Here is a 57,671-nt window from a genome sequence, read left to right on the forward strand (position 1 = left end):
TCGAAGGTTACCGTATCCCCTACATTTGGTGTCGCACTACTTGTCGCACTTATTCCTTTTGCTAATGCTAAATCGGCAGATTGAATTGTAAATATTGCCGTATCTTCATCATCATCATCTCCGCCAGTTGTTGGATCGTTATCTCCATCTAAATTGTCTTCATCAACAGTTGCATCGGTATTTGGATCACTATCAGGATCATCTAAATCACTTGCAATTATTTGTACATTATTAGTATAATTACCTGAATTATTAATGGTAGCATCATAAGTTACTGTTCTTGACAAACCATTTACCAATGCCAAATCACTCCATATAATAGACTTATTACCAACTACATACACACCAGAATCAGATATACTTCCAGGAACTAAATCTAAACCAGAAGGTAAAAGGTCTTCAATATCGACACCTGTCGCATCTCCTGGTCCAAAATTTTCTAATAGTATGGTATATGTTACTGTATCTCCAACAGAACCAGAAACTGGTAATACTGTTTTTGATAATTGTAAATCCGCTACTTCTAAAACAATTTGAGCATTGTCTTCGTCATCTTCTGCTTGAGTTCCATCATCATTATTAGGAGTACTATTTGGATCATTTTGATCACTTGCAGTTACTTGTGCCGTATTAAGGTATTCATTAATTACACCTGTAGGCGCAGCTACTACAGCTGTAATATTTAAAACTTGTGGTATTGCTGTGGTTACAGAACCAACTGTCCATAAACCTGTATTTGAATTATAAGCAGTTCCTAAATCATTACTTTGATATATGTAACCACTAGGTAATTGATCTAAGACTTCAACGTTTGTTGCCGTATTAACTCCTGAATTAGAAACTGTTATTGTAAATACAACCGTATCGCCAATACTCACATTAGTTGGAGAAACTGTTTTTTGTAATGATAAATCAGCAGATTCTATAGTAATTGTTGCGGTATCTTCATCATCATCATCACCATCAGCATCACCATCTTCATCTACAGTTTCATCTGTACTTGGATCACTATCTGGATCTATATTATCACTATCTGTAATTTGCGCAATATTCACATAAGAACCGGTAGCATTTACTGTAGCATTAAATGTTAATGATAATGTTGCTCCATTGGATATATCTAAATTTGACCAAGTTACGGTTTGAGTTCCTGCATCAAAACTACCTGAATTTGAAACGGTTCCTGGCACAAGAGTATAACCAATTGGTAATACATCCTCAACTGAAACTCCAGTTGCATCCATATTTAAAGCATCGGCATCATTATTCAAAACATCTATTTGAAAAGTTACTGTATCTCCAACATTTACCGAAGTAGGTGTTACAGTTTTAGTAAGTTCTAGGTCTGAAATCCCAACTACTTCTAAAATCATACTATCTGAAGCATCAAAACATTGACCATTAGAAAGTGACCATTCAAATTCATAAATTCCAATAGTTAATCCAGTAACTTGAGATGTTTCAGAATTAGGATTTACAAAATTAGCTATAGTAGGCCCTGACACTTGACTCCAAGTACCAGTAACTCCTGCACCGGCAGCTACTGCATTTAAACTCACAGGGCTAGATATGGCAACTAATTGATTTGGACCAGCTTCTGCATTAGTCATTTGTTGATTTACAATAACCTGAACAGTATCTGTTAATGTACAGCCTCCATTAGTCACCGACCACTCATATATATATGTACCCATAACTAAATTTGTTATGGTTGTATTTTCGAAATTAGGAGATAAAATAGTTGATGCACTAGGCCCAGAAATTTGACTCCACGTACCTGTTCCTTCTGTTAAAGTTGTAGCACCCATCATGGTTTGGTTTGCACAAATATCTTGATCTGTACCTGCAACAGCCGGTGAAGGTCTAGCATCTGGAAAAGTGATATCTACAGTATCTGTTTTTGGGTCACACAATGAACCTGGGCTTAATGGAAAAGGACCTCCATTTGAAACTGTCCATACTAATGTATAAGGTGTATTTATATTATCTGGAATATTAGAAAGTGTTGTTGTTGGAGAATTTGGGCTATCTATAACTACTACACCATTTGATGGATCTCCATCAATACCATTTCCTGTGTTATTATCTGAATCAAAGAAAGACCAAGTCCCTATACCAATAGCAGGTGGTGTTGCAGCTAATTGTGCATCAAACTGACATGCATTAGGCTGATTTGGACCAGCAATAGCATCACTTGGTGGATCAAACGCTTCAATTCTTACAACATCTGTTAATTTTATACATGCACCTTTTGTATATGTCCATTCTAAAATATATAACCCTGAAGTTGGTATTGTCATTGTCGTATCAAATTGGGTTGCATCTGCAAAGGTAGCTCCACCACCTCCAACAGGAAACACAACTTCCCATTGCCCTGTTACTGTAGGAGTACCACCAATTAACGATGGGTCTGATCCTGCTAACGTTACTTCATTAACTACTGGATCATCTAAACATTTCATTTGATCTGGACCAGCATCTGGTTCAGGTGGTTGTGTTATAGTACTAACAGTTATTACATCTGTTCCTGGATCACAGCTTGCTGGCCCTGTACCAGTATTTGTATTAAAAATAACATCGTTTGCTTCGTATTGGAATTGATATTCCGTACCAGGAGTAATAGTTGCACTTGCAGTATTTGGCCCTGTATTTGTAATTATTGAATTTGTTCCTGTAGTAGATACTTGTGTCCAAGTTCCTGTTGAACCTACTGTACCTTCTAACAATACACTAGTTGCAGCACATAATTCTTGATTACCTCCACCAGAGGCTGGAGCTGCAACTTCAACTTGTACATCGTCTGAAAGTGGTGGTGTACAAAGCGCACTTCCAACTATATTCCACTTAAAATTATAAGTTCCAGTTACTAAATTAGAAACTGTTGCTGTTGGACTATTAACATCAGAAAATGATGGAAGACTAGGAGCCCCAGATTCTACAGTCCAATACCCAATCTCTTCTGCAGGGTTAGTCACCGGAACTGCCTCCAGTAAAACCGAAGTTGCATTACATACATTTATATCATCTTGTATAACTGTAGGAATACTTGTTGGTATACCCACATTTAAAGTAACACTACTTGTAGCTGAACTATTGGGGCAATTACCACTACCTCGAGTCACTACCCAATCAAACACATAAGTACCCGAATACGTAAAACTTACATCACTATTAGGGTTGGTATCATCTACAAATGAAAAACCACCTGGACCTTGATTTAAAACCCATTGTCCGGTATTTCCTGTTGGTAACGGATCTAGAGCATCCATAGTAAATGTTGTTTGACAGCCCGTTTGATCTACTCCAGCATCTGAAATAGGGTCATCTGCGATTGTTATTTCAACAGTATCAGAAACAGGTTGACAACCACTTGGTCCATTTGTAACAGTCCATGTCAATATATATGATCCTGTAGCTGGAAATGTTACTTGAGTATTATTAGCTGTATCATCTACAAAACTTACACCAGCATCTAAACTAGACCACAAGCCAGTTTCACCACTTACAGTATCTGGAGCACTTCCAGATAGCACATAATTCAAACTACTAGCATCTAAACAATCATCAGGACCAGCAGAGACATTTTGCGGTCCTTGTGTATCATTAGTTGTGATATTAACAGATACACTTTCTGGTGTTGGACAAGTTGCACCTACTGCATTTATTAATGAAACTGTCCAAGTAATAGTATATGTTTCATTTGATGCTAAATCTATTATTTGAGTATTTGGATCGTTAATATCTAAAAAACTTGGACCTGCTGGAGTAATCGACCACTCACCTATTGTACCAACAGTAGGATCTTCAGCACTTACCTGAAAATTCGTTCCAGAACATATACCTCCTGAAGTAACAGTAAATAATGCTGGCGTAGGTATAGTATTTGAATTTAGTGTAATTGTTACATCATCTGGAGTTGCTTGACAACCAACAGAAGGACCACCAGTTACATTATATCTATATGTATAGATTCCAGGTACTGTAATATTAGTAATATTAATACTTTGAGCATAAGGATCATCAATAATTGTAGTTGCTGGACCACCAATTTGGGACCAAATTGAAGAACCAACTGTTATTGGGTTACCAGATAAATTAGCACCAGTAGCATCATTATAATTACAATCTAAAACTACATCTCCTCCAGCAGATGGTGAAGTTGCACTTCTGGTTATAACGACATTAATAGTACTTGTCGCATCAGAACATGATGTCAATAAATCTCCTCTTGTTTCTTGTCTAAAAGCAATTGTATACATTCCTATTGGAAGTTCATTTATACTGCCTAACCCAAATTGGTCTAAAAAATCTAATGTAAACTCACCACCAACAAAAGTTCCAGTTCCAAATTCTTGATATGGAGTTGGATAAGTTACTGCGGCAGGGATGTTTAAATTATCTGATGGCCCACTAACTATACTATAAACAGTAGTGGTACCCCCAGTAGTTGCAACAGGAATTGGTATTTCAAAAACATTACACTCTCCAATAATATCATTCCCTCCATTTACTGCATTAAGTGATATAGTTGGTGTGGCACTCAAATACCGAACTAAAACTGTTTCAATAGAATTACATGCAGGCATATCTACTGTTACAGTATTAGGATTCGTTATTGTATAAGTAAACGTATATGGATCATTTGCGCTATCTAGACCAGAAATCAAGGTGGTTGGATTTGTAGGATCATCAATAACAATATCTGGGTCAGAACCAGTATATTCCCACAACACTTCTTCTCCTGCATATGTAGGTTCGGTACCTACTAATGTAGTTTGACTAATTGTAGTATCACAAAATATAATATCATTATTATTTATAGTTGAAGTTGTTATATCTTGTGTTGGGTCTGGAACTACCACAGTTACTGTGTCACTCCCATTCACACATGGGCCACTAACACTCCACCTAAACACATATGTACCAGCAGTTAAAGGCGATACCACAGTATTTGCTGTATTTGGAGATGAAATCGTAGGTGATGTAGGTCCACTAACAAAAGACCATGTACCTTCTTGCCCTCCTAAACCACAACCACCAAAACTACCTAAAAGGTTTGTAGATTGTGTAGCGGTATAGCATTGATTTAAGTTTTGATCTGGACCAGCATCTACTATTTCTTCTCCTCCATAATTAGTTATTGTAATTTGAGCAGTAGAAACACAATCTAAATTAGTTCCTAAAGCATCTGGATTTATTATTGAATATTGAATAACAGAAGACCCACAACTTCCTTCTGGCAAAGTGATGGAAGTCGTACTTTGATCATTAACACTAAAGACTACACCTGCTGCATTTGCACCATCAACAACCCATCTTACATCTTCTCCAAACTGAGGTACACTACCGTTTAAAACGATTGTGCCATTAGATGGACAGGATACAATATCTCCATTAGTAATAATTGCATCTGTAATTGGCTGTACTAATACCTCCATATCATCTTGGTTATTTCCACCTAATCCACAATTACCAATTAATCTAAACCCATAAGTTTGCCCACCAACATAACCAATAACATTAGTAGTTAAATCATTAGGATTTTCTATAATTACAGAAGGTCCGCTAATTTGAATCCATTGAGAACCTGTATAAGGACTACTACCTGGGCTTGAAACCGAACCAGAAAGTGTTAAAACACTATCAGAACAAATAACCTGATCTGAACCAGCATTAGGAGAACAGTCTTGAGCTTCAGCAGAAAAACTATGAAGTAAAAAAACAGCTATAAAGAAAATCCCTATACTGTTTAGATTAATTATTTTTTTGGAAATGTAGATGTTCTTCATGTAATAAATTTTATGTACTAAACACTTTAAAAATTAACTATTATTAATATTGTAGTTTTTTGTCAATCTTTTGCTATTTATAATCTAAAATAGAAATGAAAATATTATAATTAATAAATTATAAGAAAAACATAAAATCATAGATTAAATCACTAAAAATACGATAAAATAGCCTTAAAAACCTTTTAAATAAGAAAAAACTTTCTTCAATGAACGAAAAAACTAATTAGCTCTATTTTAAAAAAAAGCTCTTAATTAGATAAGACACTTTATTTTTTAACAAAGTCACTTATATATGTATATATATTGACACGGTTTTTCTTATTATGCTTAATATTTTTTTGAGGTTTATTTTTTTTAAAGGGTCTCATCTAAATTAGTTAAATCTAGTATTAAAAAAGAGAAAAAATATCACCATAAGAAAAATTTAATGAAAAATAAATTAAAACCAAAAAAGTGTTATATTTGCCGCTCGAAAGAAAGGCTTTCGTGTACATAAAAATCATTTACAATAATATTAGCATGTATTTATCAAAAGAAGCAAAAGAAGAAATGTTTGCAAAACACGGTAAAGGAAAAAACGATACCGGTTCTGCAGAAGGACAAATTGCGTTATTTACACAAAGAATTAACCACTTAACAGAGCACTTAAAACAAAATCGTAAAGATTATAATACTGAGCGATCGTTAGTAAAGTTAGTAGGAAAGCGTCGTGCTTTACTAGATTACTTAACTAAGAAAGATATTTTAAGATATCGTGCTATAGTTAAAGAATTAGGATTAAGAAAATAATCTTAAAATAAAAAAGACCACGTTTTTAAACGTGGTTTTTTGTTTTAGTTCTTGTAGCTTGACTTTACATAATTTCAAAAATCTTTGAAATGTAATAACAAAAGCGCTACTTTTACTAAACTTATTAATTATTACTCGAGCGTAAGAGTTTAAACTACGTATTAGAAGAAGCTAGTTATAGTTTTTCATTGGTCAAAACGGCATGTTATGCCACACACAACAACTACACACAACAACACAACGACCATTGTTTAACATAATTTAAGCATAAATATGCTTGAATTACAAGAAAAAATTTATGATTCCAAAAGTTTTTAAAGAGGTCATTGACCTAGGAGACGGTAGAGAGATTTCTATCGAAACCGGAAAATTAGCAAAACAAGCGCATGGTAGCGTTGTTGTGCAATCTGGAAAATGTATGCTTTTGTGTACAGTTGTTTCCAACTACAAACAAGCTGATGTTGACTTTTTACCATTAACGGTAGATTACAGAGAAAAATTTGCAGCTGCAGGACGTTACCCTGGTGGTTTCTTTAAAAGAGAAGCAAGACCTAGTGATGGAGAAGTTTTAACAATGCGTTTGGTGGACCGTGTTTTACGTCCGTTATTCCCAAAGGATTACCACTCTGAAACTCAGGTAATGATCCAGTTAATGTCTCATGATGATGATGTTATGCCAGATGCTATGGCAGGTTTAGCGGCTTCGGCAGCTATTCAATTATCTGATTTTCCTTTTGAATGCCCAATTTCTGAAGCTAGAGTTGGTCGTGTAAACGGAGAATTTGTTATTAACCCAACGCGTGCTCAATTAGAGGAGTCTGACATTGATATGATGATTGGAGCTTCGGCTGATTCTGTAATGATGGTTGAGGGTGAAATGGATGAGATTTCTGAAGAGGAAATGACTGAAGCTATTAAGTTTGCACATGAAGCTATTAAAGTACAATGTGCTGCTCAAGTAAAATTAGCTGAGGCATTTGGTAAAAAAGAAGTTCGTGAGTATGAGCCAGAACGTGAAGATGCTGATTTAGCTGCTAAAATTCACGACATGGCATATGATAAAGTATATGCTGTTGCCCAAGCAGGTTCTGCTAAGCATGAGCGTAGTGCTGCATTTGGCGAAATTAAAGAAGAGATTATTGCATCTTTCTCAGAGGAAGAACAAGCAGATTACGGTGGATTAATTTCTAAATATTACAGTAAGGCAGAAAAAGCAGCTGTTAGAGATTTAACTTTAAACGAAGGTTTACGTTTAGATGGACGTAAAACTGATGAAATTAGACCAATTTGGTGTGAAGTTGATTATTTACCTTCTACACACGGATCTTCTATATTTACTCGTGGAGAAACTCAAGCTTTAGCTACAGTTACTTTAGGTACAAGTAGAGAGGCCAACCAAATAGATATGCCATCATTCGAGGGTGAAGAGCGTTTCTATTTACACTACAACTTCCCTCCTTTTTCTACAGGTGAAGCAAGACCTATACGTGGAACTTCACGTCGTGAGGTAGGACATGGTAACTTAGCGCAACGTGCCTTAAAAGGTATGGTTCCTGAAGATTGTCCTTATACAGTACGTGTAGTTTCTGAGATTTTAGAATCTAACGGATCGTCTTCTATGGCAACAGTTTGTGCTGGTACTATGGCTATGATGGATGCTGGTGTACAATTAAAGAAACCTGTTTCTGGTATTGCTATGGGATTAATTACAGATACTGAATCTGGAAAGTATGCTGTTTTATCTGATATTTTAGGTGATGAGGATCACTTAGGAGATATGGATTTTAAAGTTACTGGTACTGCTGATGGTATTACGGCTTGCCAAATGGATATTAAAGTTAAAGGATTATCTTACGAAATTCTTGTAAATGCCTTAAAACAAGCGCGCGATGGTCGTTTACATATTTTAGGTAAAATTACCGAAACTATCGAAACACCTAATGCAGATGTTAAAGATCATGCACCTACTATGGTTTCTAGACGTGTTCCTAATGAATTTATTGGAGCGTTAATTGGACCAGGAGGAAAAGTGATTCAAGAAATGCAAAAAGAAACAGAAACTACAATCGTTATAAACGAAGATCCTGTTACTGAGGAAGGTATTGTTGAAATTTTAGGTGTTGGAAGAAAAGGTATTGATGCTGTATTAGCAAAAATTGATGCTATTTTATTTAAGCCTGAAGTTGGTAGCGTTTATGAAGTAAAAGTAATAAAAATGCTTGATTTTGGTGCTGTTGTTGAATATGTTGATGCTCCAGGAAACGAAGTTTTATTACACGTAAGCGAGTTAGCTTGGGAACGTACTGAAAATGTTAGCGATGTTGTAAACATGGGCGATGTTTTTGATGTAAAATACTTTGGCATAGACAAACGTACTCGTAAAGAGAAAGTATCTAGAAAAGCACTTTTACCAAAACCAGAAGGTTATGTAGAAAGACCACCAAGAGATGATAAACGTTCTGGCGGAAGAGATAACAGAGGTAGAGATAACCGTGGACGCGACAATCGCAGAGACGATAGAAGACCAAGAGAAAATAAAAAAGAAGATTAATTCTTATTATTTATAACATTTTAATAGCCTGTTTCAAATTTTGAAACAGGCTATTTTATTTCTATTAAACCACAATTGATTTAAAGTATATCGCTACTTAAAAATATAATTTCTTTTTCTAGAAATTCTTTAAAATTATTTTCGGCTGGATGCCCAAGATAAGGCACATGAAAAAATGTGGTCATATCATTTCGCCATACCATGGTATAAGTAATACTACTAGCTCTTATAGCTTTATATAAACTTTGTGTCCACCATGTATTATCTACCACATTTTCCAAACCAGTTTCTGTTAGTGCAAAAAGCATGTTTTTTTCTAGAGCTATATCTTCTACAATTTTTAAATTTCTTATTGCACTATTTAAAAAGTTTCTATTTCTAAAATCGTAGACGTCTATACCTAACATATCAACAAATTGGTCACCTGGATAATTTTTTAAGTATTGTGCTTTGTTAGAAACTAAGTTAGGTGCGTATACATATATAAGATTGTGTACATTAAAATCTTCCGATAGAATTTTGATAGTATCTTTCCAAAGTTGAACGAAATTTTCTGTAGTTCTATAACCTTCTCCCCAGAAAAAAAAATTACCATTCATTTCGTGCCAAGGTCTAAATAACACGGGTATGGAATTACCATGAGCATCTACCAATTTATTAAGTAATCTTGCAGCTCGTGCTAAACGCTCTATATATTCTTGACGAAATTCTCCTCCTTCCAAGAACTTTGCTACTACACCGTTAAAAATTTCTTCTCCGCTTGCATTGTATCCTTGCGGATTAACGTGGTGCCAACTCATTGTAATTATACTTCCGTTTTCATGTGCTTCTATTACTGCTTTAGTAAATCTATTAATAAATTCATCTAGAAAAGATCCAGAAGTATTTGAATCTGGTTGGAGACTAATTAATTCTAAATCGAAACCTGCTATAGCAGGATAATCCCCTGTTACTGGAAAAAAATCTGGTTGCAACTTGTCTGATACTGGAAAATCATTACCAGTTCCGAAGGGTTGTTGTTGGCCAAAAGCAATCCCTTTTTGTGTGATGTTTATTAGCCTATCGTATAAATCTTTAGCTTGTTGATTTAAATTAGGGTCTGCAAAATTATTTGGACTTGTAATAACCAAAGGTGCACGTACAGCATTTATATCAAATAAATCATCTTCTTTTTCGCAACTAGTACTAATAAACAAGGTAAGTAATACAATTAGGGTTGATTTTTTCATGGAATTTTTGTCGTTTAATTTTACATTTCTTAACATAACCTTAAAAACCTAAACTAATTTTTAATGATTAAATATATTTTTACTTATAAATAACTAAGCGTTTAGTTTGAGTGAATAAGAGCAAATAAACATAAGGATTATTTAAAAACATCGAAAGTTTAAATAGAGATATGAAAACTCATAAAAAATAGTTTTAACCACTTATGCGATACTCAAATAATTTAATAACATGTGACTTACTAATAATTTTAGCGTCTAATAATTAAAGGATTAAAAATAATTTAATCTTTTTTGTAACAAAAAGTAACAATATTGCGTATAACTATTGAACGACCTATTTATTCACAATTAAATTCAGGACAACATTAGATGAGACAACTTAAAATTACGAAGCAGGTAACCAATAGAGAAACCGCTTCGTTAGATAAATATCTACAGGAAATTGGTAAGGTTGATTTAATTACAGCCGATGAGGAAGTTGAATTAGCACAACGTATTAAAGCTGGCGATCAGATAGCTTTAGAGAAATTAACAAAAGCTAATTTACGTTTCGTAGTATCTGTTGCTAAACAATACCAAAATCAAGGCTTAACATTACCAGATTTAATTAATGAAGGTAATCTAGGTTTAATTAAAGCTGCACAACGTTTTGATGAAACACGTGGTTTTAAATTTATATCGTACGCCGTTTGGTGGATTCGCCAATCGATTCTTCAAGCATTAGCTGAGCAATCGCGTATTGTACGTTTACCTTTAAACAAAATTGGTTCTATTAACAAGATTAATAAAACATTTGCTTTTTTAGAGCAAAGTCATGAACGCCCACCTTCTGCTGAAGAAATAGCAAAAGAGTTGGATATGACAATTAACGATGTTAAAGAGTCTATGAAAAACTCTGGACGTCACGTAAGTATGGATGCACCTTTAGTTGAAGGTGAAGATTCTAATTTATATGATGTATTAAACTCTGGTGAGTCACCAAATCCAGATAGAGAGTTATTACACGAATCTTTACGTACAGAAATTGAGCGTGCTTTAGAAACATTAACACCTCGTGAAGCAGATGTTATTCGTTTATACTTTGGTTTAGGTAACCAACACCCAATGACTTTAGAAGAAATTGGTGAGACTTTCGATTTAACTCGTGAGCGTGTAAGACAAATTAAGGAAAAAGCTATTCGTAGACTAAAACATACTTCTAGAAGTAAAATATTAAAAACATATTTAGGTTAGTAATCACTAAAAATTACGACTAAATTACAGTAACAACAGTTACAAAACATAACTGTTCGTTTTTTGATTGATGAAAGAACCCGCGGCTGATTACCGCGGGTTTATTTTTATTTTATAACTTCGTAATAAATAAACAAATTATTATTTTAACCAACTTAATAAACCAAAACCCTCTTAACCCAAAATGCTTAAAACCATATGTTACATTAGTGACTCTAGAGAATATGAGTCTATAGAAGATATTAAAAAAATATACTTAAAGGCAAAACAAAATAATTTAAAACGAAATATTACGGGTATTTTAATATACCACAATGGTAATTATTTACAAGTACTAGAAGGCATTGAAGAACATGTTGATATGACTTACGAAAAAATTAGATTTGACACAAGACATAAAAATATTATCAAAGTAATTAACAACAATATTGAACAACGGATATTTGAAGATTACAATTTCGGTTTTTCTATAGTAAAGAGCAGCCAAGAATTTAATGAATTAAATGAATATCTTAACTGGTTAAAACAAGCAGACAATAAAATAGCAAATAAAGTAATTTTAATGGTTGAAAATTTTATAAGCATCATTAGCTAAATAGATTCTAAAACAATTACTTTTGCATTATATTTTAACAAAAAAAAATGAATTCTAAATTAATTGCACCCTCAATACTGGCAGCAGATTTTGCGAACCTACAACGTGACATAGAAATGGTTAACAAAAGTGATGCCGATTGGTTTCATATTGATATTATGGATGGTGTTTTTGTTCCAAATATTTCTTTTGGCATGCCAGTTTTACAAGCCATTAGCAAACACGCCAACAAAACTATAGATGTGCACTTAATGATTGTAGATCCTGATAGATATATTAAAACTTTTGCTGATTTAGGGAGCAATGTATTAACTGTTCATTTTGAGGCTTGCACACATTTACACAGAACACTACAAGCTATTAAAGCAGAAGGTATGAAAGCTGGTGTAGCCCTGAATCCTCATACAAATATTAACCTCTTAGAAGATACTATTAACGATATTGATTTAGTATGTGTTATGAGTGTTAATCCTGGTTTTGGAGGTCAAAGTTTTATAGAAAACACATATAACAAGGTAAAACAACTCAAAGAGTTGATTTCAAGAAAAGGTGCTTCTACCAAAATTCAAATTGATGGCGGAGTCACTAATAAGAACGCTAAACATTTGGTTGATGCTGGTGCAGATGTATTGGTAGCCGGTAGTTATGTTTTTAAAAGTAGCAATCAACCTGAAACTATTAAAGATTTAAAGATACTTGCCAATTCTTAAATTAGTTTTACTAAGTAGTTTAATAAATCGGTTGAAGTCACTATTCCAATTAAGTTTCCATCATCAACTATTGGCAAAGCATGAAATTCGTTTTTTGCTAAAATTTTAGCCACATCTTTTATAGAAGTATCACTTGTAACGGTTACAACATCTTTAACCATAACTTGCTCAATTGTAAACGAATTAAATACTACAGAATCAACAGATTTGCTTTCTTCTGATGATTCAGCATAACTAATACGCATTAAATCTGTATAACTTAACATTCCAACTATAATATCATTAGACACAACAGGTATATGCCTAATTCTATATCTATTAAATAAATCTTCTACTCTTTCTAAATCTTCTTCTGTTGTTATCGCAATAATGTTTTTAGTCATTATTGTAGAAACTGGCACATGCGATTTCATGATTTTTATAATTTAAATTATTAAACAAAACTACTTGCTAACAAGAGGCTTTATGTCATAAATACCATTTTTTTAATAATTGACTTAAAATTGCTTTAATAAGTATTTTATTAGGTCTGTAGTCGTTACTATACCTACCAACTTATTATTATCAACAACTGGTAGCGCATGGAATTCTTTTGTAGCTAATACTTCTGCAACTTCTTTTATGGAGTTCGATGAAGATACAGTTTCAATACTTCTTTTCATTACTTGCCCAATAGTAAATGTATTATAAACCATCAGATCTGCAGAACTATCATTATCATTAGTAACATCTGCAAAACTTAATCTAAGTAAATCTGTATAACTTAACATGCCAATAATTAATTCCCCACTAACAACAGGAATATGTCTTATTTTATGATGCTTAAAAAGTTGCTCTGCGGTTTCTAAATTATCTGTTTTTTTTAATGTAATAACATCCTGTGTCATTATCATCGAAATTGGTTCTTTTCTTATCATGACATTAAAGTTTTGTTTAGTTTCCTAAAATTACTAAACCAAAACTTGAAATAGTATGATAAATATCATGACAGATTTAATAGCAGTTATCTTTTACTTTTAAAATAAAAAAATCTCACATGACAAATTCAAGTGAGACTTTATTTTATTAGTGACCCCGACAGGATTCAAACCTGTAACCCTCAGAGCCGAAATCTGATGCGCTATTCAGTTGCGCCACGGGGCCATTATTAGTTAAAAGTAAATTATCTTAAGATAATTTAGCTTTAACTATGTTAGATATAGTTTTCCCATCAGCTTGTCCAGCTAATTGTTTACTTACCATACCCATGACTTTCCCCATATCTTTCATACCCTCTGCTCCTACTTGATCTATAGTAGCAATAACAACTTTTTCAATTTCTTCATCGGTTAATGCTTCTGGTAAAAACTGGCTTATAACTTCTGCTTCATCTATTTCTGGCAAAGCTAGATCCTTTCTATCTTGCTCTAAATAAATAGCAGCACTATCTTTACGTTGCTTAACTAATTTTTGAAGTATTTTAAGCTCTTGTTCTTCTGTTAAATCTTCTTTAGCACCACTTTCTGTCTGTGCTAATAAAATAGCCGATTTAACAGCTCTTAACGCCGTTAAAGCAGTTTGATCTTTTGACTTCATAGCTAGTTTTAAAGCTGACATTACTTCTTGTTGTAAACCCATAATTTTTAAATATTTACCGAATGCGAAGATAAAAAAAAGATTCCCTCATTCGGTAGAATAAGAAATTTAAAAAATAAAAAACCCGAAAAGTTGAGGGAACTTTTCGGGTTACTAAATAACACACTAGGTTAAATACATATTAATCAATCTACATTATCATGAAGAAATGAATTATTACTTCTTAATTGAATATCATCATTATCATCTATACCTATACTTGTTCTTGACATATCTGTTTCAGATGAATGCTTTGCATCATTTAAATCTACACCTTGTCTCTTATAAGCTGGTACTTTTTCTATATCATCAATTTTTGCATTATTGAATTTATAATTGAAATCTTTCATCTTACGTCTGCGCTCTTCAGCACGTTCTTTCAGTAATTCAGAAATTGGACTATTCATTGGGTCGATTTCTTCAGTTTCTTCTTCATTTATAGAAGGCTCAACAACTACTTTCTTTTCAAAAACAACCTCTTCATCAACTTCTTCTAAAACTTCTTTTACAGCTTTTTGTGATTTATTAATAGATGACTCTACTTCAACATAATCATCTAATGCATATCTAATATCTCCTTCTTCATTAGTTTCATTTACTGTTATTAACTCAACATAATCATTTACTGCAATATCCTTAATATCATCAGTTAAGTCATGAGAAATAATATCTTCTTGTATTTCTTCTACTTCTTCCTCTACTTCTTTACTTGATGTAGACAATGGTAAATCAAAGGTTAATGTTATTTGTTGCTCTTCTTCAATATAATCTGAAATAACTTCAATATCCTGAACATTTTCAATATCTGTAGCCATTCTAGTTACTGGCTTGATAATAAAATCTTCGTCTTCTTTAACATTGGGGATATTAGCCTTTACCTCATCATAAACAACATTAATGTTTTTTATGATTTCTGAAGTTGGTATTATTTTAAAATCATCATCTACTTCTACTTCTTTAACCTCTTCTTTTTTCTTAAAAATGGTTGTTTCTTCTGGTTCTATATCTAAAGTGTGACGAACAATTGGTGCCTCTTTCTTTTCTTCTAATACTATTATAGGCTCTATAACAACTGGTTCTTTAACCTTTGATTCTAAATCTTGTTCTTCACTTAAAGAATGTACTACTTTTTTAGTTTCAGTATTAGAAATTTCATCTTGTTGTTCAATGTTAAACCCAGTTGCTATGATTGTTACTGCAATAGATTCTTCTAGAGATTCATCTTCACCAACACCCATAATAATGTTTGCGCCATGACCAGCTTCGTTTTGAATATGATCATTAATTTCTCCTATTTCATCAATAGTTATTTCTTGTGCACCAGAAACGATTAGCAGCAATACATTTTTAGCACCTGTAATTTTATTGTCGTTTAATAAAGGTGAATCAAGTGCATTACGAATAGCATCTTGAGCACGATTTTGACCAGATGCCAAGGCAGATCCCATAATAGCAGTACCACTATTACTTAATACCGTTTTAGCATCACGTAAATCAATATTTTGTGTGTAATGATGTGTAATAACTTCGGCTATACCACGAGCAGCAGTAGATAACACTTCATCAGCTTTCGAGAAACCTGCTTTAAACCCAAGGTTTCCGTAAACTTCGCGAAGTTTATTATTATTAATTACAATTAAAGAGTCAACAACATCTCTTAACTTTTCAATACCTTTTTGTGATTGCTCAATACGCATTCTTCCTTCAAACTGAAAAGGCATAGTTACAATACCTACTGTTAAAATATCTAAATCTTTAGCCATTTTAGCAATAATTGGAGCAGCCCCTGTTCCTGTTCCACCTCCCATTCCGGCAGTAATAAAGACCATTTTAGTATTAGAATCTAGCATTTGAGAAATATCATCAAAACTCTCAACTGCAGATTGCTCACCTATGTCTGGATTAGCGCCAGCTCCTAACCCTTCGGTTAAGTTTAACCCTAATTGTATTTTATTTGGCACACCACTATTTTGTAGTGCTTGTGCATCTGTATTACAGATATAAAAATCTACACCTTTAATTCCTTGTTGGAACATGTGATTAATGGCATTACTCCCACCACCACCAACACCGATGACTTTAATGACATTTGATTGATTTTTAGGCAAATCAAATGAAATGCTTGTTTCGAATTCTTTTTTGCTGCTCATAAAATTCTGTTTTTATTGGGGTTTTGTACTTAATAATTTTTAATTCAATGGATTTAATTACTCTGCGTTATCTAAAAAATCTTTAACGCGTTCTGTTAATTTATCAAGGAATGAGCGTCTTTCCTTAACAGGTTTTTCTTTAACCTCTTCTACTTCTGGAGCTTCTTCATCATCTACTACATCTTCTTGCTGCTCTATTTTCTTTCTTTCTTGACGCTTTAATCCGTCTAACACTAAACCTACAGCTGTTGCGAATAAAGGGCTTGTGATATCATCATCACTATCGCCAGCTAAGTGTTCATTAGGATACCCTATTCTGGTATCCATTCCCGTAATATATTCTACTAATTGCTTTAAATGTTTTAATTGACTACCTCCGCCTGTTAAAACAATACCAGCTATTAATTTTTTCTTTTGTTCTTCGTGTCCGTAATTTTTAATCTCAACATATACTTGCTCAACAATCTCTACTACACGAGCATGGATGATTTTAGACAGATTTTTTAAAGTAATCTCTTTAGGCTCTCTACCTCTTAATCCTGGGATAGATACAATCTCATTATCTTTATTTTCACCTGGCCAGGCAGAACCAAATTTTATTTTTAATAATTCGGCTTGTTTTTCAATAATTGAACAACCTTCTTTAATATCTTCTGTAATTACATTACCTCCAAAAGGTATTACTGCCGTATGGCGAATTATACCATCTCTAAATATTGCTAAATCTGTTGTTCCTCCACCTATATCAATTAGTGCGACACCAGCTTCCTTTTCTTCTTGACTTAATACAGCATTTGCTGATGCTAGTGGCTCTAGGGTTATTCCCTCTAAATCAAGACCAGAACTTTGTACACAACGCCCAATATTTCTAATAGAAGATACTTGCCCTACTACAACATGGAAATTAGCTTCTAAGCGACCTCCATACATACCAATTGGCTCTTTTATTTCTGCTTGACCATCAACTTTATACTCTTGTGGTAAAACATGAATAATTTCTTCGCCAGGTAGCATCACTAATTTATGAACTTGGTTAATTAATCTATCAATATCTTCTTCATCAATAACAGTTTCAGAATTTGACCGTGTTATGTAATCACTATGCTGTAAACTACGAATATGCTGACCAGCAATACCTACCGTAACCTCATCAATCTTTAAATCTGCTGCTACTTCTGCTTCTTGAACAGCTTGTTGTATAGACTGAATTGTTTGAGTAATGTTATTTACAACACCTCTATGTACACCTAAACTTTTAGATTTACCTATACCTAAAATTTCAACCTTGCCGTACTCATTTTTACGACCAATCATTGCCACAATTTTTGTGGTTCCTATGTCTAATCCTACTGCTAAATTATGCTCCATAGCTTAAATTTTGGTACAAATTACTTGGTTTTCAAACTGTAAATTCACTTTACTATAATTGTTAAGTGTTTTATCTTTTAAATTTTTTTTATAAAATGCTTTTAGGTTATTAATTTTTTTATCCAAAAAATGTTCATCACCTAATTCTACTATAAAATCACATTTTCTAAGCTTTAAAAAAAGCCTTCTATTTATATCTTGATGAATTTCGAAAACATGTTTTTTTAAAAATTCATCATTTCTAATTTTAAGCGCTATTTTATGTACGTTTTTTAAATTATTTTTTTCAATATTACCAGTAACTAATGGCACTCTTGCGGAATAATTTTCTGATAATGGCATATATGAACCTTCATCGTCAATGTAATAAGACGCATTTGTACTTATTCTTGCAATAGGTGTTTTTTGTTCAATATCAGCGCTAAGTGTACCGTTTACAGCGACATACACTTCTGCAGTTTTTATCATTGGATTAGATTTGAGGGCATTCTCTAATTCATTCAAAACTAAAGTTTCTTTGGGCACGTTTTTAACACCACCGTAATTTTGTATTAACAATTTACTAACAGTCTCATTTGTTATAAAAAGGTTGTTCTCTCCAATAAAAGTTACTTTAGGATTTGATATATTTCTATTCGCATTTCGAGATGTTGCAAATGCAAACAGAAAGACAACTACGCCTAACAAAACAATCATTTTTATGTAATTCCAATTAACTCGCAACGCTAAATTCTTTTTTTATTCGTTTTACTTCTTCTCCTATATCTCCTGCACCAATAGTCAAAACAACTTGGGCATTACTTTCATGTATTTTATTTAACAATTGATCTTTATTAACCAATTGTTTATTTTTATTATTTACTTTTTCTAATAACCAGGCTGAAGTAATTCCTTTAATTGGTAATTCTCTAGCTGGATATATATCTAATAAAATCAACTCATCAAATTGCGACAAACTCTCCGCAAAATCGTCTGCAAAATCATGCGTTCTACTAAACAAATGCGGCTGAAAAATGGCTAATACTTTTTTGCTAGGATACATTTCCCTAACTGCTTGATGTACCGCTTTTATTTCTTCTGGGTGATGAGCATAATCATCAATTAAAACAAAATTGTCTGTTTTAATATGATAGGTAAATCTTCTTTTAACCCCTTTAAAAGACGCTAAAGCATTGGCGAGCTGTTGATGCGGGCATCCATATTCTACAGCCATCGCCAAGGCTATTAATGCATTAGACAAATTATGTCTACCAGGTAGGTTAAATCGTAAATTTTCAAGTACAGTATTAGGTGTTTTAACATCAAACACATAAGTACCATTTTCTATTTTTATATTTTGAATATTATAATCAGCATTGTCTTCAATACCGTATGTAATTCCCTGTAAAGGCAAGCCTTTTTTTACAAACAATTTACCATTTGGTTTTATTCTTCGAGAAAAGTCTTCAAAGGATTTTATTAATTCTGAAGCATTGCCATAAATATCTAAATGATCGGCATCCATTGATGTTATGCAGGCAAAATCTGGTGCCAATGTTAAAAAAGAACGATCAAACTCATCGGCCTCAACAACCGAAACCTCTGTCCCTTTTAAAATTAGGTTGGAATTATAATTTTCACTAATACCACCTAAAAAAGCTGTTAACGGAACATTACACTCATACATTAAATGCCCTAAAATACTAGTTGTTGTAGTTTTTCCATGGGTTCCTGCTACTGCTAAACAAAAGGTGTTTTCTGTTATTAACCCTAAAATTTGAGACCTTTTTAAAACATTAAAACCCTTATCAATAAAATAATTAAGTTGTTTATGATTTTTGGGAATTGCTGGAGTGTAAACAACTAATGTATTCTCAATATTTTTAAATTCAGGTTTTATATTTTCTACTGAATCCATAAAATGCACATCAACACCCAAACTCTCTAAACTATCTGTAATATCACTTTGGGTTTTATCATAGCCAGCTACTTGCATATTATTAGTAGCAAAATAGCGTGCTAATGCACTCATCCCAATTCCGCCAATGCCTACAAAATAAATATTATGTGTCTCTTTTAAATTCATTTATTGTCTTTCAGAAGTTTTTCTACTTCATCTACTATATCTTTTGTCGCATTAATTAACGCTAATTTCTTTATGTTTTCTGATAATGCTTTTTGCTTTTCGGGAGAATTTAATAATTGAGAAAACTTGTTTTCAAAATCAGCATCTAAATCCTCTTCTTTAATCATCAATGCAGCATCTTTATTCACTATTGACAAAGCATTTTTTGTTTGATGATTCTCTGCTACGTTTGGAGAAGGAATAAAAATTACAGGCTTACCAACTATACATAATTCTGATACAGAACCTGCCCCTGCTCTTGAAATTACTATATCTGCTGCTGCATAAGCAAAATCCATATTATTTAAAAACTCATAAACCTGAATACTTTTAGTGTTGTTATAAATTTTATATTGTTGATAATACAGCTTACCACATTGCCAAATTATTTGAATATTCTGAGTATCAAAAAAATCTAATTCTTTTTCAATTAATTGATTAATCCTTCTTGAGCCTAAACTACCACCAATAATCAATAGTGTTAACTTACCATGTTTTAAGTCAAAAAAGTTTTTAGCTTCTTCAGTTTTAGTTTCTATATCCAACAAGCCTTGACGCACAGGGTTACCCGTTTTTATAATTTTATCCTTTGGAAAAAAACGCTCTAAACCATCATAAGCCACACATATTTTTTTTGCTTTTTTAGACAACAATTTATTAGTAATTCCAGGATAAGAGTTTTGTTCTTGAATTAATGTTGGAATATTATTTGCAGCAGCCATCTTCAATAATGGCCCACTAGCAAAACCACCGGTACCTATAACAACATTTGGTTTAAAAGATTTAATAATTTTACGTGCTTTCCATAGGCTACTAAACACTTTAAAAGGAAAACTTAAATTTTTAAAAGTTAGCTTTCGCTGAATACCAGAAATCCACAAACCTTTAATTTTATACCCTGCTTGTGGCACCTTTTCCATTTCCATTCTATCTTTAGCTCCAACAAATAAAAACTCAGCATCTGGAAATCGAGACTTTAACTCGTTTGCAATGGCTATTGCAGGATATATATGACCTCCTGTTCCTCCTCCTGACAATATGATTTTATATTTACTCATTTAAATAGCTTCAGATAAAATTTCTAATGGGTTCTCTTCACTAATCTCTTGTTCTTTTATTTCTTCTCTTTTAGCACTTACACTTAATATTATCCCAATAGCCAAACAAGTCATCCAAATGGAAGTTCCTCCACTACTTATTAGTGGCAATGTTTGACCCGTAACCGGAAACAACTCGACTGCTACAGCCATATTTATTAATGCCTGAAATACAATAGGAAGCCCAACACCTAAAACTAGAAGTTTACCAAAAATAGTATCAGATTTTTGAGCAACGATAACAATCCTAAACAACAACCAGAGGTATAAAATCATAATTACAAAACCTCCAATAAGACCATATTCTTCGATTATAATAGCAAAAATAAAATCGGATGATGATTGAGGTAAAAAATTCTTTTGCATACTTTTACCTGGTCCCACACCCCATATTTGACCTGTAGCAATAGCAATTTTTGCTTTTTCAATTTGATAGTCGGATTCTGTATCTTCAGGGTTTGAAAAACTCTCAATTCTTCCCATCCAAGTATCAATTCTATTAGGCATGGCATCAGGAAAAGCTTTCGCTACGAGAATAAATAATGTTAAAACTAAAATTCCAGAACCTATTATTACAGCCAAATATCTTAATGGATAACCCCCTAAAAAAACCAACATTACAACCATTAAAAACATGATTGCTGCTGTTGAAAAATTAGCTGGAAGAATAAGTATTAATATAAAAAAAACAGGAGCCCAAAGCGGTAAAATGGATGCTTTAAAACTCACTATCTCGTCTTTAGTTTTAGACATGTATCTTGCCACATAAACCATAAGAACTACAGCTGCTAAAGTAGAAGTCTGAAATGACATACCTACAAATGGAATTTGAATCCACCTACTAGCGTTTGCTCCCTCGATGGTTGTTCCTTGCATCATAGTAAGACCTAATAAAACAAGCACTATAGGAATCATTATTAACGACAATCCTTTAAAATATCTATATGGAATTTTGTGTACACCATAAATAATTGCAAACCCTAAAACCAGATGCACAAAATGTTTTATAAAAAACGCAAATGTATTACTACCAGTACCTTTATAAGCCAGATTACTTGCAGCACTATAAACTGGTAAAAACGAAAGTATTGCCAATAAAGCAACTATTGCCCATATTAACCGATCTCCCTTTATGTTTTTAAATAGCGTTTGCACTCAAATAATATTTTATAGGTTTCTTACAGCATCTTTAAATTGTCTACCACGGTCTTCATAGTTTTCAAACAAATCAAAACTAGCACATGCTGGAGACAGCAATACATTATCACCTGTTTCTGCGACCTTGTAAGCTATCTTAACAGCCTCACTCATAAATTGTGTTTCAACAATAACATCAACCATACTACCAAAAGTGCTAATCAATTTTTGGTTATCTACACCTAAACAAATAATAGCTTTTACTTTTTCGTTTATAAAAGGGAATAACTCTTCATAATTGTTTCCCTTATCGACACCTCCAACTATCCAAACTGTTGGCGCATCCATGCTTTCTAAAGCATAATATGTAGCATTTACATTAGTAGCTTTTGAATCATTAATGTATTGTACTTTATTAATTTTAAGCACCTGCTCCAATCGATGCTCTACTCCTTGAAAATTCTCCAAACTTTCTCTTATAGTTTGTTTTCTAATTTTAAGTAAATGCGCCACAGTAGAAGCTGCCATTGCGTTTTTAATATTGTGCTTTCCTTCTAGATTTATTTTTGCTGTTGGCATAATTATTTCGTTATTATTTATTGTTATTCTAATATTTTCTTTATCTAAATACGCACCATTTTCTATAGTTTTTTCTAATGAAAATGGTAATAATGTGGATTGAACTGGATACTTTTTTAAGTGATTAACAATCACCTCATCATCGGCATCATAAATCAAATAATCGTTTTTTGTTTGATTCATGGCAATTCTAAATTTAGAACAGATATAGTTTTCAAATTTGTAATCATATCTATCGAGATGATCTGGAGTGATATTAAGTAAAACAGCTATATTTGGTTTAAAATCGATAGTGTCATCTAACTGAAAACTACTAATTTCCAACACATAGTTATCAAAGTCATCTTCCAAAATCTGTTTTGCAAAACTATCGCCTATGTTTCCTGCTAACCCAACATTTAATTCTTGTTTTAAAATATGATGTGTTAGCGTAGCTGTGGTTGTTTTTCCATTACTTCCTGTAATTCCCACAATTGTTGCATCTGTAAATTTTGAAGCAAATTCAATTTCGGAAAATACGGGAATACCCTGCTTGCGAATTTGTTTTATTAAATCGACTTTATCAGGAATCCCAGGACTTTTCATAACGATATCTGCATTCAGAATTACTGATTCTGTATGCGTTTCGTCTTCCCATTCAATCTCATTATGTATAAGAACTTGTTTGTACTTTTCTTTTATTTTTCCTTTATCTGAAACAAAAATTTGATACCCTTTTGCCTTTCCTAAAAGTGCTGTTCCAACACCACTTTCCCCTCCACCAAGAACAACAAGCTTTTTCATCTATCTAATTTTCAAGGTCACAATTGAAAGTATAGCTAGCAAAATGCCTACAATCCAGAACCGAGTTACTATTTTACTTTCGTGATATCCTGATTTTTGATAATGATGATGCAGCGGCGACATTTTAAATATGCGACGCCCTACACCAAATTTCTTTTTGGTATACTTAAACCAACTAACTTGCATAACTACCGATAAATTTTCAGCTAAGAATATTCCACAAAGCACAGGAATTAACCATTCTTTTCTAACAGCAATAGCGATTACCGCAATAACACCCCCTATTGTTAAACTTCCTGTATCGCCCATAAAAACTTGTGCTGGATATGTGTTGTACCACAAAAACCCTATTAAAGCCCCTACAAAAGCAGCGATATAAATGGTAATCTCACCTACACTAGGTATATACATAATATTGAGATAGTCTGAAAAATCTGTACGTCCAGACACAAAAGCAAAAATCCCTAAAGTCAATACTATTATTGCTGAAGTTCCTGCTGCTAAACCATCTATACCATCAGTTAGATTAGCACCATTTGAAACACTTGTTACTATAACTATTGTAATAAGAATAAAAACCACCCAAGCATACTTCTCAAAATCAGGACTAATCCAAGTTATTAAATCTGCATAATCAAACTCATTTCCTTTTACAAATGGTATTGTTGTTTTAGTAGTTTTTATTTCATCTCCAAATAATTTTGAAGCTTCTATATCTGGGTTTTGAGCTAATAGAACACGTTGCTCTTCTATTGGCAGTTTCTCTTTCATGGTAACATCTTGATGAAAAAACAAAGTTGCTCCAACAATAACCCCTAAGCCAATTTGACCCAATACTTTAAACCTTCCTTTTAAACCTTCTTTATCATTTTTAAATTTCTTTAAATAATCATCAACAAAACCAATAACTCCCATCCATAGTGTGGTTACTATTAAAAGAATGATATAAATATTCTCTAGTTTCGCTAACAAAAACACAGGAATTAAAGTGGCTAGAATAATAATTAAACCGCCCATTGTAGGTGTTCCGGCCTTTTCTTTTTGCCCTTCTAGACCTAAATCTCTAATAGTTTCGCCCATTTGCTTCTTTTGCAAAAAGCGAATAACTCTTTTACCATAAATAGTAGAAATTAACAGCGACAAAATCATAGCTAGAGCTGCTCTAAAGGTTAAAAACCCAAAAAGTGAAGCTCCTGGAAGCTGAAACTGTTTTTCTAAATATTCGAATAGGTAGTACAGCATATTATTTCATCTGTTGTTTTATAATGTTATCAATGACCAGATGTAATTCGCCATTAAACATTTTTGTTATTATGAGCTTTATTAACATGCTCATTTCTGTAATTGTTTTAAAAATTCTTTTACTATTTTAAGATCATCGAAATCGCTACGCACGCCATTTACTTCCTGATAGGTTTCATGCCCCTTTCCGGCTATTAGAATGATATCGTTTGGTTGCGCCATTTGGCAGGCTGTTTTTATAGCCTGTTTTCTATCTGAAATAGTTAATGTTTTCTTGAAATTTTGAGGTTCAACACCCGCTTCAATCTCATTTAAAATATCTTCTGGTTTTTCACTACGTGGATTATCACTAGTAAAAATCACTTTTGTACTTAATGCCGATGCGATATGCCCCATTTTAGGACGCTTTGCTCTATCTCTATCACCACCACAGCCTACAACCGTAATAAGTTCTTCATTTTTAGTACGGATGCTGTTTATGGTTTCTAACACGTTTTTTAATGCATCAGGTGTATGCGCATAATCAACAATGGCTGTTATTTTTTCATCTGAAAGTATATATTGAAACCTTCCGCTAACACTTTCTAAATCGCTTATTAAACGCAATACTTCAACTTTCTCAAGACCTAACAACTCTGCAGTAGCGTAAATAGCCAAAACATTATAGGCGTTAAAATTCCCAATAAGTCGTGTCCAAACTTCACTATCATTAACCTTTAATAACAATCCTCCAAATTGGTTTTCTAGAATTTGAGTTTTGTAATCGGCATACTGCTTTAAAGCATAAGTGTATTTCTTTGCCTTAGTGTTTTGCAGCATAACTAATCCATTTTTATCGTCGGCATTTACAAGTGCAAAAGCTTGACTTGATAAGTCATCAAAAAACTTCTTTTTAACATCTCTATATTCTGCAAAAGTTTTATGATAATCTAAATGATCGTGAGACAGATTAGTAAAAATACCACCTTCAAAATGCAAACCTTCAGTCCTATATTGATGAATCCCATGAGAACTCACTTCCATAAAACAAAACTCAACACCTTCAGCATTCATTTCATTTAAATACTTATTAATTGTAAGCGAATCTGGGGTGGTATGTGTCGCTTTATATTCTATTTCGTCTACCATAATTTTCACAGTAGACAACAATCCAACTTTATACCCCGCTTTTTTAAACAATTGATATAACAAACTGGTTACTGTTGTTTTACCATTAGTACCTGTAACCCCAACAAGTCTTAAATTTTCTGATGGATTACCATAAAAATTAGATGCAATAATTGCTAATGCCTTGCCTGTATTATCAACTTCAACATAAGTAACACCTTCTACTATTTTTTCAGGTAATTTTTCACAGATTACACTTGTAGCACCACTTTTTATGGCAGTTTCAATATAATCGTGTCCATCTGCTAGCAAACCAGGAATAGCAACAAATAAATGATCTTTTTCAACCTTTCTAGAATCAAAATTTACAGCATGAACATATACGCCTGTATTACCTACAACAGCATTTAAAGTAGCCTTATATAATATGTCTTTTAATGCTATCATGAGGCGCTTAAAACTACGGTTTGATTATTTTTAAGTTTTGTGTTTTTATTTACAGATTGTGCTTTTACAATGCCATTACCATTTAACCTTACTTTCACATCTACCTCCATGTTTTCTAACAAAACAACAGCATCCATTGCTGGCATACCTAGCAAGTTTGGCATAATCGTTTTATAAGTTTGAGCTGTTTTATAAAAGCTCTCATAGTCATCATCAACAGCACCCATTTTCACATCTAAAGACTCTATTTCGTCTATTAAAGGTGTATCTGTATATATTTTTTGAGCCACTCTTTTAAATACTGGCCCTGATACATCTGCGCCATAATACCCAATTCCCTTTTCTGGTTCATGAATAACCACTATACAAGAATACTTTGGGTTATCAGCAGGAAAATACCCAGCAAAAGAAGATATGTAGTTCAACTTTTCTTTATCACGATAATCTTTTTGACAAGTCCCGGTTTTTCCAGCCATTGAAAAGTTTTTTGAGTATAAACGATGTCCTGTTCCGTGTTCTTTTTCAACAACATTTTTAAGTAATGTCTGCAATTTTGATATAGTTTCTTTTGAACATATTTGCTTATTAATTACCTCCTTTTCAAAAGGCTCTATAACTTTATCAAACTCCCTAACCTCCCTTAAAAATCTTGGCTTTACCATAACACCATCATTAGCAACAGCATTATAAAACGTTAATGTTTGAAGCGGTGTAAATGAAACTCCATAACCATAAGCCATCCATTGCAATGCAATACCACTCCAACGTCCGTTTTTCACTCTTGGATCTGGAATAATTGGCTGTGGCTCTCCAATTATTGGTAAATCCAAATCGTTATTAAGGTTCATATCATACAGCCTATCTACAAACTGTTCAGGTTGTTTTCTGTAAGCTTGATCAATAACTTTTACAATTCCGGTATTAGAAGACACCTCGAATGCTTTGGAAACAGTAATTTTTCCATAACCTCCATATTTTGAATCACGAACTTTTTTTCCGTAGAAACTTAAAATTCCTTTTTCTGTATCAACCACGTCACTAGTATCTGCAACTTTATCCTCAAAAGCTGCAGCGAGTGCCATTAGCTTAAATGTTGAACCCGATTCATGGCTTTCACCTACAGCATAATTTAAACGCTCATAATAATGTCCATTTTTATTTCTTCCTAAATTAGAAATGGCTCGAATTTCTCCTGTTTTAGTCTCCATCACCACAACGCAACCATGATCTGCTTTATATTTTTCTAACTGCGCCAACAAAGCGTGGTGCGCAATATCTTGTATATTTACATCTATGGTTGTATACACATCGTAACCATCTTTTGGCTCAATTTCATTCGCATCACTCAAAGGTTTCCATTGCCCTTTTCCTATTTGCTGTTTTTTTCTTTGACCATCAACACCACGTAAATATTTAATACCGAATGCACCATCAATACCTGGCCTTGTAACATTACCCTGATCGTCTATGCGCTCATAACCAATAGTTCTTTGTGCAATACCACCCATTGGATGTTCGCGCTTTGTAGTTTGCTCTACTATTAAACCACCTTTAAAAGCCCCTAATTCCAATAAAGGAAATTTTCTTAATCGTATATAATCTGAATAGCTAATATTTCTAGCCAATAAATAATATCTATTTCTATTTGCGCGAGCACGCCTAATCTCTTTTTCAAGTCTATTTGCGGGTTTTCCAGAATATTTAGAAAGCGAATCGCAAAGTGATTTAATATGCTTTTCAAAAATTTTCGCTTTAGGTGTTAAAGCATCAAAACGAATATCGTATTTAGGAATTGATGTTGCCAACAAATTCCCATTTACCGAATAAACATTACCTCTATTAGCAGGAATTACAACATTTTTCACAACACGCTCTGTTGCTTTTGCTCTATAAACATCGCCCTGCAAAAACTGAATGCTTAATAATTTAAACACCACAGCAAGCCCGAAGATGAACATACATCCAGCTATAAAATACAAACGGTTTAATATGTTTTTCTCGTTTACTGCCAAGGTTACTTTATCAATTTTGTGATTTTACTTTTATTTTCTTTGGCGGAATTATTGAGGGCGCCAACCCTTTATCTTTCATTACTGTTATAACATTCGACTCCATTTTGAGCTTCATAAGCTTAGACCGTCCATCAACAAATGCGGATCGCATTTCTTTCACCTCATTTTTTAATCGTGCAATTTCATATACTTTTTTATCTGCACTATGCGAACTTGCAATCATAATTATAGCAAGTCCTGAAATGAATAAGATTAATCGCCAGTTCCTAAACGAATCATCACTAACTAAAAAAGTCCCCTTTAATATGTTATAGATATTTTTTTTCATTTATAATTTTTCAGCAATTCGAAGCTTTGCACTTCTTGCCCTATTGTTTATTTTAATTTCTTCTTTAGAAGGAACAATTAATCCGTTTATTTTTTTTAGCGGCACTTCATAATTACCAAACACATCTCGTTCAGGCTCTCCTTCAAACATACCGTTTCTTATAAACCTCTTTACCAACCTATCTTCGAGAGAGTGATAGGATATAAAACTTAAACGACCGCCAACTTTTAACACTTCTGGAGTTTGCATTAAAAACTCCTTTAAAACCTCAATTTCTTGGTTGACCTCAATTCTTATTGCTTGATATATTTGAGCTAATACCTTATTTTCATGACGTGGTGGCAAAAATTTTCTTAACACGGTTTTTAATTGTTTGCTTGTAATAATTGGTTCATTTTTTCTAAACTCAACAATTAATCTTGCCATTGCTGGCGCTGCACGCAACTCACCATACTGCAAAAACACTTGTTTTAACTTTTCTTCTTCATACTCATTAACCACATGAAAAGCAGACAACTCATTTTCTTGATTCATTCGCATATCTAAATCTGCTTCAAAACGTGTTGAAAATCCACGCTTAGCAACATCAAACTGATGTGATGATACGCCAAAATCTGCAAGTATTCCATCAACTTGTTTTACACCATGAAATCTTAAAAAGCGTTTAACATATCTAAAATTCTCATGAATTAACGTAAACCTATCATCATCAATTGAATTCTTAAGAGCATCTTGATCTTGATCAAAAGCAAAAAGCCTCCCCTTTTCACCAAGACGACTTAATATTTCTTTGCTGTGACCTCCACCTCCAAAAGTAACATCCACATATATTCCATCTGGCTTTATATCCAAACCATCAACGGTTTCTTTAAGAAGTACAGGGTTATGATATTCCATGGTCGTCATCATCTTGTCCCATTACCTCTTCAGCTAAATCTGCAAAATCAACAGATGCATCATCAATAGCTTGTTCGTATAAATCTTTATCCCAAATCTCAATAATATTAATTGCTGAAGCCACTACAATATTTTTTGAAATATCTGCAAAAACCGTTAAGTCTTTTGGTATTAATAATCTACCATTCACATCGACTTCAACCATCTTAGCACCAGCTGTAAACCTTCTAATAAAATCGTTATTTTTCTTTTTAAACTTATTAAGTTTATTCATTTTCTGCATTAACACTTGCCATTCTCCTATTGGGTAAAGCTCTAGGCATTTTTGAAACACAGAACGACGTATCACAAAACCATCCTGCAAAATTGCAGAAAGCTGCTTTTTGATTGCTGCTGGCATCATTAATCTGCCTTTCACATCAACTTTACAATCGTATGTCCCTGTAATTAAATCCAAAGTGGTTTGCTGACTTATAAACGTTTAAGTGTCAAATATATTGAAAATTATCCCACATTATACCACTATATACCACTTTGTTAATAAATTTTTGTTTAAATATGTTTTTAAACCGATATAAGAATTGTAAAACCTACATTATTAGTAGCTCAATTAAAATGTTAACCTATAATATTTGAATAAGTAGATTGTTAATATGTCTTTTTGATTTTTTGGAAAATTTGACGTATTATTTTGTTGTGTTTTTTGCTTGAAATCAATTATTATAGTGGAAATATGAATGAAATAACTATATTTGTTTTCAACGAATGAATGACTAACCGATTGATGACGCATCGCTTAAAAAAAGAAGAAAAATTTAGCTATATTGAAGCTGGAGAAGGCACACCTATAATTGTATTACATGGCCTTATGGGTGGTTTAAGTAACTTTGATGCTGTAACAGATTATTTTAGCACAAGAGGCTATAAAATACTTATTCCAGAGTTACCTCTTTACCATTTGTCCTTAATAAAGACTAATGTTAAGAATTTCGCAAAATACTTGCATGATTTTATTGAATTTAAAGGCTTTAAAGAAGTTATTTTACTAGGAAATTCTTTAGGTGGTCATATTGGATTATACCATACAAAACTTTATCCAGAAAGCGTAAAAGCATTAATTATAACTGGAAGCTCTGGGTTATATGAAAACGCAATGGGTGGTGGCTACACAAAACGTAGTGACTATGAAGTTATTAAAAAGAAAGCACAAGATGTTTTTTACGACCCTGCTGTTGCTACAAAAGAGATTGTAGATGAAGTTTACGAAACAGTTAACGACCGTAATAAGCTTATAAAAACATTAGCAATTGCAAAAAGTGCAATAAGACATAACATGTCTAAAGACTTGCCTACTTTAAATATACCAACGTGTATTATTTGGGGGAAAAACGACAATGTTACACCTCCTGAAGTTGCAGAAGAGTTTAACCAGTTATTACCAGATTCTGAATTATTTTGGATTGATAAATGTGGTCATGCTGCTATGATGGAGCATCCAGAAAAATTCAATGAAATACTTGATACTTGGCTTAAGAAAAGAGATTTTTAAAAGCCATTTAATATTATTTAAAAATTCAATTAATACATTTCTCTTCTTCAAGAGAATAAAAAATATTCTACTTTGAAAATTAAGTCTGCCGAATTTGTTGTTAGCAACTCTAATGTTGAAAAATGCCCTAAAAGCAGATTGCCTGAATATGCCTTTATTGGCAGAAGTAACGTTGGTAAATCTTCATTAATTAATATGCTTACCAGCAGAAAAAGTTTAGCCAAAACATCTGGAAGACCAGGAAAAACACAATTAATTAATCATTTTTTAATTAATAAAAATTGGCACCTAGTAGATTTACCTGGTTATGGTTATGCTCGCGTTTCAAAAAGTGCTAAAAAAGTGTTCCAAAAGTTTATAACACAGTATTTTGCCTTTCGCGAACAACTAGTCACTGCTTTTGTACTTGTAGATATAAGACACGAACCTCAACCCATAGATTTAGAGTTTATGCAATGGTTGGGTGAAAATGGCATTCCGTTTTCTATCATATTTACCAAAGCTGATAAACTTAGACCTAAAGCTATTGAAAATCATATTGAAGTTTATAAAAATATTATGTTGGAAACTTGGGAAGAAGTTCCTAATTATTTTATCACCTCATCATCTAAAGATATTGGGAAAGAAGACGTATTAGAATATATTGATGGTTTAAATGAAAACTTTATTTCAAATTAATTTTTTTCGTCCAACCTATTTACTATCGTTTAAAAAATGATGAAAAACATGAAAAATATATGTATTTCAAAAAACGACATGGAAAGCACGCTTTTCAAAATTTTCATCAAATATAATTTCACTAAAGAAAAAGCAAAATTATTATCAGAAGTTTTTACTGAAAATTCACTTTCTGGTGTAACTTCTCATGGTATAAATCGCGTACCTCTTTTTATAGATTACATAAAAAAAAACTTAGTTAACAAAAATGCCGAAGCTAAAAAAGCAGAAGCCCTAGGAAGTATTGAACGCTGGGATGGCAATAATGGACCAGGTATATTAAACGCTATAACATGCACTAATCGCGCAGTTGAATTATCCAAAACACACGGAATTGGCCTAGTAGCTTTAAGAAACACGAACCATTGGATGAGGGGCGGATATTATGGTTGGCAAGCTGCAGCACAAGATTGTATTTCAATTCTTTTTACAAATACAAAACCTAATATGCCTGCTTGGGGAGGACAGGATTTAAAATTAGGAAACAATCCATTTATTATTTCAATTCCTAGAAAAGAAGGACATATTGTATTAGATATGGCTATTTCACAATTTTCTTTTGGAAAAATAAATGACTACAAATTAAAAGGAGAAAATTTACCTTTTGATGGCGGATGGGATAATAACGGAAATCTAACTAATAACCCAGAACAGATTTTAGAAAGCGAAAAAAGTTTACCTATTGGTTATTGGAAAGGATCTGCACTTGCTATGGTATTAGATATGTTAGCAACAATTTTATCAGCCGGAAACTCCACATATAAAATAGGTTTAGATGAATATGAATCTGGTGTTTCACAAATATTTATTTGCATAAACCAGACTGCATTTAGAGATTCAAACTTACAAGAAAAGCTTTTAAAAGAAATTATAGATTTCACTCACCAAACAACACATACCAAACCTGGAGAAAAAACATATTATCCAGGAGAACGTAGCTTAAAAACGAGAACAGAAAACTTAAAAAATGGAATTTGTGTAAACCAAAGTATTTGGCAAAAAGTTCTAGAGCTATAACAAGAAAAACTTATTAACTCTTCACATCCAGAGCATCACGCAAAGCATTTCCAATTAACATAAACGCCATTACCAAACTCATAATACAAAGCCCCGGTATAATAGCTAAATAAGGTTTACCTAAAATTATATAATTGTAATGATCTTTAATCATCGCACCCCAACTTGCCATTGGAGGTTGCGCACCTATGCCCAAAAAACTTAAACCACTTTCTATTAAAATGGCTCCAGCAAAATTAGCTGCAGATATTACAATTACAGGTGCCATAATATTTGGCAAAATATGTTTACTAATAATTCTTAAATCGTTATAACCTAGAGCTCGTGCCGCAGTAACATATTGCATTTCTTTGGCGCTAATTATTTGACCGCGCACAACTCTAGCAACCTCGACCCACATGGTTAGACCTACGGCTATAAACACTTGCCAAAACCCTTTACCTAATGCTAAAGTAATTGCAATAACTAATAATAATGTTGGTATAGACCATGTTACATTTATAATCCACATGATTATTGCATCAATTTTTCCTCCAAAATAACCAGCTATGCTCCCCATAAAAACACCTATTAACAATGATATAAGAACCGCGACAAAACCTATAAAAAAAGAAATTCTAGCACCAACTAAAATACGACTTAACAAATCGCGCCCATATTTATCTGTTCCAAAAACGAAGCTTTTCTCTATTATAAAATTTTCAAGTGAATTATCTGGGAACACACTAAGCTTTATTGTTTTTTCTGCTCCTTCTAAACCATCAGTTGCATATTCTTTATAAACTAAAACATCGTCTTTAATATTATATTCTGAAATTGGGATTTCTGAATCTGTGTTTTTTTTTCCAAAAAATATTTTATCAATAAAACTTTGCTTAACTTTAATTTTGGATGGAATGGTAAGCATATCTACTTTAAAACCAGGTTTTTCAGAATGTATTGCCAAATGCATTTGGTTTGCATATTGGGAATCGTCGGGTGCAAAAACATATGCAAATACAGAAACTAAACCTACGAAAACAATGAAGTAAAAACTGAAAACGCCCCAAAAGTTCTTTTTAAACTTTTGGAGCGCTAATTGTTTAAGTGAGTTTGATTTATGACTCATTAATACTTTTTATAATTTAGTTTTGTACGGTCGCTACTTTTTTAATCGGATAAGATGTTTTTAAATCCTCTAACACATTAAGTGCTTCTTCAACATAAACATCCTTACTCAAGCTAACATGCCAACGCTCACGCTTTTCTTTCAAATCTGTTGTATCTTGAGCTATTAAAGCTTTTTCAAAACCATGAGATTCAAAAGTTAAATTTGTTGTATAGTTAGAAATTGCTTCGAATTTTTTAGATTCTAATTCATTAGCTTCTAATTGGTCTTTGTAAGTTTTATAATTTAAAGAATATACTGTTTCATCAATTTTACTCTTCACCCATTTAGCATTCTCTTCTATCAGTTTTAATTGCTGATTAGTACTCATACGCTTTTTACTATTTTCAACTGTAGCTTCGTAATCAAAATAATGTTCCCATGGTGTGTATTGTGCAGCATCAATTTCATCATATGGTAATGGATTGTCTTTATCTTTCTCACCAACATCAATAAAACTAAATCTCCCCGGCACATTAACATCACTTTTAACTCCTTCTAATTGAACGGAACCTCCATTAATTCTATAATATTTTTGTCTGGTAAGAGCTAATGCACCTAAATCGCCACTTGTATTATTTCTTAACATGTTATTTAAATCAATAACATTTTGAACAGTACCTTTCCCGTATGTTTGTTTACCTCCAATAATAATGGCTCGTTTGTAATCTTGCATAGCTGCTGCCATGATTTCTGAGGCTGAAGCCGAAATTTCATTAACCAGAATTACTAATGGCCCATCCCAAGAAATAGATTTATCTCTGTCTTTTAACACCTCTTTAGGTTGATCTGTGGAACGCACTTGAACAACTGGTCCTTCTTTAATAAACAATCCAGCCATATCTACTACAGCAGGTAAAGACCCACCTCCGTTATTACGCAAATCGAGAACTAAACCTTCAATTCCGTCTTCTTTTAATCGCTCAATCTCATGCTTTACATCTTTTGCAGCATTAATATTTTTATAATCTTGAAAATCTACATAAAACGCTGGTAAGTTAATAATACCAAATTTTTTATTATCCTTTTCAACTATTGAAGATTTTGCATAAGTCTCAACTAATTCAACAACATCTCTTACAATCTCAATATCTTTTACAGTACCGTCAACTTTTTTAATGGTTAACGTTACTTTGGTTCCTTTTGGTCCTTTTATATATTTTATAGCGTCGTTAATACGCATACCAACAATATCCACAGGAAACTCTTCATCTTCTTGTTTTACTTTAAGAATTACATCTTCTACTTCTAATTCATTACTTCTCCATGCTGGACCACCAGAAATTAATTCAACAATTTTTATATAATCCATTCTTTTTTGAAGCCTTGCCCCAATACCTTCTAATTTACCAGACATTCTTTGGTCAAAATCTTCTTTACCCTTAGGTGCTAGATAATATGTATGTGGATCGAATTCTTCAACAATAGTATTCACGTAAACAGCAAACCAATCTTCGCGTCTTTGATCATCTATATAATCTTCAAAATAAATATTAATTGATTTTAATGTGGCTTCTCTTGCTTCTTTTTCTATTTGAGCCTCAGATTTTAAAACATAATCAGGATTTTTTTCCTTAGTTCTTTTTTCTTCTTCTATTATATCATCATAATTGGATAGTGTAGAAAACTTCAATTGTTTTCTCCAACGGTCTTTCATTTCTCTTTTATTTTTAACAAACGAGCTATTCTCATAGTTTGTCTCAAATTCTTCGTCGATAGTGTAATCGAAAGGTTCTGACAATACTTCTTTGTATATGGCTTTAACTTCCTCAATTCGTTTTAGCATGCGCTCATTTACTACATTAAAGAATGTAATATCTGTTGCTTTAAGTTGATCATCAATAGTTAGTTTATATTTCTCAAAATCCTTATAATCAGACTCATAGAAATAGCGTTTTACTGGATCTACAATTTCAATATAATCTGAAAATAATTCCTCAGAAAAAGCATCATCAAAAGCTATTGGATCAAAATGTCCTTGTTCTAAAACAAAAGTAATTATCTGGATTAATAATTTATCTTTATCTGGGTTACTGAATTTTTTTGACGTAAAACTACAAGATGCAAAGGCTAGCACTAGTAATAATGAGAGTACTTTAAAATTTCTTTTCATAATATTCTTCATGAGTTAATCTTTTTTGCTTCTGGAAAGCACAGCATATTTTTCACTAAAATAAAGAAAAAACCATGCCAATTCTGCGAATTGCTACTAATTTTTTGTTAAAGGAAAGAAATTGGAGGTTTACTAACGAAATTATGTATTTTAGCAATGAATTTTTATTTGCAATAATGAGCAAAAAGCCTCTTATACTAGTTACTAATGATGATGGCATAAACGCCCCAGGCATTAGAGCTTTAATTTCTGTTATGATTTCTCTTGGCGATGTACTTGTGGTCGCTCCAGACAGCCCACAAAGCGGCATGGGGCATGCCATTACTTTAAATTCTACCTTATATACAGAAGAAGTTAATTTTGACAAAGGGCCTCAAAAAGAATTTAGCTGTTCTGGGACACCTGCAGATTGTGTAAAACTGGCTATAAGAGAATTATCAGATAGAACTCCAGACCTGTGTGTTTCTGGAATCAATCACGGATCTAACGCTTCAATAAATGTTATTTATTCAGGCACTATGAGCGCAGCTATCGAAGCTGGAATTGAAGGTATACCCGCCATTGGATTCTCATTATTAGATTACAGTTGGGATGCTAATTTTGAAGCATCTAAACCTTTTGTAAAGTCAATTACAGAACAGGTATTAGAGCAAGGCTTACCAAATGGTATTGTTTTGAATGTTAACATTCCTAACATTACTGAACAAGACATAAAAGGCATTAAAGTTTGTAGACAAGCAAAGGCAAATTGGGTTGAAGAGTTTGACAAACGTAAAACGCCACAAGGAAAAGATTACTATTGGCTTACAGGTAAATTTGTTAATTTAGATGGTGGTGAAGATACTGATGAATGGGCGCTTGAAAATGGCTACATATCAATAGTTCCCTCACAATTTGACTTAACTGCACACCATTTTATAAAAGATCTAAATAGCTGGAAATTATAATTACTGAAACACATTAAATATAAATGAAAAAAGACATTTTTATAGGTATGTTTGTTGGATTAATAGCCAATGCCATAGGTTTATTTTTAGCTGCTAATTTATTAGGTAAGGGCGATGATTTTACTTTAGTTATCAAAGCTGCTGCAGAAGAAGGCTTTCTAGGAAAACTTATTAGTTTAGGCGCTATTCTTAACCTTATTGCTTTTTTTATTTTTATAAGAAAGAAACAAGATTACAAAGCAAGAGGTGTTTTATTAATTACTGTTTTTATTGCTGTTTTTACTTTTGTATTTAAACTCTTCTAAATGAAGTACTATATAGTAGCAGGAGAAGCTTCGGGCGATTTACATGGTTCAAACCTCATGAAGGCATTGCAAAAAGAAGATGCAAATGCTAATATTAGGTTTTGGGGTGGCGATCTCATGCAAGCTACTGGAGGTACTTTAGTGAAACACTATAAAGAGCGTGCTTTTATGGGTTTTATTGAAGTAATAATGAATCTTAATAAAATATTTAAAGATATTTCTTTTTGCAAAAATGATATTATAAGTTTCAAACCTGATGTTATTGTATTTATTGACAACTCTGGTTTTAATTTACGTATTGCAAAATGGGCAAAAGAACATGGTTTTAGAACAAACTATTATATATCACCACAAGTTTGGGCATCTAGAGCTAGTAGAGTAAAAGATATAAAGCGAGATATAGATAACATGTTTGTTATTCTGCCATTTGTAAAACCCTTTTATAAAAAACACGGTTATAATGTCACTTTTGTTGGGCACCCATTAATTGATGCTATTGCAAATAGAAAGCAAGTTGATGAATTTAAATTTAGAGAAACGCACCATTTAAGTAACAAACCCATTATTGCCTTATTACCTGGAAGCAGAAAACAAGAAATAACTAAAATGCTTTCTGTAATGCTTAGCTTAGTTGATAATTATCCAGATTATCAATTTGTTATAGCAGGAGCTCCCAGTCAGGATTACAGTTTTTATGAGTCTTTTATGAAGGCTAGTAATGTGAAATTTATATCTAATAAAACATATGATTTATTAAGTATTTCTACAGCAGCATTGGTTACATCTGGCACAGCAACTCTAGAAACCGCACTTTTTAAAGTACCACAAGTTGTTTGTTACAAAGGCAGTAATATTTCATACCAGATTGCAAAACGTATAATAACATTAAAGTTTATATCGTTAGTTAACTTAGTTATGGACAAAGAAGTTGTTACAGAACTTATTCAAAAAGAATTTAACAAAAAGCGATTAATGCAAGAATTAGATAAAATTCTTGACACAAAAAACCGCAAGAAGTTGTTTTTAGAATATTTTGAATTAGAAAAAAAATTAGGTGGTAAAGGGGCAAGTGAAAAAACTGCTAAATTAATTTATGAGTCCATTAAATCTTAACTTTTTAAATGTATAGAATTTTAATAATCCTTGTTTTAATTATAAGCTTTAGCAGTTGTAAATCATCTAAACGTGTCAAGAATAAAAATACTTCGTCGACAAGAATAACAACAAAAAAAAGGAAAAGCGAAAGCACTAACACTCCCACCAATTATACCAAAGCAGATTATATAATTGACTATGCAAAGCAATTTAAAGGTGTGCGTTATAAATGGGGAGGTACAACAAAGTACGGAATGGATTGCTCTGGTTTGGTTTATGAGTCTTTTAAATCTAACAATGTTTCATTACCAAGAATATCTAGAGACATGGCTAAAAAGGGCCATAAAATTCAACTTAAAAAAGTTATAAAAGGTGATTTATTATTTTTTAAAACAGGAAATAGAAGAAACTCTATAAACCATGTTGGTCTTATTATTGATATTAAAAATAATGATATTAAATTTATTCATGCTACAACTAGTAAAGGCGTTATCATATCTGGACTTAACGAAGCTTATTGGCTAAAAGCATTTCATGAGGCACGTAGAATTTTATAAGATATTTTATATCTTTAGAAAGTATGCGATTACTCAATTTCACTATAGTTAAATTAACGCTTTGCCTAGTGATAGGCATTATAATTGGGTATTTAACTCACATTTCAATTACAACATCTATATTATCAACAACAATACTATTGTTGACTCTGCTTGTAATGTATCTTATTGCAAAAAAACAATTTACCAAGTCCATTTGGTTTGGTTTAATTGCGTATTTAGCCATGATTTCTGTTGGTATTTTAACAACTAATATTCATAACCAAAAAAACTTCTCAAGTCATTATACTAAATTAATATCAACAGAAAATGATAGCTTAAACACTACGACATTTAGAGTTCGAGAAATTTTAAAACCCAGTAATTATTATGATAAATTTGTTGTTGATTTATTAGTTGTAAATGATAAAAATGTAACTGGAAAAACACTCCTAAATATTCAGAAAGACTCCTTAGAATCTTCTCTTAAAGTAGATGATATTTATATTATTAGAACTTCCTTTAAAGATTTAAAAAAACCATTAAATCCTAATCAATTTAATTATAAAAAATACTTAGAGAATAAATACATTTATCATCAACTTTTCACAACAAACAAATCATTATTAGCTATTGATACTAAAACTACAACTCTTTTGGGCATTGCTGATAATATTCGACAACATATCAATAAAAAACTAAAACCATTTCACTTTAAACCTGATGAACTTTCTATTATAAACGCCCTATTATTAGGCCAGCGTCAAGATATTAGTGAAGAAGTATATACCAGCTATACTAATGCAGGAGCAATACACATATTAGCGGTCTCTGGTTTACATGTAGGGATCATTTTAATAATATTAAGTATTATTTTAAAACCTTTAGAACACATTAAACATGGTAAGTTTATTAAAACCATTTTATTAGTTAGTATTCTATGGAGTTTTGCATTAATTGCTGGCTTATCTGCATCGGTTACTCGAGCTGTAACCATGTTTAGCATCGTAGCTATTGCTTTGAATCTTAAAAGACCAACAAACATATTTAATACACTAGCAATAAGCATGTTTATTATATTACTTATTAAACCATTATTTTTATTTGATGTTGGTTTTCAATTAAGCTACTTAGCAGTTTTTGCTATTGTTGCCATAGACCCTTTTCTATATAACCTCTGGGTACCAAAATATTGGATACCAAATAAACTTTGGCACACATTTACAATTACCGTTTCAGCTCAATTAGGAATTGTTCCTTTAAGTTTATTTTACTTCCACCAGTTTCCTGGTTTATTTTTTATATCTAATTTGATTATTATTCCATTTTTAGGAATTATTCTAGGCTTTGGTATTTTAATTATTTTATTAGCAGTTTTAAATTTATTACCACAATTTGGAGCCAATGTTTATGGGTGCATTATAAGTGCTATGAATAATTTTATTGAATGGGTTTCAAAACAAGAAGCTTTTTTATTTAGAGACATTTCTTTTAACCAAATACATATGGTAGTTTCATACTTGTTTATAATTTCTTTTTTTCGGCTTTTATTTAAAAGAAACTATCCTAACTTAAGGTTTTTTTTAATTAGTATAATAGTTATACAAAGTGCGTTTATAATAAATAAATTAAACAAACCTTTAAATGAATTTATTGTTTTTCATAAAAGCAGACATACCCTTTTAGGTAATACAACAAATAATAAAATTTTGATTGCAAGCGATTTTGATAGTATTACAAAATCAAAAAATAAAATAATTACTAATTATTCTGTTGCAAATGGCATTAGTACTATTGAAAATCAAACTATTTGGCCTATTTATCAATTAAAAGACAAATACCTTTTAGTAATAGATAGTTTAAGTATATATCATTTAAATACTTTTAAACCTGACTATGTTTTACTTAGACAATCACCAAAAATTAACTTAAATAGATTAATTGATTCTATAAGCCCTAAGCTAATTATAGCTGATGGAAGCAACTATTTATCATATATTAAGCATTGGGAAAATATATGCAAAAAAAGAAAACTCCCTTTTCACCAAACAAGTAAAAAGGGAGCTTATACTATAAATTATTAATTTTTTTAAATTACTTTTTGACAATATTATTAGCAACCTCTAGCCATTTACCAGCACCACCTCTAACATAACCTGTTTTACCTAGACTATTCAAATTCATTCTGCCATCTGGCATTTTTTGTGGATTCACAAAATGAACTGAAGGATAGCCTCTTACCTTAAATATACTCTGTAATTGTCTATTTTGAGCTTTTATAGTTTCGTCTTGTGGTGTTCTTCTAGGAAAGTCTAATTCAACTAAAACCAAATCATTAGACCACTTTTCGAAATCTGAAGTTTTAAAAACTTCATTTTGCAATTTAGTACACCAACCACACCAATCTGAACCAGTAAAAAATAGCATGACTTTTTTATTTTCTTTTATAGCGATTTCTAATGCTTTATTAACATCTGTATGCCATGTTAATCTTTCTTGCGAAAAACTATTTGCTGAAATCAAAACTCCTAAAAAGAGCGTTAATATTATCTTTTTCATTATTAATAATTTGAAAATTTAGCTTTTAAACTCTGGTTTAAAAGCTTTATAATATGTGTTAAACTTTTCTTGAGTATCAAGTATTTTATGATCGTCTTTTTTAAACATTTTCAAATAAAGTTCTATTTGTTCTGGTGTCTTATAACCTTTTAAAGGAAAAATACGATTAGCTTTCTCGTCTAAAAACATGATAGTTGGAAATGCTTGAATTTGAAAATAACGTGATAATTCATGAGGAGAATTTCTTCTATTAGCTAATTCTGGATTATAATTAGGATTTGTATATTTCTTACCATTATAACTTATTTCATCATTACCTTCGGCATTAAACTTTACAGCGTAGTAATGCTTATTTATATAATCGGCTACATTTTTATTTTGAAATGTATTTTTATCTAACATTTTACAAGGCCCACACCAATTAGTGTAAACATCCATCATGATTTTTTTAGGTGTTTTCTTTTGAAGCTCAACAGCTTCTTCTAGAGTTACCCAGTTTATTTGTTGAGCATGGGTATTAAAGCTTACAAAAGCTATAGCTAGTGTTAAAAATATTGTTTTTTTCATAATTAACTAAGTTGCAAAAGTTGTTCCGAACTTACAAAAAATGCTCCTAATTAGGAGCATTTTTAATATTATTTAATTTTTTTTCGATTAACGAACACCATGCATTAACTTTTTAAGTATTGGATTTAGCAGTATAGAAACTACTCCTACTCCTGCCGGAACCAAAGTAAATATTAAGAAAAACGTACTTAAAGAGTGTTCTTCTGAAATTTTATCAATCATCCCTCCCATGGTTCCTGCTGCTTTTTGGCCAATAGCTATTGCTAAATACCAAATACCAAACATAAAACCAATCATTCTTCCAGGAACCAGTTTACTTAAATAGGATAAACCAACTGGAGAAATACATAATTCCCCCATGGTATGAAACAAATATGCAAGAATTAAAAATATCATACTCACAGATGCCGATTTAGCACCTTGAGGTATTCCCATAGTACCAAATACTAAAATACCAAAACCTAAACCAAGAAGAATTAAACCAATACCGTATTTCATTGCTACACTTGGATTGTATTTACTCTCCCACCATCTAGAAAATAAAGGTGCTAAGGTTATTATAAAGAATGAATTTAAAATACCAAACCATGAAGCGCCTACCTCGGTAGTTTCCTTACTAAATTCGTTATTAATTTTATAATATACTACATACCATAAAAAGGCAAAAGTAGCACCAAGTACAATATTTGAATAGGGTATTTTTGAGAATGTTTTTTTAAATAACAAATAAAGTACCCAAGTAATGATTGCTAAAGGTACAATAGTAAGTACAGTATCAATAATTTTAAAGATTAATGCTGAATTCCCTGTTAATGCTCTTGCTGTATAATCTCTTGCAAATAAAGTCATAGAACCCAATGACTGCTCGAAGGCGCCAAAGAAAAACACCGTAAAAATTCCAAAAATGGCAACGGCAATAATTTTATCTCTTATAATAGGATTATATCTAGACATTCTAGAAATAATTAAATATAAAAATAGAACTAAAGCTATAAGAATAGTTGCGTTAGAACCATCTAACCCTCCCAAGCTAAAAGGGAGTAAATTAATATTACCTATTTTAGATATAGGATCGTTAAACAGGTATAACAAACCTCCTATAGCCGATAAAACAATTAGAACTTTATCTAAAGTTGTAAAAGGATTTAATTTTTCTTCTTCTAGTTTTTCAATAGTTTTGATAGGTTTGTCTTCATTTAAATCTTGAGGAATTTCTACTTCATGAATTTTTGAAGGACGCTCACCTATTTGTCCAAATAAATCTTTTGCCAACCAAAACTGTATTAAACCTCCAAGCATGAATATTCCAGCTAAGCCAAAACCATAACTCCATCCAATATTTTCGGCTAAATAACCACAAAGCATCATTCCAAAAAAAGCACCTGCATTAACACCCATGTAAAATATGGTATAGGCACCATCTTTTTTTGATTCTTTACCTTTGTACATTTCAGATATCATAGAGGTCATGTTTGGCTTAAAAAAACCAGTACCAATTACCAATAATGCTAAACCTAAGTATAAAGACCAAGTTGTTTCGAAAACCATTGCTACATGCCCCAGCATCATAATAAAACAGCCTATAATTACTGCCCACTTATAACCAGTAATTTTATCGGCTAACCACCCTCCAACAATAGGAGTTAAATATAAAAGTGACGAATAGGTACCTATTAAAGCTAATGCATTTTCTCGAGACCATTCCCACCCTGGGTTATCACTTAAATAGGGCGCCGTTAAAAACAATACTAAGAGTATTTTCATACCATAAAATGAAAAACGTTCCCACATTTCTGTAAAAAACATTACAAAAAGCCCGGCAGGATGCCCTATAACTTTATCATTAAAAAGGTTTTCAATATCTGTATTCATAAAAAGAAAAATTAATGGTTAATATAGAAAAAACCCTCTAATTGAGGGTTTATATAATTTAATTATCTGCTAATTCAAAGCCTTCGGCTTCTTTAGTACTAAAGTCAACTTCGTTATCTTCAGCACCATGCGTTAGTGCTTTTAATTTCTTAAGAAAAATAGCCACCAATAATGCGAATATGATACAAAAAATAGCTATTCCGGTAAAAACTTTAAATTCACCAAAAACAGACGAAGATTCTCCTAACAACCCAGCAGCTTTATTTCCTAATCCAGTTGTAGCAAAATAAATACCCATCATTATAGAAGCATATTTTGCAGGTGCTAGTTTTGTAACAAACGAAAGCGAAACTGGAGACAAACATAATTCTCCAACAGTATGAAATAAATATGCTAAAACAAGCCAAATCATCATCGAGCTTCCAGTATTATCATACTCTGTAGCTGCTGCAGACATAAATAGAAAACCAACACCAACTAATCCTAAACCAATTATCATTTTAAATAATGATGAAGCTTCAGAACCTTTTAATTTTCTTTTGGCCCAAAATGCAGCTATGCCAACCCCAAGAGTGATAATAAAAAATGAGTTTAATGACTGAAACCATGTTGCAGGTACTTGCCAGCCCAATAACATTCTCTGTGTTTTTTCTCTGGCATAAATATTCATTAAACCTCCTGCTTGCTCAAATGCAGCAAAAAAAGCTATGATTAACAAAAAAGAAATAAGCAAAACAATAACTCTATCTTTTTCAATTTTAGTAAGTGGTTTTTTGTAAGCTTCTTGGTCTTCTAATTTCTCAGATTTACCTAAATAATTACCAACATGAACAAGATATTTTTGACCTGCAAGAAATTGAATTAATCCTAAAACCATTAATATTCCTGCTAATCCAAATCCGTAATGCCAACCATGTACTTCTCCTACATAACCAACAACTATTCCTGATAAGAAGGCTCCAACATTAATACCAATATAAAAAATTGTGAACCCTTTATCTCTTCGTATATCTCCTTTTTTATATAGTCCTCCTACCATTGTAGAAATGTTAGGTTTTAAACACCCAACACCAAGTATAATAAAAACAAGACCTGTATAAAAAGCCCACATAGCTTCAATAGCTAATATACTATGACCAATAACTAAAAGTACAGCCCCTAGAATTACTGATTTTTTTTGCCCCAGAAACTTGTCGGCTAAAATACCTCCAGGTATAGACATTATATAAACTAACGCAGTATACCAACCATAAAGAGATAAAGCTTCAACTTGAGTCCAACCAACACCTGGATTTATATCTGTAGTTTTAGAGGTTAAGTAAAGAACTAAAAGTGCTCTCATTCCGTAATAAGAAAAACGCTCCCACATTTCAGTAAAAAAGAGAACATAAAGTCCAACTGGATGCCCAAAAAGTTCTTTTTGATGTGGTTGTATTGCGGTAGTTGCCATATATATAATTTTGGTTAGTTTTTTTTATCCTTTAATTTTAACTTCATTAATAACTGGAGTTGATTCTTCTTTTTCAATTTTATCACCTAATGTTTCATGAATAAAATTTGTCATTTTTTTATACAAATGAAGTCTTGTATTACCTCCATAAATACCATGGTTTTTATCTGGATAAACGGCCCAATCAAATTGTTTATCTGCTTGAATTAAAGCTTCAGCTAAACGCATAGTATTTTGTAAATGTACGTTATCATCTCCAGAACCATGCACTAATAGAAAATCGCCTTTTAATTTATCTACATGATTTATTGGCGAGTTATCATCATAACCACTTTCATTTTCTTGTGGTGTAGTCATATAACGCTCAGTATATATACTGTCATAAAAACGCCAACTACTTACAGGCGCTACTGCTATGGCCATTTTAAACACATCGTTTCCTTTAAATAAACAGTTACTGCTCATAAAGCCACCATAACTCCAACCCCAAATGCCCATTCTGCTGGCATCAACATATGGCAATTCACCAAGTTGTTTAGCTGCTGCTATTTGATCTTCAACTTCATATTTACCTAATTCATTTTGGGTAACCTTTTTAAATTCTGCTCCTTTAAACCCTGTTCCTCGACCATCAATACATACAACAATGTATCCTTCTTGGGCTAAATGCTGATACCAATAATCGTTAGCACTATTCCATCGGTTTGCAACTTGCTGTGAACCTGGTCCAGAATATTGGTACATAAGTAAAGGGTGTTTTTTATTGGCATCGAAATTTACTGGTTTAATCATCCACATATTTAAATCGTTACCATTAACATTAATGGTACTAAATTCTTTTTTTGAAGTTTTATAGTCAGAGAGTTTTTGAGCTAACTTATCGTTATCCTTTATACTTTTTATCAAGTTTCCTGATGTAGAACTATTTAAAGTATATTCTGGTGGTGTTGTAGCGCTAGAAAATGTATTTATAAAAAATGAAAAATCGGCACTAAAGGAAGCGTTATTGGTACCATCACTTTTAGTTAGTCGTTTTTTGTTTCTTCCATTTAGCTTTATAGAATAAACATCTCTATTTATAGTTCCATTTTCAACAGATTGATAAAAAATGGTATTGTTCTTTTCATCATAACCATAATAGTTGGTGACTTCCCAATTTCCTTTTGTAATTTGATTTATCAAGTTACCTTTTTTATCATAATGATAAATATGATTAAAGCCATCTTTCTCACTTGTCCAAATAAAACTATTATCTTTTAAAAACGTAAGATTATCTGTTACATCAATATAAGCTTTATCTTTTTCTGCTAAAACTAAATTTGATGTATTTGCTTTTGCATTTATCATCCATAAATCTAATTCGTTTTGGTGCCTGTTCATGTATTGTGCACTTAAAACATCTGGGTTATTTGTCCATTCAATTCTTGGTATATAAAAATCTTCATAAACCTTATCTACTTTAACCTCATTTGTCTGTTTTGTATTTAAATCGTATATATGAAGCGATACTTCAGAGTTTGCTTCTCCTGCCTTAGGGTATTTAAAAACTTGTTGTGTTTGGTAAAGCTCTGTACCATAAACATCCATAGAAAACTCAGGCACATTAGTTTCATCAAAACGAATAAAGGCAATTTTATTACTATCTGCATTCCAATCAAAAGCACGAACAAAAGCAAATTCTTCTTCGTATACCCAGTCGGTAATTCCATTAATTATTTCATTTTTTTCACCATCTGAAGTTATTTGCATGATTTCATTAGTTATTAAATCTTTCACATAAAGATTATTTTCTCTTGCAAATGCCACTTTGTTACCGTCTGGAGAAAGTGTAGGTTCTTGAATTTTTTCTTCAGAAATTAAATCTAACCCGCCATTTTTAACATTATAAATATAATAATTACCTAACGCTGAATGTCTGTATATAGCCTCCTCGTTAGTAGCTAATATTACTTGTTGCTCATCTTTGCTAAAGGTGTAATTTGTAAAATATGGTATAGCTTCTAAATTAGAAGAACTAACTAAAGTTTTAACTTTTTCTAAGGTTTTATAATCATAAATATCAATAGAAGTACTTCTAGTTTCTCTATCAAAATTTAAAACAGAATATTGCTGCCCATTTTTCATGGAATGTAACGCATCCATACGCTCTGTTCTAAAAGTACCATCTTTCCAAATATCTTCAAGAGTTATTGAACTCTTTTGAGCTGATAGTATTGTTGTAACAAAAAGGCAAACGTAAATTGAAAATTTCATATGTTTCATGCAGTTATATTTATAATTTAAAACACTAATATACACCTAAAGGACTATGTTTCAGCACAGAAAAATTAGTCAATTATTGATGTTTAGTTTAAAAAAGTATTTTTTTCATAAAATGATTTCAAGTTTACTAAAAATTCTGCAAAAAACCGTATTTATTAACACTTAAATAACCCGCTTGTTAACTGTGTATTTAATATTCATACCAAGAGTAGTATCTTTGCTCTGCAAAATCGAATACATATGAGCAAAACAATTGCTGGTTTTTCAAAATTATCTAAATCAAAAAAAATTGATTGGATTGTTGATACCTATTTTTCAAATGCTGAAGACGCCAATAAAGTTTTAAAACAATATTGGAATACAAATGACAAGCTTCAACAACTACATGATGAGTTTATTGAAAATACCATCACTAATTACTATTTACCTCTTGGTGTCGCTCCAAATTTTTTAATAAATGATAAACTTTATACCATACCTATGGCTATTGAAGAAAGTTCGGTTGTTGCAGCTGCTAGTAAAGCCGCAAAATTTTGGTTAGAAAGAGGTGGTTTTAAAACCAAAGTCATTTCTACTACAAAGATTGGACAAGTTCATTTTAAATTTAAAGGTGATTTTAAAATATTAAACCAGTATTTTGACCTTGTAAAACCCAAGTTAATTAAAGATTCTGATGCTATTACAAAAAACATGAATAAACGTGGTGGTGGTATTATTGATATTGAATTACGAGATAAAACGAAAGACATTGATAACTACTACCAACTACATGCCTCTTTTGAAACCTTAGATGCTATGGGGGCAAATTTCATAAACTCCTGTTTAGAGCAATTTGCTAAAACCTTTAAAAATGAGGCTTTAACTTTTAATTTATTTTCTGAGGAAGAAAAACAAATTGATATAATAATGAGTATTCTTTCAAATTACGTACCTGATTGTTTGGTTCGTGCAGAAGTAAGTTGTCATGTTAATGAATTAAGTGAAAATGATAGTGTCTCTGGAGAAGCTTTTGCTTTAAAATTTATACAAGCTGTAAATATTGCAGAAGTTGAGCCATATAGAGCCGTTACACATAATAAGGGTATAATGAACGGTATTGACGCCGTTGTTTTAGCTACAGGTAATGATTTTAGAGCTGTTGAAGCGGGTGTGCATGCTTACGCTTCAAGAAATGGCCGTTACAGTAGTTTAACACATGCCAAAGTAGTTGATGGCGTTTTTACTTTTTGGACGGAAATACCTCTAGCATTAGGAACTGTTGGTGGACTAACAGGATTACATCCTTTGGTGAAATTAGCTTTAGAATTACTAGATAAACCAAATGCTAAAGAATTAATGCAAATTGTTGCAGTAGCAGGATTAGCACAAAATTTTGCCGCTTTACGTTCGCTAACCACAACAGGAATACAACAAGGGCACATGAAAATGCACTTAATGAATATACTTAATCAATTTGAAGCTAATATTGAAGAAAAACAAACCTTAACAGAATATTTTAAAAGCAATACTGTAACGCACAATGCAGTTGTAGAAGCGTTAAATAAATTAAGGGTCTCAAGTGAAAAATAAAACCTTTTATAGCCACGGTAAACTTCTTCTTACTGGAGAATATGTTGTGCTTGATGGTGCCATATCATTAGCCATTCCAACAAAATTTGGACAATCTCTAACAATAAAACCAATTGAAGAAAGCTTTATATCTTGGAAAAGTTTTGATGAAGCTAACAAAATATGGTTTGAGAATGATTTTAAGCTTAATGATAACTTACATGACGAGATACCAAAAAGATTAATTCAGGTTTTAAATGCTGCAAAAGATTTAAACCCTGATTTTTTAAATAAAGTTGCTGGTTTTAAAGTTGAAACCCATTTAGAATTCCCTATTAATTGGGGACTGGGCACATCTTCAACATTAATAAATAATATGGCTCAATGGGCAAATATTGATGCCTATACGCTTTTAGAAAAAACTTTTGGAGGAAGTGGTTATGATATTGCATGTGCACAATTTGACACACCAATAACATATCAAAGAGACCATAACAAACCCATTGTTAAATCAATCAAATTTGCTCCATCATTTAATGAGCATTTATATTTTGTTCATTTAAATAAAAAACAAAATAGCCGAGATGCTATAAAACATTATCATCAAAATAAAGAAAATGCACAATCTGCTATTAATGCTATCAATAAGATAACTTCACAAATGATTGCCTGCAAAACGCTTAAAGAATTTCAAGGTTTAATAGTCCAGCATGAAACTATAATTGCTAAAATCACTAAACAAACACCAGTTAAAGATTTATTATTTAAAGATTTTAACGGAGCCATAAAAAGTCTTGGTGCTTGGGGAGGCGATTTTATTATGGTTGCATCAAAAAATAATCCTGTTAAGTATTTTACAGATAAAGGTTATAAAACAATTATACCTTACAATAATATGGTTTTATAATACATCTCATCCATGTAATAAAAAAAGAGCTTTTTAAAAAAGCTCTTTTTTTATTTATAATTTTAAACATGTAATTTATTCAACTACATCTTCAACGTCGTCTGCAGCATCTTCTACACCATCAGCTACATCTTCTACAGCGTCTTCTACTTTATCACCTGTTGTTTCTCTACAGCCAGTAAATACAGTTGAAATTGTAAATAAAATTAAAAATATTTTTGCTATTTTTTTCATAATTATTGTTTTTAAAAGATTAGTAATTAATTAATTTACAGCCTATTTTTTTAAGACTCCTTTTAGTAATGATAATACAAAAAGCACTAAAAAAATAAAAAACAGAATCTTAGCAATTCCTGCTGATGCTCCTGCTATTCCTCCAAATCCTAAAACTCCTGCAATTATCGCAATTATAATAAATGTGATTGTCCATCGTAACATATTTATGATTTTTAAAGTTATACATAATAAGAATTTGACTTTCAAACTCTACATTACAAAGATGCTGTAAAATTAAAAGTTAGATTAGCTCAAACAGAGTTTATGTTAACTCAAATAACAAATACTTTTACAGTATTTCTATATAAAAAAAGACCTCAAAATGATATAATCATTTTGAGATCTAATCCCTTATCTAACCAATTAAGACCCTTTGTCTTAATTAACTTCATAAATATTTTTAACTTAAATCTTCTAAAGTTTTAATTCTTGACAAACCATTTTCTATTTTATTTTTTTGCGACTCTAAAATTGACTTAGTGCTTAATGGCAAGCTTGTATCTTTAATTACTTCACTATATTCATTTATTGCAGATTTCTCTCCTCTTATGGCTTCTTCAAGCATAGACTCTTCATTTTCTTGCGAGAACATCGCTTTAATATCCATCCAAGTTCTATGTGCAGACCCTATAATGCTTCCGCCTTTATCTATATCTTGATTAAAGGTTTTTAATTCGGCTTTTAATTCATGTCCAAAATTATAACGTTCTTGAGCTTTTTGTTTAAAATAAGATTTTAAAGCAGTATTCTCAACATTATCAGCTGCTTTTTTAAAACCTTTTTCAGCATCATACGTTTTTTCTAATAAATCATTTAATTTTTCTCCAACTTTTTCTGTGTAAGTACTCATGTCTGTTATTTTTTATATTAACAGTAATTTATTTAAAGATGCCTACTGGTTTACATCTTAAGCATTATAACATGCTTATATTTGCTATTAGTACAAATTTATAGGTTGAATAGATAATGTTTTAATTCATAAGCTATAGTTCTTGACTCATTTCAATTTTCTTTAGCTTTTTTTTTGTAATGCTGCTATAATTAATAGATTCAAAACAAAATATAACTTCAGTACTTTTTTTATGATTTATTAATATTACCTTTAACTTATTGTATTTCTATAAACTAAAATAATATATGCTAATATGCATTCCTGATATAAGTGGTTTTACTAAATTTATGAGTGAAACAGATTCTGAATTAAGTTCGAAAGTTATCCCCTCATTATTGAATAAAATTATTTATTCTAATAAAATTGGCTTAAAAGTATCTGAAATTGAAGGTGATGCTGTGTTGTTTTATAAGACCAATGAATTACCATCATTAAAAGCATTAATAGACCAATGTATACACTTTTACAAAGCATTCTATAATCAATTAAACATCTTAAAAGAAGTTCACCAAGATGATTACGATAGCTATAAGATTCCAGCAACTTTAGGACTAAAAATTATTTTACATTATGGAAATGAAATTGAAACGGTACAAATAGGTAAACATATTAAGCTTATGGGTGAAGATGTTATTGTTGCCCACAAATTACTTAAAAACAAAGTGCCAAAGGATGAATATTTATTAATATCTGAAAGTTTATTAAAGCAATATAATTTGGATGAATTTGATAATAAAATTTATTGGGGTGAACTTAAAAATGGTAAAAATATATATGAGCATCTAGGAGAAATAAATTACACGTATATAGATTTAATACCATTATTAAAAAATAATAAATAGTTTTTATGATAGAAATTGAAATTAATGCTGAGAATAGTAAAGAAATTCTTGAAAACATTCAAAAACATATTGGTGGAACTATTGAAGATAAATGGAGCGAATACACTTTAAATGTTGATAATGATATAGCAAAAGGTAGTATTTGTTATATTCCTTTTGATTGGGGCGTAAATTTAATTGATTATAATATTACATTTAGCAGCGAGGTTATGCTTAAAATGTATGCTAATGAATACAATCCTATTAGGTTTATTTACACACTAAATGGCAACTTTAAACATAGGTTTGGTATAGAAAACAAAGAAGAATTAATAGAACAATTTCAAACTTTAATATTTACTAATAAATCTGAAGGTATTAATTATATACATTTTCCTAAAGACACTAAATTAGAAATTAATTCTATACAGATTATACGAAAGCGATTTCTAAAAAAGCGAACAACTAACGTATCAACTTTAAACAAAAAATTATATGAAGTTTTTGTTGATACTGATCATGAAAATAGATTTGCCCACTACGGTACATTAAACTTAAAAATGGCAGACCTTGTAAAAAAAATACGCAATATTAAAACCAAGGGTATGCTTAGAGTTCTTAAAATAGAAGCTAAAGTTTATGAAATTCTATCATTACATATACAACAACATAATAAACTGCAACAAGGTGTACCTTTGCCAACTTCTCTTATTAAAAGTGAATTAATTAAGGTAAGAAAACTGGGGCAAACTATAGTTAAACGACCTGCAAAAAACTATTCATTAGATCAATTATCTGCAGAGTCAGGTTTATCGCAAGCTAAATTACAAGATGGCTTTAAATTTTTGTACACCAGAACAGTTACAGAATATATTAGACATGTAAGGCTTGAAGCAGCAAGAGAGCTAATGACTACTACAGATTTAAATATATCTCAAATTGTTTATACTATTGGATTTACTAGTAGAAGTTATTTTTCAAAAATTTTTAAAGAAAAATATGGTGTAACTCCCAATGAATTTAAGAAACAACTAATAGTTCCTGTTGCCGTATAAAAAAGCCTCGATAAACGAGGCTTTTTTTTTATATTTGATTATTAATTCTTTATTGAACTTGAGTTGCAGCTCTATTGTCTTCAATATCTGCTGCTTCTTTTAAAGCATTATATAACTTAGTATTAACGGTTGCTGCTTTTTGTTGCTCTACCCTATTTGCAGCAGCTTGATAATTATCCAACTCTACTGCTGGTGTAATCTTAGTTACTTGTACCATATAAACACCATTAGTTCCATCAATTAAACCAGAAGTTTCACCCTCCTTTAATCCAAATGCAGCTCCTACAACAATAGGCTCTCTTCCGCCACCAGAAATAGTTGGGTTTTTCATGTTTACAGCATTCGAAGTTCTTACATTAGTATTTTCAGCAGCAGCTAAATCTTCCAAAGTGCTTACAGAAACTCTATCTCTAATAAGTTTTGCTTTCTTTTCTTTTCTGATAATTGGTAATACTCTTGCTGTTGCATCATCAGCAGACATTAATCCTGCTTCGTGTTTTGCAACTAATTGTGCAATTACATAACCGTTAGTTACATTAAAACGTTTGATATCTCCAATTTTCGCATCTTCTTCAAAAGCCCAACGTACTATTGGTCTCTGGTTACCTACACCTGGTATGTTTTCATCTAAAACTTTAATACCATTAACAGGTCTTAATGTATATTTATTTTCTTTTGCTAATGCTTCAAAGTCACCATTACCTGCATTAATTTCAAAGTTTGAAGCGTCTCTAAATACTTTATCAGTTGTCGTTTCAGATGGTTCAATTTTTCTAGAAATAGTTCCTACTTGAACAGCTTTGGTTTTATTTTTTTGTCCTTCAACTTCTATTATATGAAATCCAAATACAGTTTTAACAACACCTAAATCTCCTGTTTTTCCTTCAAATTCAAAGTCATTAAATTCTGGAACCATTGTGTTGTATGGATGCCAATCATAACGTCCACCTTTTTCAACACTTCCTTGATCTGAAGAAAACTCTTTAACAAATTCAGGAAATTTTGAACGATTTCTTTTAAGAACACTTAATAAACTATCTGCTGTTACTTTAGCTTCTGCTTCTGTTACAGTTACATCTGGACCAGCACTTTGAGCGCCTGCAAAAGGAATTAATATGTGTCTCACTTTAGCAGAATCTGGTATTTGTTTAACAGCTATTAATTTAGTTACTTTAAAAGAACCATCATGTTTATATGGTCCATAAACTTCTCCTTCATTTAAGTTATAAATGGCATCTGCAGCTTCTGTTGGCAAACTTGATTTAAAAACAAAACGATTGTCAAATTTTATATCTGATGCAGCTATAGAGTTTATATACGCTTCATTATTTTTAACTTTAGAAAAAGCAACTATAGTATCTTTTCTTCCTCTTTCATCAACCAATCTACCATTTATGTAAGTATTTAATTCTGCTTTAATGGCGTTTTCATCTTCAACTGAAGCTATTTCTTTAAATTCAACAAAACGAATATCTCTAGAAGCTTCAACCTTAAATTGATTTTTATTCTTGTTAATGTAGTTTGTTATATCAGATTTTGATACTTGTACTATACTATCAGGGATTGTTGAAAAATTAACTTGTACATATTTAATATCAACTTTATTTCCTTCTAACTCATGATCTAACTTACCTTCTGCAAGAGTACCTGTTAAACCAGCTTTAACCATATTAAAATAGTTTTGATTTAAAGCGTTAGAGGCTACTTGTTTTTCATAATTAATCCAACTCTCAAATCCTGCAGGAGATGTTTCTTTTAAGTTAGCTATATATTCATTCATTTTATTTTCATCAAACAAACCTGCTTCGTTTAAAAAGTTTTGGTTTGTTGCTAACGACGTTTTAAGTAAGTCTCTCATTTGATCTTTCTCAACAGAAATTTCAAGCTCATCAAACTGAGTTTGCATAACAGCTTGTCTTACTTCTTGTTCCCAAACTCTATTCATTACTTGAGTACTAGTAGCACTAGGCCCCATTTGTCTTTGTAATTGTTCTACTTTTTGCATAAAATCTTCACGTGTAAGATCTTTGCCATTTATAGTAGCAACAATATTTTGTGACTTAGAGGTTAATGCATCGCTATTTTTAAATAAATCTGCTAATACAAAAGAGAATAATGCTAATGCTATAATTAATATTAAGAATAGTGAACGTTGTCTTATCTTATTTAAAACTGCCATTTGTAAATTTAATTTTTAAAATCCGTTGTTGGAATTGCTTGTTTAGTTGCTGTCAATTATAATAAACTGACAAAAATATCGTGCGCGAAAATACCATTTTCTATTCAATAATAAAAGCAGAAATATGTATTTTAATCTTCCTGTAACACTTTAACTTCAACCATATCAATTTTAGTGTTAGATACTTCTAAAATTGTAAATTGAAAAATGTCAATTTGAACAATCTCATTTTGTTCAGGAATCTCTTCGGTATGATTAACAATTAAGCCTCCTAATGTTTCATAATTCTCGCTTTCAGGAAGACCTATTTTGTATGTTTCGTTAATATAATCTACTTCTAGTCTAGCTGAAAATTTATATACATTATTATCAAGTATTTCTTCTATTAAATCTATAGAATCATGTTCATCTTCAATTTCTCCAAATAATTCTTCTACAATATCCTCAACAGTCATAATACCAGATGTACCTCCATATTCATCTAAAACAACAGAAATACTTCTGCGCTTTTTAGTAAGTACACTTAACACATCCTTTATTAGTACAGTTTCTGGCACATACTCTACTGGCATTAACATAGATTTAATGTTCTTTGCTTTTTTAAAAAGTTCAAACGAATGTACATAGCCTAATATATCATCTATAGTATCTTTATATACTAAAATTTTTGTTCGTCCAGTTTCAGTAAATAATGCATTTAAGGATTTTACAGAGTCATTTATTTCTACGGCAATAATTTCTGTACGAGGTACCATGACCTCACGCGCTTTTACTTCAGAGAATTCTAATGCATTTTGAAAAATTTGGATTTCACTATCAACATCATCTTGTTCTTCAACAGACTCCATTTGTTCACTAATATAATTACCAAGCTCTACTTTTGTAAATGCAAGTTGAATTTGATCACCTTCTGTTTTAAAAAATGCCTTTAATACAAAATCTGAAATCCAGATTACAAAATCTGAAATTAATGTAAATAATATATAGAATATATATGCAGGAATAGCTAATGCCTTTATTAAAGTGTTTGCATAAATTTGAAAAAACACTTTTGGTAAAAACTCAGCAGTTATTAAAATAACGAATGTTGAAATAATAGTTTGGCTTAACAAATTTAAATCGGTTAACAAATAATTCAAAAATGAATATGAAGTAGGTAATAGGGTCTGAAACCAATTTATCAATAAATCACCCATAAAAAATCCATATATAACTAATGCGATATTGTTTCCAATAAGCATTGTAGTTATGAATTTAGAAGGCTTTGCTGTTAATTTAGTAAGTACTTTTGCCAGAATACCATCTTGTTTTTTTTCAATTTCAATATGTATTTTATTTGAAGACACATAAGCTATCTCCATCCCAGAAAAAAAGGCTGATAGTATTAATGATACAATTATGATAATTACATAAATGCTCATTTATTTAGAATTGTCTTTGCTTTCAAATTTTTTACTAAATTTTCTTCTAAAAAAATACATGAAAATGGCTAAAGCTGCTAAACCTAATGAAATGTATGCACCATTAGTTCCGTTACCCCATTTTGATATTCCATCATATATAAATAACACAGCAAAAACAATATAAGCGTATTGAAAAATCTTTGAATATTTCATTATTTTGATTGATTTTTTAGAGTATAAAGATACTCAAAATTGAGAAAGATATTTTTTGATATTAAAGAAATTAATCTTCCAATGTAATTATACCTGTTACTTCAAGAACTTCGGCATTTGTGAATTTTGAATTAGAATCAAAACCATTTCCATTTATAAGGTCTTGATCGGTCTTAAAACTTACTGGTTTATTTGTAGATAACCATTCTTTTTTCTGATCGTAAAATAATTGATCTGTTTTAAGTACTCTATTATCATATGTTGTAATTACAACATTATCCTGCATATCGATTAAATCGGTATTTGCATAAACAAAAGCATTATCAGCTACAACCGTACTTTTTTTATTATCCTTATCATAAATATAAAGTGTAACCCCATCTGTGAATTGATGAAAAGGAAAATCTCTGTTAGAAAAATCTAACATTTTTGCACTTATTAAATTTGCAGAAACACGTCCGGAATCTGTATATTTCA

At 31.6% G+C, this 57,671-nt stretch carries 48 protein-coding genes, 1 tRNA gene and 1 pseudogene (1 of these 50 running past the window's edge); 17 read left to right on the forward strand and 33 right to left on the reverse strand.

Annotation, left to right across the window (positions count from 1 at the left end; all coding sequences use genetic code 11):
- A pseudogene (locus Q0842_RS14020) lies at positions 1-5,789 on the reverse strand (hypothetical protein); the annotation flags it as partial.
- A 522-nt stretch (positions 5,790-6,311) separates the two neighbouring features.
- Here Q0842_RS14020 and rpsO point away from each other — a divergent pair.
- Both rpsO and Q0842_RS14030 read left to right on the forward strand, forming a co-directional pair.
- Complete coding sequence (gene rpsO / locus Q0842_RS14025) at positions 6,312-6,581, forward strand: 30S ribosomal protein S15 (RefSeq protein ID WP_298499421.1); 270 nt, start codon at positions 6,312-6,314, stop codon at positions 6,579-6,581.
- A 298-nt stretch (positions 6,582-6,879) separates the two neighbouring features.
- Positions 6,880-9,132: a polyribonucleotide nucleotidyltransferase gene (locus Q0842_RS14030; RefSeq protein ID WP_298499423.1), complete on the forward strand. Its 2,253-nt coding sequence runs from the start codon at positions 6,880-6,882 to the stop codon at positions 9,130-9,132.
- A gap of 80 nt (positions 9,133-9,212) precedes the next feature.
- Here Q0842_RS14030 and Q0842_RS14035 read toward each other — a convergent pair whose 3' ends face one another.
- On the reverse strand, positions 9,213-10,361 hold the full coding sequence (locus tag Q0842_RS14035) for a glycoside hydrolase family 26 protein (protein ID WP_298499426.1): 1,149 nt from the start codon (positions 10,359-10,361) through the stop codon (positions 9,213-9,215).
- 369 nt (positions 10,362-10,730) lie between these two features.
- Between Q0842_RS14035 and Q0842_RS14040 the strand changes: the two genes are divergently transcribed.
- The 3 genes from Q0842_RS14040 to rpe all read left to right on the forward strand — a co-directional run bounded on the left by Q0842_RS14040 (position 10,731) and on the right by rpe (position 12,899).
- Positions 10,731-11,594 (forward strand): sigma-70 family RNA polymerase sigma factor, encoded by an 864-nt coding sequence (locus tag Q0842_RS14040; protein ID WP_034041378.1) that lies wholly within the window; start codon positions 10,731-10,733, stop codon positions 11,592-11,594.
- 184 nt (positions 11,595-11,778) lie between these two features.
- A complete protein-coding gene (locus Q0842_RS14045) occupies positions 11,779-12,189 on the forward strand; it encodes a BLUF domain-containing protein (protein WP_298499446.1) in 411 nt (136 codons plus the stop codon).
- A 47-nt stretch (positions 12,190-12,236) separates the two neighbouring features.
- Complete coding sequence (rpe, locus tag Q0842_RS14050) at positions 12,237-12,899, forward strand: ribulose-phosphate 3-epimerase (protein WP_298499449.1); 663 nt, start codon at positions 12,237-12,239, stop codon at positions 12,897-12,899.
- Here rpe and Q0842_RS14055 read toward each other — a convergent pair.
- From Q0842_RS14055 to mraZ, 17 genes are all read right to left on the reverse strand, one after another.
- Positions 12,896-13,312: a CBS domain-containing protein gene (locus tag Q0842_RS14055; protein WP_298499452.1), complete on the reverse strand. Its 417-nt coding sequence runs from the start codon at positions 13,310-13,312 to the stop codon at positions 12,896-12,898. The two genes, rpe and Q0842_RS14055, sit on opposite strands and share 4 nt — an antisense overlap.
- 84 nt (positions 13,313-13,396) lie before the next feature.
- Positions 13,397-13,816 carry a CBS domain-containing protein gene (locus Q0842_RS14060; protein ID WP_298499455.1) on the reverse strand — a complete coding sequence of 140 codons (420 nt, stop codon included), beginning with the start codon at positions 13,814-13,816 and terminating at the stop codon, positions 13,397-13,399.
- 152 nt (positions 13,817-13,968) lie between these two features.
- Positions 13,969-14,042: transfer RNA gene (locus Q0842_RS14065), tRNA-Arg, on the reverse strand.
- A 24-nt stretch (positions 14,043-14,066) separates the two neighbouring features.
- Complete coding sequence (locus tag Q0842_RS14070) at positions 14,067-14,516, reverse strand: GatB/YqeY domain-containing protein (protein WP_298499458.1); 450 nt, start codon at positions 14,514-14,516, stop codon at positions 14,067-14,069.
- 143 nt (positions 14,517-14,659) lie between these two features.
- Complete coding sequence (gene ftsZ / locus Q0842_RS14075; protein WP_298499461.1) at positions 14,660-16,663, reverse strand: cell division protein FtsZ; 2,004 nt, start codon at positions 16,661-16,663, stop codon at positions 14,660-14,662.
- Between the two features lie 57 nt (positions 16,664-16,720).
- Positions 16,721-18,031, reverse strand: a complete 1,311-nt coding sequence (ftsA, locus tag Q0842_RS14080) for a cell division protein FtsA (protein ID WP_298499465.1) — start codon at positions 18,029-18,031, stop codon at positions 16,721-16,723.
- Between the two features lie 3 nt (positions 18,032-18,034).
- On the reverse strand, positions 18,035-18,727 hold the full coding sequence (locus tag Q0842_RS14085; protein WP_366941130.1) for a hypothetical protein: 693 nt from the start codon (positions 18,725-18,727) through the stop codon (positions 18,035-18,037).
- 16 nt (positions 18,728-18,743) lie between these two features.
- Positions 18,744-20,096 carry a UDP-N-acetylmuramate--L-alanine ligase gene (gene murC, locus Q0842_RS14090; RefSeq protein WP_298499471.1) on the reverse strand — a complete coding sequence of 451 codons (1,353 nt, stop codon included), beginning with the start codon at positions 20,094-20,096 and terminating at the stop codon, positions 18,744-18,746.
- On the reverse strand, positions 20,093-21,193 hold the full coding sequence (murG, locus tag Q0842_RS14095) for an undecaprenyldiphospho-muramoylpentapeptide beta-N-acetylglucosaminyltransferase (RefSeq protein ID WP_298499474.1): 1,101 nt from the start codon (positions 21,191-21,193) through the stop codon (positions 20,093-20,095). The genes murC and murG overlap by 4 nt, the downstream gene beginning before the upstream one ends.
- Positions 21,194-22,387 carry an FtsW/RodA/SpoVE family cell cycle protein gene (locus Q0842_RS14100; protein WP_298499476.1) on the reverse strand — a complete coding sequence of 398 codons (1,194 nt, stop codon included), beginning with the start codon at positions 22,385-22,387 and terminating at the stop codon, positions 21,194-21,196. It lies immediately after the preceding gene.
- Positions 22,388-22,399: 12 nt separating this feature from the next.
- Positions 22,400-23,731: a UDP-N-acetylmuramoyl-L-alanine--D-glutamate ligase gene (gene murD, locus Q0842_RS14105; RefSeq protein ID WP_298499478.1), complete on the reverse strand. Its 1,332-nt coding sequence runs from the start codon at positions 23,729-23,731 to the stop codon at positions 22,400-22,402.
- Positions 23,732-24,973, reverse strand: coding sequence for a phospho-N-acetylmuramoyl-pentapeptide-transferase (gene mraY / locus Q0842_RS14110; RefSeq protein WP_298499481.1), 1,242 nt, complete (start codon positions 24,971-24,973; stop codon positions 23,732-23,734).
- A 90-nt stretch (positions 24,974-25,063) separates the two neighbouring features.
- Positions 25,064-26,527, reverse strand: coding sequence for a UDP-N-acetylmuramoyl-L-alanyl-D-glutamate--2,6-diaminopimelate ligase (locus Q0842_RS14115; protein WP_298499484.1), 1,464 nt, complete (start codon positions 26,525-26,527; stop codon positions 25,064-25,066).
- A complete protein-coding gene (locus tag Q0842_RS14120) occupies positions 26,524-28,485 on the reverse strand; it encodes a penicillin-binding protein (protein WP_298499552.1) in 1,962 nt (653 codons plus the stop codon). Before Q0842_RS14120 ends, Q0842_RS14115 begins: the two co-directional genes overlap by 4 nt.
- A gap of 64 nt (positions 28,486-28,549) precedes the next feature.
- Positions 28,550-28,867, reverse strand: a complete 318-nt coding sequence (locus Q0842_RS14125; protein WP_298499487.1) for an FtsL-like putative cell division protein — start codon at positions 28,865-28,867, stop codon at positions 28,550-28,552.
- Positions 28,868-29,776 carry a 16S rRNA (cytosine(1402)-N(4))-methyltransferase RsmH gene (gene rsmH / locus Q0842_RS14130; protein WP_298499490.1) on the reverse strand — a complete coding sequence of 303 codons (909 nt, stop codon included), beginning with the start codon at positions 29,774-29,776 and terminating at the stop codon, positions 28,868-28,870.
- Complete coding sequence (gene mraZ, locus Q0842_RS14135) at positions 29,751-30,221, reverse strand: division/cell wall cluster transcriptional repressor MraZ (protein ID WP_298499492.1); 471 nt, start codon at positions 30,219-30,221, stop codon at positions 29,751-29,753. Before mraZ ends, rsmH begins: the two co-directional genes overlap by 26 nt.
- A 327-nt stretch (positions 30,222-30,548) precedes the next feature.
- On the opposite strand from mraZ, the gene Q0842_RS14140 reads away from it, so the two are divergent.
- The 3 genes from Q0842_RS14140 to yiaK all read left to right on the forward strand — a co-directional run bounded on the left by Q0842_RS14140 (position 30,549) and on the right by yiaK (position 33,047).
- Positions 30,549-31,313 carry an alpha/beta hydrolase gene (locus Q0842_RS14140; RefSeq protein WP_298499555.1) on the forward strand — a complete coding sequence of 255 codons (765 nt, stop codon included), beginning with the start codon at positions 30,549-30,551 and terminating at the stop codon, positions 31,311-31,313.
- A 72-nt stretch (positions 31,314-31,385) separates the two neighbouring features.
- Positions 31,386-31,991, forward strand: coding sequence for a ribosome biogenesis GTP-binding protein YihA/YsxC (gene yihA, locus Q0842_RS14145; protein ID WP_298499495.1), 606 nt, complete (start codon positions 31,386-31,388; stop codon positions 31,989-31,991).
- A 48-nt stretch (positions 31,992-32,039) separates the two neighbouring features.
- Positions 32,040-33,047, forward strand: a complete 1,008-nt coding sequence (yiaK, locus tag Q0842_RS14150; protein ID WP_298499498.1) for a 3-dehydro-L-gulonate 2-dehydrogenase — start codon at positions 32,040-32,042, stop codon at positions 33,045-33,047.
- A 13-nt stretch (positions 33,048-33,060) separates the two neighbouring features.
- On the opposite strand, the gene Q0842_RS14155 is transcribed toward yiaK, so the two are convergent.
- Positions 33,061-34,155 (reverse strand): ABC transporter permease, encoded by a 1,095-nt coding sequence (locus tag Q0842_RS14155; protein ID WP_298499500.1) that lies wholly within the window; start codon positions 34,153-34,155, stop codon positions 33,061-33,063.
- 16 nt (positions 34,156-34,171) lie between these two features.
- Complete coding sequence (locus Q0842_RS14160) at positions 34,172-36,307, reverse strand: carboxy terminal-processing peptidase (protein ID WP_298499558.1); 2,136 nt, start codon at positions 36,305-36,307, stop codon at positions 34,172-34,174.
- Between the two features lie 176 nt (positions 36,308-36,483).
- Here Q0842_RS14160 and surE point away from each other — a divergent pair, with 176 nt between their 5' ends.
- The 5 genes from surE to Q0842_RS14185 are packed head-to-tail and all read left to right on the forward strand — an operon-like array spanning position 36,484 to position 41,274.
- The gene (surE, locus tag Q0842_RS14165; RefSeq protein WP_298499501.1) at positions 36,484-37,254 is read left to right on the forward strand and encodes a 5'/3'-nucleotidase SurE; all 771 of its coding nucleotides are present in this window, start codon (positions 36,484-36,486) and stop codon (positions 37,252-37,254) included.
- A gap of 23 nt (positions 37,255-37,277) precedes the next feature.
- Positions 37,278-37,559, forward strand: coding sequence for a hypothetical protein (locus tag Q0842_RS14170; RefSeq protein WP_298499503.1), 282 nt, complete (start codon positions 37,278-37,280; stop codon positions 37,557-37,559).
- Positions 37,560-38,672, forward strand: a complete 1,113-nt coding sequence (lpxB, locus tag Q0842_RS14175) for a lipid-A-disaccharide synthase (protein WP_298499505.1) — start codon at positions 37,560-37,562, stop codon at positions 38,670-38,672.
- An 8-nt stretch (positions 38,673-38,680) separates the two neighbouring features.
- Positions 38,681-39,211, forward strand: coding sequence for a C40 family peptidase (locus Q0842_RS14180; RefSeq protein ID WP_298499506.1), 531 nt, complete (start codon positions 38,681-38,683; stop codon positions 39,209-39,211).
- 23 nt (positions 39,212-39,234) lie between these two features.
- Positions 39,235-41,274 carry a ComEC/Rec2 family competence protein gene (locus Q0842_RS14185; RefSeq protein ID WP_298499508.1) on the forward strand — a complete coding sequence of 680 codons (2,040 nt, stop codon included), beginning with the start codon at positions 39,235-39,237 and terminating at the stop codon, positions 41,272-41,274.
- 10 nt (positions 41,275-41,284) lie between these two features.
- On the opposite strand, the gene Q0842_RS14190 is transcribed toward Q0842_RS14185, so the two are convergent.
- From Q0842_RS14190 to Q0842_RS14210, 5 genes are all read right to left on the reverse strand, one after another.
- Positions 41,285-41,749 (reverse strand): thioredoxin family protein, encoded by a 465-nt coding sequence (locus Q0842_RS14190; RefSeq protein WP_298499510.1) that lies wholly within the window; start codon positions 41,747-41,749, stop codon positions 41,285-41,287.
- 18 nt (positions 41,750-41,767) lie between these two features.
- Positions 41,768-42,316 (reverse strand): thioredoxin fold domain-containing protein, encoded by a 549-nt coding sequence (locus Q0842_RS14195; protein WP_298499512.1) that lies wholly within the window; start codon positions 42,314-42,316, stop codon positions 41,768-41,770.
- Positions 42,317-42,403: 87 nt separating this feature from the next.
- Positions 42,404-44,188 (reverse strand): peptide MFS transporter, encoded by a 1,785-nt coding sequence (locus tag Q0842_RS14200; protein WP_298499515.1) that lies wholly within the window; start codon positions 44,186-44,188, stop codon positions 42,404-42,406.
- A gap of 58 nt (positions 44,189-44,246) precedes the next feature.
- The gene (locus Q0842_RS14205) at positions 44,247-45,638 is read right to left on the reverse strand and encodes a peptide MFS transporter (protein ID WP_298499517.1); all 1,392 of its coding nucleotides are present in this window, start codon (positions 45,636-45,638) and stop codon (positions 44,247-44,249) included.
- Positions 45,639-45,662: 24 nt separating this feature from the next.
- Positions 45,663-47,900, reverse strand: coding sequence for a S9 family peptidase (locus Q0842_RS14210; protein WP_298499519.1), 2,238 nt, complete (start codon positions 47,898-47,900; stop codon positions 45,663-45,665).
- A 240-nt stretch (positions 47,901-48,140) separates the two neighbouring features.
- On the opposite strand from Q0842_RS14210, the gene Q0842_RS14215 reads away from it, so the two are divergent.
- Both Q0842_RS14215 and Q0842_RS14220 read left to right on the forward strand, forming a co-directional pair.
- Positions 48,141-49,469, forward strand: a complete 1,329-nt coding sequence (locus Q0842_RS14215) for a hydroxymethylglutaryl-CoA reductase, degradative (RefSeq protein WP_298499521.1) — start codon at positions 48,141-48,143, stop codon at positions 49,467-49,469.
- Entirely contained in the window at positions 49,459-50,355 is an 897-nt protein-coding gene (locus tag Q0842_RS14220) for a GYDIA family GHMP kinase (protein ID WP_298499523.1), read from the forward strand. The genes Q0842_RS14215 and Q0842_RS14220 overlap by 11 nt, the downstream gene beginning before the upstream one ends.
- Before the next feature lie 75 nt (positions 50,356-50,430).
- Here the strand turns inward: Q0842_RS14220 and Q0842_RS14225 are convergent, their stop codons facing one another.
- The 3 genes from Q0842_RS14225 to Q0842_RS14235 form a co-directional block, all read right to left on the reverse strand.
- A complete protein-coding gene (locus Q0842_RS14225) occupies positions 50,431-50,589 on the reverse strand; it encodes a hypothetical protein (protein ID WP_298499525.1) in 159 nt (52 codons plus the stop codon).
- Positions 50,590-50,631: 42 nt separating this feature from the next.
- Positions 50,632-50,793 carry a DUF1328 family protein gene (locus Q0842_RS14230; protein ID WP_298499527.1) on the reverse strand — a complete coding sequence of 54 codons (162 nt, stop codon included), beginning with the start codon at positions 50,791-50,793 and terminating at the stop codon, positions 50,632-50,634.
- Between the two features lie 238 nt (positions 50,794-51,031).
- Entirely contained in the window at positions 51,032-51,481 is a 450-nt protein-coding gene (locus Q0842_RS14235; RefSeq protein ID WP_298499529.1) for a PA2169 family four-helix-bundle protein, read from the reverse strand.
- Positions 51,482-51,768: 287 nt separating this feature from the next.
- On the opposite strand from Q0842_RS14235, the gene Q0842_RS14240 reads away from it, so the two are divergent.
- A complete protein-coding gene (locus Q0842_RS14240) occupies positions 51,769-52,365 on the forward strand; it encodes a DUF2652 domain-containing protein (RefSeq protein WP_298499531.1) in 597 nt (198 codons plus the stop codon).
- A 5-nt stretch (positions 52,366-52,370) separates the two neighbouring features.
- The gene (locus Q0842_RS14245) at positions 52,371-53,399 is read left to right on the forward strand and encodes an AraC family transcriptional regulator (protein ID WP_298499533.1); all 1,029 of its coding nucleotides are present in this window, start codon (positions 52,371-52,373) and stop codon (positions 53,397-53,399) included.
- Positions 53,400-53,448: 49 nt separating this feature from the next.
- Here Q0842_RS14245 and Q0842_RS14250 read toward each other — a convergent pair whose 3' ends face one another.
- The 4 genes from Q0842_RS14250 to lptC form a co-directional block, all read right to left on the reverse strand.
- Positions 53,449-55,578, reverse strand: coding sequence for a peptidylprolyl isomerase (locus Q0842_RS14250; RefSeq protein ID WP_298499535.1), 2,130 nt, complete (start codon positions 55,576-55,578; stop codon positions 53,449-53,451).
- Between the two features lie 131 nt (positions 55,579-55,709).
- Positions 55,710-56,999 carry a hemolysin family protein gene (locus Q0842_RS14255; protein ID WP_298499537.1) on the reverse strand — a complete coding sequence of 430 codons (1,290 nt, stop codon included), beginning with the start codon at positions 56,997-56,999 and terminating at the stop codon, positions 55,710-55,712.
- Positions 57,000-57,194 carry a hypothetical protein gene (locus Q0842_RS14260; protein WP_298499539.1) on the reverse strand — a complete coding sequence of 65 codons (195 nt, stop codon included), beginning with the start codon at positions 57,192-57,194 and terminating at the stop codon, positions 57,000-57,002.
- 70 nt (positions 57,195-57,264) lie between these two features.
- Positions 57,265-57,671, reverse strand: the 3' portion of a protein-coding gene (gene lptC / locus Q0842_RS14265) for an LPS export ABC transporter periplasmic protein LptC (protein WP_298499541.1). It continues 148 nt past the right edge of the window; the window shows 407 of its 555 coding nt (coding positions 149-555); the start codon falls outside the window, past its right edge; the stop codon is at positions 57,265-57,267.

It is taken from the genome of uncultured Algibacter sp. (assembly GCF_947495675.1).
GTDB lineage: Bacteria > Bacteroidota > Bacteroidia > Flavobacteriales > Flavobacteriaceae > Algibacter_B.

Coding starts and splice junctions, on each gene's coding strand:
- rpsO (WP_298499421.1), top strand. CDS start 6,312: ATGTATTTATCAAAAGAAGCAAAAGAAGAAATGTTTGCAAAACACGGT.
- Q0842_RS14030 (WP_298499423.1), top strand. CDS start 6,880: ATGATTCCAAAAGTTTTTAAAGAGGTCATTGACCTAGGAGACGGTAGA.
- Q0842_RS14035 (WP_298499426.1), bottom strand. CDS start 10,361: ATGAAAAAATCAACCCTAATTGTATTACTTACCTTGTTTATTAGTACT.
- Q0842_RS14040 (WP_034041378.1), top strand. CDS start 10,731: ATGAGACAACTTAAAATTACGAAGCAGGTAACCAATAGAGAAACCGCT.
- Q0842_RS14045 (WP_298499446.1), top strand. CDS start 11,779: ATGCTTAAAACCATATGTTACATTAGTGACTCTAGAGAATATGAGTCT.
- rpe (WP_298499449.1), top strand. CDS start 12,237: ATGAATTCTAAATTAATTGCACCCTCAATACTGGCAGCAGATTTTGCG.
- Q0842_RS14055 (WP_298499452.1), bottom strand. CDS start 13,312: ATGAAATCGCATGTGCCAGTTTCTACAATAATGACTAAAAACATTATT.
- Q0842_RS14060 (WP_298499455.1), bottom strand. CDS start 13,816: ATGATAAGAAAAGAACCAATTTCGATGATAATGACACAGGATGTTATT.
- Q0842_RS14070 (WP_298499458.1), bottom strand. CDS start 14,516: ATGGGTTTACAACAAGAAGTAATGTCAGCTTTAAAACTAGCTATGAAG.
- ftsZ (WP_298499461.1), bottom strand. CDS start 16,663: ATGAGCAGCAAAAAAGAATTCGAAACAAGCATTTCATTTGATTTGCCT.
- ftsA (WP_298499465.1), bottom strand. CDS start 18,031: ATGGAGCATAATTTAGCAGTAGGATTAGACATAGGAACCACAAAAATT.
- Q0842_RS14085 (WP_366941130.1), bottom strand. CDS start 18,727: ATGATTGTTTTGTTAGGCGTAGTTGTCTTTCTGTTTGCATTTGCAACA.
- murC (WP_298499471.1), bottom strand. CDS start 20,096: ATGAATTTAAAAGAGACACATAATATTTATTTTGTAGGCATTGGCGGA.
- murG (WP_298499474.1), bottom strand. CDS start 21,193: ATGAGTAAATATAAAATCATATTGTCAGGAGGAGGAACAGGAGGTCAT.
- murD (WP_298499478.1), bottom strand. CDS start 23,731: ATGAAAAAGCTTGTTGTTCTTGGTGGAGGGGAAAGTGGTGTTGGAACA.
- mraY (WP_298499481.1), bottom strand. CDS start 24,973: ATGCTGTACTACCTATTCGAATATTTAGAAAAACAGTTTCAGCTTCCA.
- Q0842_RS14115 (WP_298499484.1), bottom strand. CDS start 26,527: ATGATAGCATTAAAAGACATATTATATAAGGCTACTTTAAATGCTGTT.
- Q0842_RS14120 (WP_298499552.1), bottom strand. CDS start 28,485: ATGTTCATCTTCGGGCTTGCTGTGGTGTTTAAATTATTAAGCATTCAG.
- Q0842_RS14125 (WP_298499487.1), bottom strand. CDS start 28,867: ATGAAAAAAAATATCTATAACATATTAAAGGGGACTTTTTTAGTTAGT.
- rsmH (WP_298499490.1), bottom strand. CDS start 29,776: ATGATGACGACCATGGAATATCATAACCCTGTACTTCTTAAAGAAACC.
- Q0842_RS14140 (WP_298499555.1), top strand. CDS start 30,549: ATGACGCATCGCTTAAAAAAAGAAGAAAAATTTAGCTATATTGAAGCT.
- yiaK (WP_298499498.1), top strand. CDS start 32,040: ATGAAAAATATATGTATTTCAAAAAACGACATGGAAAGCACGCTTTTC.
- Q0842_RS14155 (WP_298499500.1), bottom strand. CDS start 34,155: ATGAGTCATAAATCAAACTCACTTAAACAATTAGCGCTCCAAAAGTTT.
- Q0842_RS14160 (WP_298499558.1), bottom strand. CDS start 36,307: ATGAAAAGAAATTTTAAAGTACTCTCATTATTACTAGTGCTAGCCTTT.
- surE (WP_298499501.1), top strand. CDS start 36,484: ATGAGCAAAAAGCCTCTTATACTAGTTACTAATGATGATGGCATAAAC.
- Q0842_RS14170 (WP_298499503.1), top strand. CDS start 37,278: ATGAAAAAAGACATTTTTATAGGTATGTTTGTTGGATTAATAGCCAAT.
- lpxB (WP_298499505.1), top strand. CDS start 37,560: ATGAAGTACTATATAGTAGCAGGAGAAGCTTCGGGCGATTTACATGGT.
- Q0842_RS14180 (WP_298499506.1), top strand. CDS start 38,681: ATGTATAGAATTTTAATAATCCTTGTTTTAATTATAAGCTTTAGCAGT.
- Q0842_RS14185 (WP_298499508.1), top strand. CDS start 39,235: ATGCGATTACTCAATTTCACTATAGTTAAATTAACGCTTTGCCTAGTG.
- Q0842_RS14190 (WP_298499510.1), bottom strand. CDS start 41,749: ATGAAAAAGATAATATTAACGCTCTTTTTAGGAGTTTTGATTTCAGCA.
- Q0842_RS14195 (WP_298499512.1), bottom strand. CDS start 42,316: ATGAAAAAAACAATATTTTTAACACTAGCTATAGCTTTTGTAAGCTTT.
- Q0842_RS14200 (WP_298499515.1), bottom strand. CDS start 44,188: ATGAATACAGATATTGAAAACCTTTTTAATGATAAAGTTATAGGGCAT.
- Q0842_RS14205 (WP_298499517.1), bottom strand. CDS start 45,638: ATGGCAACTACCGCAATACAACCACATCAAAAAGAACTTTTTGGGCAT.
- Q0842_RS14210 (WP_298499519.1), bottom strand. CDS start 47,900: ATGAAACATATGAAATTTTCAATTTACGTTTGCCTTTTTGTTACAACA.
- Q0842_RS14215 (WP_298499521.1), top strand. CDS start 48,141: ATGAGCAAAACAATTGCTGGTTTTTCAAAATTATCTAAATCAAAAAAA.
- Q0842_RS14225 (WP_298499525.1), bottom strand. CDS start 50,589: ATGAAAAAAATAGCAAAAATATTTTTAATTTTATTTACAATTTCAACT.
- Q0842_RS14230 (WP_298499527.1), bottom strand. CDS start 50,793: ATGTTACGATGGACAATCACATTTATTATAATTGCGATAATTGCAGGA.
- Q0842_RS14235 (WP_298499529.1), bottom strand. CDS start 51,481: ATGAGTACTTACACAGAAAAAGTTGGAGAAAAATTAAATGATTTATTA.
- Q0842_RS14240 (WP_298499531.1), top strand. CDS start 51,769: ATGCTAATATGCATTCCTGATATAAGTGGTTTTACTAAATTTATGAGT.
- Q0842_RS14245 (WP_298499533.1), top strand. CDS start 52,371: ATGATAGAAATTGAAATTAATGCTGAGAATAGTAAAGAAATTCTTGAA.
- Q0842_RS14250 (WP_298499535.1), bottom strand. CDS start 55,578: ATGGCAGTTTTAAATAAGATAAGACAACGTTCACTATTCTTAATATTA.
- Q0842_RS14255 (WP_298499537.1), bottom strand. CDS start 56,999: ATGAGCATTTATGTAATTATCATAATTGTATCATTAATACTATCAGCC.
- Q0842_RS14260 (WP_298499539.1), bottom strand. CDS start 57,194: ATGAAATATTCAAAGATTTTTCAATACGCTTATATTGTTTTTGCTGTG.